Genomic DNA, 57,087 nt, shown 5'->3' with positions numbered 1-57,087 from the left:
CGTGGTCGACATCATCGTCAATTCGCCAACCACCGTTCGTAGCGGCATGAAGGACGTGCCGGCCGACCCGGTGTTCATCAAGTCGGCCAAGCGCATCGACTGAGACTAAGCTGGACAAGGATGTCCGAGCCGTTGCCGGTGTTTGCCGGCAACGCTCAATACGTTAAAAGGAGAGCCCGCTCGCGGGCGAACGACCCATGCTTTATCGCCGCTTTGAAAAACTGATCGACGTTTTCCGTGAAGCACCGACGGCGTCCCCGCCGGATCGTGTATTCCCTTTTTATACCTACTACCTCAAGCAGGTCTGGCCGAGCTTCGCCGCCCTGTTGATCGTCGGCCTGATTGGTGCATTGATCGAGGTCGCGCTGTTCAGCTACCTGAGCCGCATCATCGACCTGGCCCAAGGCACGCCGAACGCCAATCTGTTTCGCGAGCATGCCCTCGAACTGACCTGGATGGTGGTGGTGGCGCTGGTGCTGCGCCCCATATTCGTGGGCCTGCATGACCTGCTGGTACACCAGACCCTGAGCCCCAGCATGACCAGCATGATCCGCTGGCAGAACCACAGCTACGTGCTCAAGCAGAGCCTGAATTTCTTCCAGAACGACTTCGCCGGGCGCATCGCCCAGCGCATCATGCAAACCGGCAACTCGCTACGTGATTCCGCCGTGCAAGCGGTGGATGCGTTGTGGCATGTGCTGATCTACGCCATCAGTTCGCTGGTGTTGTTCGCCGAAGCCGACTGGCGCCTGATGATCCCGCTGCTGACGTGGATCTTCGCTTTCATCGGCGCCCTCTGGTACTTCGTGCCACGGGTCAAGGATCGCTCGGTGGTGGCGTCCGATGCGCGCTCCAAACTCATGGGGCGCATTGTCGACGGCTACACCAACATCACCACCCTAAAGCTGTTCGCCCACACCAACTTCGAGCAGCAATACGCCCGCGAAGCGATCAAGGAACAGACCGAGAAGGCCCAACTGGCCGGCCGCGTGGTCACCAGCATGGACGTGGTCATCACCAGCATGAACGGCCTGTTGATCGTCTGCACCACAGGCCTGGCCCTGTGGCTGTGGACGCAGTCGCTGATCAGCGTGGGGGCAATCGCCCTGGCCACCGGCCTGGTGATCCGCATCGTCAACATGTCCGGCTGGATCATGTGGGTGGTGACCGGCATCTTCGAAAACATCGGCATGGTGCAGGACGGCCTGCAGACCATCTCGCAACCGGTCAGCGTCACCGACCGCGACCAAGCCAAACCCTTGGCGGTGGCCCGTGGCGAAGTGCGTTTCGAGCAGGTGGACTTCCACTACGGCAAACAGAGCGGGATCATCGGCGGCCTCAACCTGACGATCAAGGCTGGCGAGAAAATCGGCCTGATCGGCCCGTCCGGTGCGGGCAAATCGACCTTGGTGAACCTGCTGCTGCGCCTGTACGACGTCGAAGGCGGACGTATCCTGATCGACGGCCAGAACATCGCCGACGTCAGCCAGGAAAGCCTGCGCGAGCGCATCGGCATGATTACCCAGGATACCTCGCTGCTGCACCGCTCGATCCGTGACAACCTGCTGTACGGCAAACCCGACGCCACCGACGCCCAACTTTGGGAAGCGGTGCACAAGGCCCGGGCTGACGGTTTCATTCCTGCACTGTCGGACGCCGAAGGCCGTAGCGGTTTCGATGCCCATGTCGGTGAGCGCGGGGTGAAACTTTCCGGCGGCCAGCGCCAGCGCATCGCCATTGCCCGTGTGCTGCTCAAGGACGCGCCGATCCTGATCATGGACGAGGCCACCTCGGCGCTGGATTCGGAAGTCGAAGCGGCGATCCAGGAAAGTCTCGAAACCCTGATGCAGGGCAAAACCGTGATCGCCATCGCTCACCGCCTCTCGACCATCGCCCGGATGGACCGGCTGGTGGTGCTGGAAAACGGCAAGATCGCCGAAACCGGAACCCACGCCGAGTTGCTCGCCCATGGCGGCTTGTATGCGCGGTTGTGGCAACACCAGACTGGCGGGTTTGTCGGGATCGATTGAGTCCCGGAACAACACACCCCCTGTGGGAGCGAGCTTGCTCGCGATGACGGAGTGTCAGTCGACAGAAATGGCGTCTGATCCACCGCTATCGCGAGCAAGCTCGCTCCCACAGGGATAAGCGTCATACCGAAGATTGAAAAAACCGCCAGACCCCGTCAACAACGGGGCCTGGCGGTTTTTTGTGCCTGCTGGAATTCTGAAAAAACCGTGCTGTACTCACTGCAACGTTCTGGAGGTGGTTCTGCAGTCCATCGGCTGGAGGCTCAAGGCAGCATAATCTCGAAAGGGCACTCTCTTATGTCTCTGTTAAAACGTTCGGCGACTGAGTTGGTAGGTACGTTCTGGCTGGTATTGGGTGGTTGCGGCAGTGCGGTGTTGGCGGCGGCTTTTCCAGAGGTGGGGATCGGCTTGCTCGGGGTGTCTTTCGCGTTTGGCCTGACCGTGCTGACGATGGCCTTCGCCATCGGCCATATTTCCGGCTGTCATCTCAATCCTGCGGTATCCCTCGGCCTGGTGGTGGGTGGGCGATTTCCGGCCAAGGAATTGCCGGCCTACATCATTGCCCAGGTCATCGGCGGCGTGATTGCAGCCGCCCTGCTGTACTTCATTGCCAGCGGCAAACCCGGTTTCGAACTGGCGGGAGGCCTGGCGTCCAACGGCTACGGCGAACACTCCCCTGGCGGCTATTCGATGGCGGCAGGGTTTGTCTGTGAACTGGTGATGACCGCGATGTTCATTCTGATCATCCTCGGCGCCACCGATAAGCGTGCACCGGCAGGACTGGCACCGATTGCCATCGGCCTGGGGCTGACGCTGATCCACCTGATCTCGATCCCGGTCACCAACACCTCGGTCAACCCGGCGCGCAGCACCGGCCCGGCGCTGATCGTCGGCGGCTGGGCAATTCAACAACTGTGGATGTTCTGGGTCGCGCCCCTGCTCGGCGCAGTGGTCGGCGGCGTGCTGTATCGCTGGCTGGGCAAGGAAGACAACTGACACGTCATGCGGTGAAGATCAGCCTTGTCGATAAGGCAAGGCTGACTTCGCATCCTCAGCATAAGCCAGCACCCCCAGCCGCTCCTGCTCCAGAAAGTCTTTCACCGCCGCCTTCAACCCCGGATGCCGCAGGTAGTGCCAGGAATGAGTGATGACAGGCTCGAATCCACGAATCAGTTTGTGCTCGCCTTGCGCACCGGCATCGAAACGCTGGAAACCGTTGGCGATGGCGTAGTCCATCCCCTGGTAGAAACAGGTCTCGAAATGCAGGCGATCGAACTCCGCCAGGCATCCCCAGTAACGGCCATAAAAGCTGTCGCCCCCCACCAGACTGAACGCCATCGCCACTGGCCGTGAACCCTGCCTGGCCAGCACCACGCGAATCGACTCCGGCATGCGTTCGGCCAACAGGCTGAAAAACTCCCGCGTCAGATACGGCCTTTGCCGACGCACCGCGTACGTATTGGCGTAGCAGGCATAGACGAAATCCCATTGCGCCTGACTCAGCTCCCGCCCCTCCAGCCATTCGAACTCGAAACCCTGGCCGGCCACCTGCTCGCGCTCCTTGCGCATCTGTTTACGCTTGCGCGAACTGAGCACGTCGAGGAAGTCCTGGAAATCCCGGTAACCGCGATTCTGCCAGTGATACTGACAGCCAACGCGCTGCAACCAGCCGGGCTGCTCGCTCAATGCCGCATCGGTGAATGGATCGGTGAAGTTGATGTGGGCGCTGGAAAGCCCTTCGAGTTCAAGATAGCCCGGCAGGCTGTTCAACAATTCGAAACCGTCTTCGACCGTGGCCGCCAACAGTCGCGGCCCGGTCACAGGACTGAACGGCACCGCGCTCAACAATTTGGGGTAGTAATCGATGCCGGCACGTTCGCAGGCATCGGCCCAGGCGTGATCGAACACGTACTCGCCGTAGGAATGCCACTTGCGATAAGCGGGTAGCGCGGCGATCAAGCGATCACCTTCAACGTGCAGCAGATGCTCGGGCTGCCAGCCGGAATGGGGGCCGACACTGCCGCTGTCTTCCAGTGCGCTCAAAAAAGCGTGACGCAGAAAAGGCTGACTCTCCGGCACCATTGCATCCCAGGTCTGCGGGGCGATTTCTGACAGTTTTTGCAGGCGTTGCAACGGCATCACCATCCTCACTCTTCATGGCGTGAAAGCCCCGCGAGTATCGCCTATCGCTCCACATTGCACACGGGCAAAGCGACGACAGTGCTCTAACTCAATGGTTCACGGCGGCTTTCTATCGTCACGGACATGACATCACATTGCCACTGCTCTGTAATAAACCATCGCGATACTGGCGCCTGTTTTTAGAGCGCCGGGTTATACCCGGCCACAGTTTTCCGCCCCTTACGGTCGGTTGTGCCCCGGATGGCTCTGTCATCCCCTCTCATCTTCGGAGATTGATATGCGTCTTGCTTCCACGAAAACTGCGGCGGCCTTGTGCGGTGGCCTGTTGCTGGCCATGAGTGTTCCGGCCAGTGCCGCAGTCGACGCCAAACTGCTCGACATGCTCAAGGCTAACGGCTCGATCACTAACGCGCAGTACAGCGAACTGCAAGCCGAGCTGGCCAGGGATCAGAAAGAACAGCAGATTGCCCGTCAGGCTCAGCAAGAGACCAACGAGCAAATCGCGGCCACCGCGAAGAAAACCGACACACTGAGCGCCTTCGACCAAAAGCTTGCATGGGCGGCAAAGACCCAGTTCAAGGGCGACGTGCGCTTCCGTCAGGAAAACGTCCACAACGATGGCGTGCCAAACAACAAGGATCAGGATCGTCAGCGCATTCGTGCCCGCCTGGGTGCCTACAGTGAAATCAACCCGCAGGTCGACACCGGCATCCGTATCGCCACCGGCAGCAACGACGACGCACGCTCGACCAACCAGGACCTGAACAACTACTTCGACAAGAAGCAGATCTGGCTGGACCAGGGTTACATCGACTACCACCCGGACGCGATCAAGAACCTGCACCTGGTCGGCGGCAAGATGCCGCAACAATGGGTGAGCATGGGCGACATCATCTGGGACAGCGACATCAACCCGGAAGGCCTGGCCGTCACCTACAAATACCCGTTGAGCGGCAGCACCGAACTGTTCGGTAGCGCCGGTCACTACACCCTCAAGGACAACGTCGACGGCGAAGGCGTGCAGTTCAAGCACGACCTGCGTCTGTACGCCGGCCAGTTGGGTGCGCGCTTCGGCATCACCGACAGCATGAAAATGACCTTGGGCGGCAGTCTCTACGCCTACGACAACGACGACAGCAGCGCCTGCCCTACATCGGGCACCGTTACTGCACCATGTGCACTGGCCGTCAACGGCAACAGCCCGGGCGAACGGTTCAAACTGTACGAAGGCTTTGGTCAGCTGGACTTCAGCAACCTGCCGGTTCCGCTGTCGATCTACGGTCAGTACGTCAACAACACCGATGCCAGCAACGACCAGGACACTGGCTGGCTGGCCGGTGTGAAGTCCAAGCTCTACGGCTTCAACGTGGACTACAACTACCGCGACGTGCAGCGTAATGCTGTGGTGGGTGCCTTCACCGACTCCGACTTCGCCAACGGCTTTACCGGTTCGCGCGGCAGCAAGCTGAAAGTGAGCTACGACCTGGACAAGAACTTTGCCCTGGGCGCGACCTACTACATGGCGACCTCGGACCAGACCAACGCCAACATCAACAAGAAGGATTCGGACATCAACACTCTGCAACTGGATGCCGAAGCCAAGTTCTGATTCACCCCGCTACACGACTCGGGCAAGGAAGCCCGGGCCCCTTTTACAGCCTGGCGTTGATGTGTCGGTCCCCATCATCCTCCGATGCATCAACGCGAGACTGTTTTCAATTCCCCGCCTGCACGTATTCATTTGTGGCGAGGGGGCTTGTCGGACCGCCGCACCGCCCCGTTGGATCGCGAAGCGATCCCAAACCCGCTCACTGCGATTTGACAGACATACCGTATCAGCCGGCTCTACGTCGACTGCGTCGCCGAACGGGGGCAAGCCCCCTCGCCACAAAAGCCCACGCAAAAAAAATCGCAGAATCAGCGCTTGCGCAGCAACACGCTACCAATCGAGTAACCGGCGCCGAACGAGCTGAGCACGGCCAGCGAACCGGCAGGCAGATCGTCCTGGTTCTTGTGGAACGCAATCACGGAACCGGCGGAACTGGTGTTGGCGTAGGTGTCGAGAATCACCGGGGCTTCCTGTTCGGTCGCATCGCGGCCCAGCAGTTTCTTGACGATCAGGTGGTTCATGCTGAGGTTGGCCTGGTGCAGCCAGAAGCGCTTCACGTCGCTGATGTTGAGCTGGTTCTCTTGCAGATGCTCAGCGATCAGCTCGGCCACCATCGGGCAGACTTCCTTGAACACCTTGCGGCCTTCCTGCACGAACAGTTTGTCCTTGGTGCCGATGCCCTCTTCCGCCGCGCGGTTGAGGAAGCCGAAGTTGTTGCGGATGTTGTTGGAGAACTTGGTCAGCAGCTTGGTGCTGACGATGTCGAACTGATACTTGGACGTCGCCAGGTCGGCACGCTCGATGATCACCGCGGTGGCGGCATCGCCGAAGATGAAGTGGCTGTCGCGGTCACGGAAGTTCAGGTGGCCGGTGCAGACTTCCGGGTTGACCATCAGGACCGCGCGGGCCTGGCCCAGTTGCACGCTGTTGGCGGCGGTCTGGATACCGAAGGTCGCCGAGGAGCACGCCACGTTCATGTCGAAACCGAAACCCTGGATGCCCAGCGCTTCCTGGACTTCGATGGCAATGGCCGGGTAGGCACGTTGCAGGTTGGAGCAGGCGACGATCACGCCGTCGATGTCCGCTGCGGTCTTGCCGGCACGCTGCAGGGCTTGTTCGGCCGCGCCGATGGCCATCTGGCACAGCACCGACCACTCGTCGTTGGAACGCTCCGGCAGGCGCGGGGCCATGCGTTGCGGGTCGAGGATGCCGTCCTTGTCCATGACAAAGCGGCTCTTGATGCCGGAGGCTTTTTCGATGAATGCGGCGCTGGATTCGGTCAATGCCTGCACTTCACCACGTGCGATGGCATCGGCGTTGTCGGCGTTGAATTGCGCGACGTAAGTATTGAAAGACTGGACCAGCTCTTCATTTGAAATGCTGTTGGCCGGGGTGTACAGGCCGGTGCCACTGATGACGACGTTATGCATGGTCGTGTCTCTAATCTGTTCAGGCAGAAAGTATTGGCACCGTCGTACCAACACACAAAGGGTCTATTCCCGTCGGGGGACGCAAACTTGGCATCGCTTTATTCCGACCTGCCCGCGACCGTGAGGGCTCAAAACCGCGGGGCCGGCATTTATAGGCGCGAAGTTTGCCATAAACAGTGGGTTTTGGCGCCTTTTTGCTGGATGAACCCTACCTGCGGGCCATGCAAAACTGTGGGAGCGAGCTTGCTCGCGATTGCGGCCTGACAGGCAACATAGATGTTGAATGTGATGCCCCCATCGCGAGCAAGCTCGCTCCCACAGGTATTGCACTGGCCTCGGGTCTACGGCTCGACTTGCGACCACTGCTTGTTCAGGCGCTTGTCGGAGATCGGCACCTTGGTTCCCAGTTGTTGAGCAAACAGCGAAACCCGGTACTCCTCCAGCCACCAGCGATACAACTCCAGCTGCGGATCGCGCTTGCCTTCCTGGGCGTGTTTATTGGCGCGGGTCTGGTATTGCGTCCACAGGCCGCTCAATTCGCCGCTCCAGACCCGGTCGCGCTGCACCTGGGCACCGATTTTTTCGAAGCGCTGCTCAATGGCCTTGAGGTAACGCGGCAATTCCTTGAGCCACTGCATCGGTGTTTCCCGGACAAACCCCGGATAGACCAGGTGGCTGAGCTGCTGCTTGATGTCGTTCAGGGCCACGGCCTGCGCCAGGTCGATCTTGCCCTTGAAGCGTTTTTGCAGACCATGCCAGAGCTTGAGGATTTCCAGGGTCAGCTTCGCCACACGCTCGGCGTGCTCGGTCCAGGCGCCACGCTTGCGTTCGGCCAGGGACGCCAATCCGGCGCCATCGCGTGGCAGCGGGTCTTCACCTTCGAGAATGCAGCTGTCGAGGCTGGCCAGCAGAATGTCTTCCACCAGCGCATCGACACGCCCCATGTCGCGATACAGCAGGCCCAGTTCGGTCAGGCCCGGCAACTTGCCGCGCAGGAATTTTGCCGACTCGGCCAGTTGCTGCATCAGCAAGCGTTGCAGGGCACGGCGATGCTGGAACTCGGCCTCGGCCGGTGTCGAGAAACGCCCTTCCTTGACCGTGCCGGCTTCTTCCACCAGTGCCGGATAGACCGTCATCGACAGTCCGGCGATCTTCTGCTGGGTTTTCTCGGCCACGGCGGCGAAGACTTTCGGCTCCACCGGCTGCTGGCTCTTCGCGGTTTGCGGCACCGCCAATGCGGCCTGGCTGGCCTCGGCGAAACGCGCCGTCAACTCGGCCAGATCACGCCCCTCACCGAGGAACTTGCCCTGGCCGTCGACGATCTCCAGGTTCATCCGCAGATGGCTTTCGACCTGCTGTGCCGCCTCGGCCCAGGCTTCATCGCTGACCCGCGCACCGGTCATGCGTAGCAGCTCGCGACCCAAGGCCTGGGGCAGCGAGCCTTCGGCAAAGGTCATGCGCTGCAAGGCAGCCTTGACGAAGTCCGGCACCGGCACGAAATTCTTGCGCAGGGCCTTGGGCAGGTTGCGCACCAGGGCAATGCACTTGGCTTCGATGACACCCGGCACCAGCCAGTCCAGGCGTTCCGGCGGCAGCATCGGCAACAGCGGTGCCGGCACGCGCAGGGTCACGCCGTCCCGTGGATGGTTCGGTTCGAAGTGGTAGCTGAGGGCCAACTCCAGATCGCCGATGTGCAACGTATCCGGGTAATGCTGCGCGGTGACCTCACTGGCTTCACGGGCCAGCACGTCCTCTTCGCGCATGATCAACAGTTGCGGATCTTTCTGACTGTTGATCCGGTACCAGCTGTCGAAGGTCGCGGTCTGATGAATCTCCGCCGGCAGGCGCGCGTCGTAGAAGGCGTACAGGGTTTCTTCATCAGCCAGGATGTCGCGACGGCGGGCCTTGGCTTCCAGTTCGTCGAGTTGCTCCAGCAGCTGTTTGTTGGCCGTCAGGCACTTGGCTTTGGACTGAATCTCGCCGCGCACCAGCGCTTCGCGGATGAACAATTCGCGCGAAACCACCGGGTCCACCGGGCCGTAATGCACCGGCCGCCGGCCGACCACGATCAACCCGAACAGGGTGATCTGTTCGAACGCAACCACCTGGCCGCGCTTCTTCTCCCAGTGCGGTTCGAAGTGGTTTTTCTTGATCAGGTGCCCGGCGAGCGGTTCGATCCAGTCGGCGTCGATCTTTGCCACCATGCGCGCGTAGAGCTTGGTGGTTTCCACCAGTTCGGCGGTCATCAGCCACTGCGGACGCTTCTTGCCGATGCCCGACGACGGGTGAATCCAGAACCGCCGCTGACGCGCGCCGAGGTAATCGCCCTCTTCGGTTTTCTGGCCGATCTGGCTGAGCAACCCCACCAGCACCGCTTTGTGCAGTTTCGGGTAATCCGCCGGCTCTTTATTGAGGCTCAGCTGCATGTCGCGGCAGATCAGGCTCAACTGGCGATGGGAGTCGCGCCATTCGCGCAGGCGCAGGTAATTCAGGAAATTCTTGCGGCACCAGTTGCGCAGCGGGTTGGCGGTCAGCGCCTGGCGTTGCTCTTCGAATCCGCGCCACAGGTTGACCAGGCCGGCGAAGTCCGAGTCGGCGTCTTTCCACTGAGCGTGGGCCTGATCCGCCGCTTGCTGACGCTCCGGCGGACGTTCGCGCGGGTCCTGGATCGACATGGCGCTGGCGACGATCAGCACTTCCTGCAAGCTGCCGAGCTTCGCCGCTTCCAGCAACATGCGCCCCATGCGCGGGTCCACCGGCAGCCGCGCCAATTGGCGACCGAGCGGCGTCAACTGGCTGTTGCGATCCACCGCCGAGAGTTCCTGCAGCAGGTTGTAACCGTCGCTGATGGCCTTGCCATCCGGCGGCTCGATGAACGGGAACGCGCTGACCTCGCCAAGGCGCAGGTGCAACATCTGCAAAATGACCGCCGCGAGGTTGGTCCGCAGGATTTCCGGATCGGTAAATTCCGGGCGACCGAGGAAATCCTCTTCGCTGTACAGGCGCACGCAAATGCCCGGTTCGACCCGTCCGCAACGGCCCTTGCGCTGGTTGGCGCTGGCCTGGGAAACGGCTTCGATCGGCAGGCGCTGGACCTTGGCGCGATAGCTGTAGCGACTGATGCGTGCGGTGCCGCTGTCGATCACGTAACGGATGCCCGGCACGGTCAGCGAGGTTTCCGCGACGTTGGTCGCCAGCACCACGCGACGCCCCGGGTGCGACTGGAAAATCCGCTGCTGCTCGGCCGGCGACAGGCGCGCATACAGCGGCAGGATTTCGGTGTGCTTGAGCTGGGCCTTGCGCAGCATGTCGGCGGCGTCACGAATCTCGCGCTCACCGGGCAGGAACACCAGCACGTCACCGGGACTGCGGCGCTCACTGCGCTCATAAGCGGCGATTTCGTCGAGGGTGGCGAGAATCGCCTGATCCACCGTCAGGTCGTCCTCGACGCGGTTACCCTCTTCGTCCTGCTCCAGGGTCAGCGGGCGATACCAGGTGTCCACCGGGAACGTACGGCCGGACACCTCGACAATCGGCGCGTCGTCGAAATGCTTGGAGAAACGCTCCAGGTCGATGGTCGCCGAGGTGATGATGACCTTCAGGTCGGGACGGCGCGGCAGCAGGGTTTTCAGGTAGCCGAGCAGGAAGTCGATGTTGAGGCTGCGTTCGTGGGCTTCGTCGACGATGATCGTGTCGTAGCGTTCCAGATAGCGGTCGTTCTGGGTTTCCGCCAGCAGGATGCCGTCGGTCATCAGTTTGATCAGGGTATTGGAGTCGCTCTGGTCCTCGAAGCGCACCTGATAGCCGACCAGTGCGCCCAAAGGCGTGCCCAGCTCTTCGGCAACCCGGCTGGCCACGCTGCGCGCCGCGATCCGGCGTGGCTGGGTGTGGCCGATCAAGCCATGCTGGCCGCGCCCGATTTCCAGGCAGATCTTCGGCAACTGGGTGGTTTTACCCGAGCCGGTCTCACCGGCGATGATCAGCACCTGGTGCTTTTCCAGCGCCTTCTTGATTTCGTCGCGCTTGGCGGCAATCGGCAAACTGTCGTCGTAACGAATCACCGGCAGGCTGGCACGGCGCGCCAGCACCTGCTCACAGGACGCCTGCATGCGCGCCACCCACTGGCCCAGCTTGGCCTCGTCGGGTTTCTTGCGTAGCTCAAGCAACTGCCGCCGCAGCCGGTGGCGGTCGGCGAGCATGGCGTGATCGAGGTTTTTCAGCAGTTTGTCGATGGAGGGCGATTCGTCGGTCATCGGGTACGCAATTCAGTCGTCTAGTGGCGCAGGGTGGCGATTGTCGCAGATTTTACGACCGCTGCGCGGCCGATCGCGAGCAAGCTCGCTCCCACATGGGATCTATAGCGACCACAAAATCGGGGCACGCCACGGTCAAATGTGGGAGCGAGCTTGCTCGCGATCGATTGCGAAGCAATCGCAGAGAACTACTCGTTATCGAGGCCTTTGCGGCGATACGGAAACACGTCGATCACTTTGCCGGCCCGAATCGCCTCCTGCAGGCTCTTCCAGTAATCGGCGTTGTACAGCTCGCCATGCAGTTGATCGAACAACCGGCGCTGCCCCGAATCGGCAAACAGGAACGGCGGAAACTCTTCCGGGAACACATCCAGCGGCCCGATCGAGTACCAGGGTTCGGACGCCATCTCGTCTTCCGGCGTGCGCGGTTGTGGAATGTGGCGGAAGTTGGCCTCGGTGAGAAAGCAGATTTCGTCGTAGTCGTAGAACACCACCCGGCCGTGACGGGTGACGCCGAAGTTCTTCAGCAGCATGTCACCGGGAAAGATGTTGGCCGCCGCCAGTTGCTTGATCGCCAGGCCGTAATCTTCCAGGGCTTCGCGCACCTGCGCTTCGTTGGCGTTTTCCAGGTACAGGTTCAGCGGGGTCATGCGCCGTTCGGTCCAGCAGTGACGGATCAGCACCGTATCGCCTTCCACCGACACCGTGGAGGGTGCGACGTCCAGCAATTCCTCCAGGCACGCCGGGTCGAACTTGCTCAGCGGGAAACGGAAGTCGGCGAATTCCTGGGTATCGGCCATACGCCCGACCCGGTCGACGCTTTTCACCAGGCGGTACTTTTCGATCACCGTGGCGCGATCGACGTTTTTCGATGGCGAGAAACGGTCCTTGATGATTTTGAACACGGTGTTGAACCCCGGCAGGGTGAACACGCTCATGACCATGCCGCGCACACCGGGGGCCATGATGAACTGGTCGTCGGTATTGGCCAGGTGATTGATCAGCGCCCGGTAGAACTCCGACTTGCCGTGCTTGTAGAAGCCGATCGAGGTGTACAGCTCGGCGATGTGCTTGCCCGGCAGGATGCGCCGCAGGAAGCCGATGAACTCCGCCGGCACCGGCACATCCACCATGAAGTAGGAGCGGGTGAAGGAGAAAATGATCGACACGTCCGCTTCGTCGGTGATCAGCGCATCGATCTGGATGCCGCGACCTTCCAGGTGCAGCAAGGGAATTGCCAGAGGCCATTGCTCGTCGGCGGTGTAGATGCGCCCCACCAGGTACGCACCTTTATTGCGGTACAGCACCGAGGAAAACAGCTCGACGCTCAGCTCCGGGTCCTTGCACACCCAGTCCGGCAGGTTCTCGCGCAGTTGCGCTTCGAGGCGTTTCAGGTCACCGGAGAGGTCGGCGTAATCCTCGCTGAAGCGGTAGTCGGCGAAGATGCTGGCAAGCATCGCCGACAATTGACCCTGTGGCTTGTAGGTGCGGGTTTGCGCGGCCCGGGCACGGCGCAGGCTCGGCCGGGTGGTGTGGATGAACATGCAGCCGTCGCTGATCAGGTCATGGCTGAACAATCCGCAGAAGATCGAGTTGTACCAGGTCTCGGACAACTCATCGTCGAAGCGCAGGTCGATCAGGCTGATGTAGGCACTTTTCACCAGTGGCCAGCAGCTGACGTCCAGGGTGTCGGCGTCAAACGCGGTGCGCAGTCGCTCCACCGTTTCACTGACTTTATCTTCGTACAGATTGATCCGCGCTGCCGACGCCGATTGCGTCTCTTGCCACCGGGCCTGTTCGAAGCGGGCCCGGGCACCGTCGGTGATCTGCCGGAAATGCTCGCGGTAATCGTCAAAGCCATCGAGGATCAAACGGGCGATGTCGGCGGCTGGCCATTGCTGCGGCATGGTGAGACCTCTGCGGGAATTCGGGAGGCTTGAGCTTAGCCAGTGAACCGGGTGCAGGAGAAGCGTAATTTTCCAGGCGCCGCGTCATCGACGCCCTGAAGAGTTCAATGCCCTGTTTTCGGTTGCCATCGATCACGCACTCAGCAACACTTTCGCCCCTTCATCATGGAAGGAACGCGCTGTGAACCCCGTCGATATTTTCCGTTTACTGTCCCTGGCGGCCATTTGGGGTGCGAGTTTTCTGTTCATGCGCATCATCGCCCCGGTGATCGGCTCCCTGCCCACCGCGTTTTTCCGCGTATCGATTGCCGCCGTCGGGTTGCTGGTGATTCTTGGCCTGATGCGCATCAGCTGGGACTTCAAGGGCAAACTCAAGACCGTGATGCTGCTCGGGGTGATCAACTCAGGCATCCCGGCGACCCTGTACTCCGTTGCCGCGCAGGTGCTGCCTGCCGGTTATTCATCGATTTTCAATGCCACGACCCCCTTGATGGGCGTGCTGATCGGCGGCCTGTTTTTCCATGAAAGGCTGACTGGCGCCAAGCTCGGCGGCGTGTTCCTGGGGTTGTTCGGCGTGGGTGTGCTGACCCGTGCCGGTCCGGTGGCGTTCGATATGGCACTGCTGATGGGGGCCGTCGCCTGCCTGCTCGCCACCACGTGCTACGGATTTGCCGGATTCCTGGCCCGCCGCTGGCTCGATCAGGCCGGCGGTCTCGATAGCCGCTTGTCGGCAGTGGGCAGCATGCTCGGCGCGACCTTGTTCCTGCTGCCGCTGTTCGGCTACAGCGTGATCAGCCAGCCACCGGCGAGCTGGGGTGGCTGGAGCGTGTGGCTGTCGTTGCTGGGGTTGGGGCTGGGCTGCACGGCGTTTGCCTACATCATTTACTTCCGGCTGCTGAGCTCGATCGGTCCGGTGAAGTCGATGACCACGACCTTCCTGATCCCGCTGTTTGGCGTGCTGTGGGGGGCGCTGTTTCTCGATGAGCCGCTGTCGATGGCGCATATCTATGGCGGGGTGTTGATTGCGTTGGCGTTGTGGCTGGTGTTGAAGCCGGCTGCGGTGAAGCCGGGTTTGGTGGCTGAGCGGTAGAATTTTTGCGTCGCGGATGACGCTTTCGCGGGCAAGCCCGCTCCCACAGGGTTCGATGTCGCATACAAATTTTGTGTACGACATCAAATACTGTGGGAGCGGGCTTGCCCGCGAAGGCGTCCGCTCAGGCACTACAAGGCTAAATCACTCACCTCCCCATCCACCAACCGCCGAATCCCCAGCGGATTGCCGTTCTGCAACGCCTCGGGCAGCAGCGCGTCCGGATAATTCTGGAAGCACACCGGCCGCAGGAAGCGATCGATCGCCAAGGTGCCGACCGAAGTGCCCCGCGAGTCGGATGTCGCCGGATACGGCCCGCCATGCACCATGGACTCGCAGACTTCGACCCCGGTCGGATAGCCGTTGAGCAGGATCCGCCCGACCTTCTCTTGCAACAGTTCCGCCAGCCAGCGGTACTCCAGCAGCTCGTCGGCCTCGCCAATCAAGGTCGCGGTCAATTGCCCGCGCAAGCCCTGCAATGCTGCCGCCAACTGCGCCCGATCCTCAATCTCGATGACGATGGTGGTGGGCCCGAACACTTCCTCCTGCAGCAATTCATCGCCCTTGAGCAGCAGGCTCGCATCGGCCTTGAACACCTGTGGCTGCGCCTGATTGCCCTGTTGCGGCCGGCCCGCCAGATGGCTCAGGCCCGGATGTTCATGCAGTTCGCCAAGGCCCCGGTTGTAGCTGGCCAATGTGCCGGCATTGAGCATGGTTTGCGCCGGCTGCTGGTTCATGTGGGCGCAGAAAGCCTCAAGAAAAGCACTGAACTGCGGCGAGCGCACACCAATGACCAACCCCGGATTGGTGCAGAACTGGCCACAGCCCTGGGTCACCGAACCTGCCAATTGCGCCGCGATCTGCTCACCGCGCACCTCGAGGGCTTGCGGCAGCAGGAACACCGGATTGATGCTCGACATCTCGGCGAACACCGGGATCGGCTGCGGCCGGTTTGCAGCCATGTGGCTCAGGGCATTGCCGCCCTTGAGTGAACCGGTGAAGCCCACTGCCTGAATCGCCGGATGCTTGACCAGCCATTCACCGACACCGCCGCCGTAGATCATGTTGAACACACCGGCCGGCATACCGGTTTTTTCCGCGGCACGGATGATCGCGTCAGCCACCCACTGTGCGGTTGCCATGTGCCCGCTGTGGGCCTTGAACACCACCGGGCAACCGGCGGCCAGTGCCGAGGCGGTGTCGCCACCGGCGGTGGAAAAGGCCAGCGGGAAGTTGCTCGCACCGAACACCCCCACCGGCCCCAGGGCGATGCGGTACTGACGCAGATCCGGACGCGGCAGCGGTTGGCGATCCGGCAAGGCACGGTCGATGCGCGCACCATAGAAGTCGCCGCGACGCAGCACCTTGGCGAACAGGCGCAACTGGCCGCTGGTGCGGCCACGCTCACCTTGGATACGCCCGGCCGGCAACGCTGTCTCGCGACACACGGTGGCGACAAACGCATCGCCCAGCCCGTCGATTTCATCGGCGATGGCGTCGAGAAACCGCGCACGTTTTTCCGCACTCAGGTTGCGGTAGGTCGGGTATGCCGCAGCCGCCGCTTTGGCAGCGGCATCCACTTCGGCTTCGCTGGCCTGGAAGAAAGTTCCGGGCAAGGGTTCGCCGGTGGTGGCGTCGAGGCTTTGCAACTGCAACGTGCCGTTGGCGCTGCGGCGACCGCCGATGTAGTTGTGTCCAGGAAATAGGCTCATGTGGATTCCTTGATCGATTGCAAACCTGTAGGAGCCGGCTTGCCGGCGATGGCGATAGAACAATCACTTCAACATCAATGTCGCGCGCCAAATCGCTATCGCCGGCAAGCCGGCTCCTACAAGGGGTCAGAGTGTGCGTACCTGACCGATAGCCAGCGGCTGGGCGCTCTCGCCGATACCGTTTACCAAAGGCGCACCGAACTCATCGAGACTGATCTGGAAACTGTCCCCCGGCTGGGTCTTCACACCGTCGGCAAACGACAGCGTGGCGGTACCGAAGTAGTGCACGTGAACATCGCCGGGACGCAAAAACTGCGCGTACTTGAAGTGATGAAATTCGAGATTGGCCAGGCTGTGGCACATGTTGTCTTCGCCGCTGAGAAACTCTTTTTCCCAGATCGTCTGACCGTTGCGCGTGATGCGGCTGGTGCCGACCAGATGTCTGGGCAACTCACCAACGCGCAGCTCCGGGCCAAAGGAGCAGCAACGCAGTTTCGAATGAGCGAGATACAGGTAGTTGCGCCGCTCCATGACGTGGTCGGAGAACTCGTTACCCAGTGCGTAACCGATACGGTACGGCTGGCCGTCGTCGCCGATCACATACAGGCCGGTCAATTCCGGCTCCTCACCGGCGTCCTCGGCGAACGGCGGCACCGGGAAATCCGCACCGGGACGCACGACGATGCTGCCGTCGCCCTTGTAGAACCACTCCGGTTGCGCGCCGACCTGCTCCGCCGCCGGTTTGCCGCCCTCCAACCCCCACTTGAACATGCGCATGGTGTCGGTCATGCCGGCTTCGACTTCACCGTCGTGCTGGTGCATTTTGTCCCGTGTCGCGGCACTGCCCAGATGGGTCAGGCCGGTGCCGCTGATCAGGCAATGGGCCGGATCTTCGTGGTCCAGCGGCGGCAGGACCTTGTGTTGCTGTAACAGCTGTGCGTAATCCGGACCGGGTTCGGTGCCGCGCCGGGCGATTTCTTCTTGCAGGCTGCACTGGGCACGGATGGCGGCCAGGGCCAGTTCACGGGTACTGCGGGTATCGCGCAGCACCTGGACCCGAGCGCCCTCAACCAGGCCAACCTGGCGTTGCCCGTCGCTGTTTTCAAACTGAATCAGGCGCATGTCGGCCCTCCGAAAAGTCGTGGTGGGCGCCGCGAGAGAGCGGCGCCGGACGGTCACTCGATGATGTTGAAATCGCTCAGGTACTCATCGGAGATTTCCAGGCCCAGGCCCGGCTTGTTGTCATCCAGTTGGATGTAGCCGTTGACCGGTTGCGGCTCGCCCTTGAACACGTAGTAGAAGAGCTCGTTGCCGACTTCGACGTCGAACACCGGGAAGAACTCGGCCATAGGCGAAGCCGTGGTGGACATGGTCAGGTGGTAGTTGTGCATCTGCCCGGCATGCGGGATGACCGGCACCGACCAGGCCTCGGCCATGGCGTTGATCTTGCGCGCGGCGGTGATGCCGCCGACGCGGTTGGTGTCGTACTGGATCACGTCGACGGCGCGGCGTTCCAGCAGGTCTTTGAAGCCATAGGAAGTGAATTCGTGCTCGCCGCCGGAGATCGGCATGATCCCCATCTTCTTCAGCTCGATGTAGCCTTCGATGTCGTCGGCGATCACCGGTTCTTCGAGCCAGCGCGGCTCGAACTCGGCCAGTTTCGGCAACATGCGCCGGGCGTACTCGAGGGTCCAGCCCATGTAGCATTCGAGCATGATGTCGACGTCGGGGCCGGCCAGCTCACGCAGGGCGCGCACTTGTTCGATGTTGCGGCGCATACCCGCCGGACCGTCCTTCGGGCCGTAGCCGAAACGCATCTTCAGCGCGGTGAAACCCTGGTTCAGATAGCCCTGGGCCTCTTCGAGGAACAGGTCGAGGTTGTCGTTGGCGTAGAGCTTGGACGCGTAGGTCCAGATCTTTTCCTTGGTGCGCCCGCCCAGCAGCTTGAACACCGGCTTGTTCACCGCTTTGCCCATGATGTCCCAGATCGCGATGTCGATGGCCGAGATCGCCGCCATGCCGATGCCCTTGCGCCCCCAGGCGTGGCTCTGGCGGTACATTTTCTGCCAGATGTATTCGTTGTCGAACGGGTCTTCGCCAATGGCGATCGGCGCCAGGTAGGTGTCGATGATTTCCTTGGCCACGCGCGGCGCCAGGGCACAGTTACCGATGCCGACGAGGCCGGTGTCGGTCTCGACTTCCACCACCAGCCAGCCGTGGAAACGGAACGAGCCCATGGCGTCGCCGCGCTCGAACAGGATGTCGCTGGCGTTGGTGCAGAAGTGCGCCTGAGGTGGCACGACCTTGCCTTTCCACTCGAAAACGCGGGTACGGATCGCTTTGATTTTCATGAATACGGTTTCCTTGCGCTGCCGGCTTCTTGTCATTGTGAGTCGCTGCGCAATGCCACTCGGGTGGCGGTCTTGCGCATTCGATGGAGCGACTTTAGCCAGCGGCCAAGGGCTGCGGATAATCACTTATGCGTATCCGGCGATAACCTGGAGTGATAGCAAAAACTGATTAGTGGGTATGTCGGGTTATCAGGGTGAAACAAAAAAGATCGCAGCCTTCGGCAGCTCCTACAGGGAATACGGTCACCTGTAGGAGCTGCCGAAGGCTGCGATCTTTTGATCTTTCAACAATCAGTAACTGTTGCCACCCATCCGGCACGCAATCTCGAACGCCTGGCGGATCGCGCCAACGTTCGCCTTGCCCTGCCCCGCGATGTCGAACGCGGTGCCATGGGCCGGGGTGGTGATCGGGATCGGCAGTCCGCCCTGCACCGTGACACCACGGGAGAAGCCCATCAGCTTGATCGCGATCTGCCCCTGGTCGTGGTACATGGTCACCACCGCGTCGAAGGCACTGGCATCGCCCTGGACCTTGAGGAAGATCGTGTCGGCCGGATAAGGGCCGTCCGCCGCGATCCCCAGTGCCTGTGCCGAACGCACCGCCGGGCCGATGATGTCCAGTTCCTCGCGACCGAACGAACCGTTATCTCCGTTATGCGGATTCAGCCCGCAGACGCCGATGCGCGGCTTTTCCAGCCCGTTGCGCTTGAGCGCGGTGTCGATCAATTGAATCGCTTCCACCACCCGTTGCTGGCTGAGCAGGCCCGGCACATCGGCCAGGGCCACATGGGAGGTCACCCGCGAAGTCCAGAGATTGTCGAGCACGTTGAATTCGCAGAACGGTCCATGGAAATCCAGCAGCTCGGCGAACCAGTGCAGCTCATCGCTGTGGGCCATGCCGGCCATGTGCAGTGAAGTCTTGTTCAATGGCCCGAACAACACGGCGTCGGTGATGCCCGCTTCGGTCAGGCGCAGGGCTTTTTCCAGGGTGTCGAGGCTGTAGCGGCCACCGATGACGCTGGCCTCGCTCCGCGCAAACTCACCGAGAGTGTCGCCGCGAAAGTCATAAAACAGCGGCGTGTCATCGACAAATGCCAGTTGCTCCAGGGACTCGACGCGACGATAGGGAAATTCCATCCCGGCAATGCGCATGCCGCGACGCATTTCCGCTTCGTCGGCGATCAGGATCACATTGGCCTGGGCACGCACTTCAGGCTCGCCCAGCAGGCGCGCAATCAGCTCAGGGCCGATGCCCGCCGGGTCGCCGAGGACCATTGCGATGGTGGATTTGCTCATGCTTCACTCCTCAAGGGTTCAGGCTGCGCCCGGTCGTTGGCGCAAGGCTCACAGCGATAGACCCGCTGCGCGTTGCTGTAGAAAAGTCGTTCCTGATCGGCTGTCGGCAGATCGGCGACGATGGATTTGAAACCGCTGTAGATGTCGTCGAACGAGCCGCACAGGCTGTCCACGGGGAAGTTGCTGGCGAACATCGCCCGGTGGCTGCCGAACATGGCGATCACCTCGCGCACGATCCAGGCGTTGTCCTTGGCGCGCCAGCGCTGGCCGCCCTGCCCCAGGCCGGAAATCTTCACCTGCACGTTAGGCCACTGCGCCAACCGAGCCAGCGCCAGACGCCAGCCCGCCAGGCCTTCGGCACTGCGGTCATTGGGCAAACCGGCGTGGTTGAGAATCAGCGTGATGCCGGGAAAATCCCGGGCCAGGCGTTCAGCCTCGTGCAGGTTCCACCAAGGCGTCTGCAAGTCGAAATGCAGGCCCAGCCCTTCGAGCGCGGCGTAACTGCGGCGCCAGTGTTCGTCACTCATCAGGCTGCGCATGTGCCCCACCTGCGCTGGCGCGATCGGCCCACCGGGTTTGTGGCGAACGCTGCGCACATGCTTGAAACGCGCCTGCTCGGTGAGCACATCGATAGCGTCCGGATGATCGAGCCAGGCTTGCGCCACGACCGCATTGGGCACGCCGTAGCGGGCGGCCAGTTGCTCGATGAAACGGGTTTCGCCAATCGGGTCCTGGGGGTTCCACTCGGTCTCGACGTACACCGTTTGCACGACGTTATGGGAACCTGCGTCGGCGAAGTAATCCTCGGGAAAATAGCGGCGCTTGATCGCGCTGTAGTCTCCGTAGCGAAAGGGTATGTTGGCCTCGGGGGCAAGCCATGGGTGGTCGTTGACGGTCGGATCCCAGAAGTGATGATGGGCGTCGATGATCGGGCCGTTCCACAACGCGTTAGTCATTTCGCACCTCATCCAGGCTGATGAACAATGTCGCCAGCACGAAGACTGCCGAGCACGCCGCGAAGAACCCGAGCACCGGGGCGAAACCACCAGCCGCTTGCAGAATCACGCCCACCAGGATCGGCACGGCGATGCCGCCGGTGCTGCCGGCCATGTTCATCACGCCGCCGATCAAACCGACCCGCGCCGGCGCCGCCAGCAGCGCCGGGAAGCTCCAGTAGAGGCTGCCCCACATCAGGAAGAACGCGGTCATGGCCAACAGCGCCACCGCCGCAAAAGGATTGCTCAAGGTCGGCAGCAACAGGAATGCGCCGAGGGCCACCAGCCCGGAAAACGCCAGCAGGCTCTTGACCGCCACCCCGCGACTCACGCCTTTGCGAATCAAGCCATCACAGAGGAAACCACCGGTCAACGAACCCAGGGCACCGCAGACAAAAATCACGAAGGTCGCCGCACCAATCCCCTTGATATCGAAACCCCGGGCTTGGGCCAGGTAACTCGGGCCCCAGGTCAGCAGGCCGAAATACACCATCGCCCAACTCGCCCGGCCGATCAGCAAACCGCTGAGCGAGCGTGGCGCAATACCCAGCCCCTTGACCGGCGCTCGGGCCGCTTCGGCGGCGGGCGTTGCACGGCCGGCGTTGATTTTCTCAAGCTCCGCCGCATTGACTTGCGGGTGACCGGCCGGGTCATCGCGCAGATAACGCCGTGCCAGCCAGGCCAGCACCAGGGTGGCGATACCGGCGATCACGAAGGCCAGGCGCCAGGAGTCCAGCGAGGCAATCAGCCAGGCAATGATCAACCCGCCAAGGGCCACGCCCAACGGGCTGCCGCTGTCCATCAATACCGCGCCGCGACTGCGTTCGCTCGGGGCCAGCCACAGGGAAATCAACTTGCCGCCCGACGGGAACAGCGGTGCTTCGGCGGCGCCCAGTGCAACCCGGGCAAACAACAACGACAAGCCGCCCGTGGCGAACGCCGCCAGCACCTGTAACGTGCCCCACAACCCGGTGGACCAACTGATGACCCGATGCGGGCCGAAGCGGTCGATCAGCCAGCCGCCGGGAATCTGCAACAGTGCGTAGGCCCAGAAAAAGCTGCTGAGGATCAGCCCTTGCAGGCTCGGCGACAAGGAAAACTCATGGGCGATGGTCGGCATCGCAATGGACAGCGACACCCGGTCGATCAGGTTGACCATGGTCAGCGCGAAGATGATCGCGAAGATCCGCCAGCGCACGCTGCTGGCTTTGGCGGTACCGGCCAGCGGCCTGGTCGCTTCGTTGGGCTGGGCAACTGCGCCGGGCAGATGCAGGGAAGCACTGGGACGAACCATGGTGCATGCCTCGTTTATTATTTTTGTGGAGATGCAGACGTTGATAAGCACTATCGAAGGCTCGCTGATAACCGTCTAATCAAAACTTGAAATCAGGCGATAGCCTCGGGTTATGTCATGCCCTGCTTTCAACGACCTTTCAACGTTGCCACGCATTCTTTTCTGTAGGAGCGAGCCTGCTCGCGATGGTCTTGAACGAAAACGCGTTTTACCTGAATTAAAGCGGTGCCCTTGAGTCCATCGCGAGGAAGCTCGCTCCTACAGCAGTCAGCAGTTTGCCGAGCTATAACCCCAGGCTATCGGTGTATGTATTGTTTTGACTAGACGCCGTGCCCGCACCTTCACACACTCGGGCCAGGCTTGCGGCTTTACCGCGCAAACAAGCCGCTCATAACAATTACAAGAACATAAATACGAGGCTCTTCCATCATGCGAAATGCATTCGTCCGTCGTACTTCCCGTCTGTTTCTTGGCTGCGCACTGATCGCCGCCGGTACCCTTCCCGCTCTCGCCAACGCCGCCTGGCAACCGGACAAGAACGTCGAAATCGTCGTCGCCGGTGGTCCCGGTGGCGGTACCGACCAACTCGGTCGCCTGATCCAGTCGATCATTACCACGCACAAGCTGCTCGACGTGAACACCATCGTCCTCAACAAGGGCGGTGGCAACGGCGCCGAAGCCTTCCTCGACCTGAAAATGAGCAAGGGCGATGCCGACAAACTGGTGATCGGCACCAACAACATCTACCTGTTGCCGCTGGTGTCCAAGCTCGGTTACGAATGGCAGGAACTGACCCCGATTGCCGCCGTGGCCGAGGATGACTTCATTCTCTGGAGCTACAAGGGTGCGCCGTGGAAAGACGCTAAAAGCTTCTACGAAGCGGTCAAGGCCGACCCGTCGAACCTGCGCATGGGCGGCAGCCAGTCCAAGGACGTCGACCAGACACTGACCCTGCTGCTGAACCAGACCAACAACAGCAAACTGGTGTACATCCCGTTCAAGAGCGGCAGCGAAGCCGCGACGCAACTGGCCGGAAAGCACATCGCTGCCAACGTCAACAATCCAAGCGAGAGCATCAGCCAATGGCGTGGCGATCAGGTCGAGCCGCTCTGCGTGTTCAGTAAGGAGCGCATGGGCTATACCGATAAAGTCGCAGGCGATAAATCCTGGGCCGACGTCCCGACCTGTCACGAACAAGGCCTGGGCATCGATCAGTACCGCTTCCCGCGCACCGTGTTCATGCCCGGCGAAGTCACCGCCGAGCAGCGCGCGTTCTATGTCGAGTTAATGCGCAAAGTCACCCAGACCGATGAGTTCAAGGCTTACGTGAAGCAGAACGCTCTGGTGCCAACTTTCCTCGAGGGTGAGCCGCTGACCGCCTACATCGAAAAAGACACCGCCCGCGTCACGCCGGTGTTCAAAGAGGCCGGCTGGCTGAAAAACTGAGTTGTTCACGGCCGCCCGCCCTGCGTACGGCCGTCACCTCTGGAGGTGCTTTCATGTCCCATTCTTCGGATTCACCACCGCTGGTCGGTACGCGCTGGGTCGAACTCGGCCTGGCACTCTTCACCACGCTGATCGGCGTGGTGGTGATGTACGGCAGTGTCGAACAGGGTATCGGCTGGGGTGATGCCGGCCCCGAGCCGGGTTACTTTCCCTTCTACATCGGCCTGATGTTGAGCGCCGCCAGTGTGGCCAACGGCGTGTTGACCCTGGTGCGCTGGCAAGCCCTGGGCATCTCATTCGTCAGCCGCTGTGCGTTCAGGCAAGTGCTGTCGGTGTTCGTGCCCATCGCGCTCTTCGTCGGTGCGATGCCGTTCACCGGCATCTACATCGCTTCGGCCTGCTTCATTGCCTGGTTCATGTGGCGTGACAAGGTCCGCGCCAAGCCTTACGGCAAATGGATGATCGGCAGCGTGTCCCTGGGCGCGGTGCTGGCCAGTTACCTGATTTTCGCGCTGTGGTTCAAAGTGCCGCTGGATGCCGGCCCAATGGGCGACTGGATTGCCCTGGCCGGGAGACATTTCAAATGAGCGAGTTCGATTCCCTGCTGCAAGGCATGAACCTGATCCTCACGCCGGGCCATATCGGCCTGATGGTGATCGGCGTGCTGCTGGGCATTCTGGTCGGCGTACTGCCCGGTCTCGGTGCCCCCAACGGCGTGGCGTTGCTGTTGCCGCTGACGTTCACCATGTCGCCGGTGTCGGCGATCATCCTGCTGTCGTGCATGTACTGGGGCGCACTGTTCGGCGGTTCGATCACCTCGATCCTGTTCAACATCCCCGGTGAGCCCTCATCGGTGGCAACCACCTTCGACGGTTACCCGATGGCCCGCGAAGGCCGCGCCGCCGAAGCCCTGACCGCCGCGTTCAGTTCGGCGTTGCTGGGTGCGTTGGCCGGCGTGTTGTTGCTGACGTTCCTCTCGACAAAAATTGCCGCGTTCGCCATGTCGTTCAGTTCGCCGGAGTTCTTTGCGGTGTACCTGTTGGCGTTCTGCACCTTCATCGGCATGAGCAAGAACCCGCCGCTGAAAACCGTGGTGGCGATGATGATCGGTTTCGCCATGGCCGCCGTCGGCATGGACACCGTGTCCGGCAACCTGCGCCTGACCTTCGACCAGCCGATCCTGATGACCGGCATCAGCTTTGAAGTGGCGGTGATCGGCCTGTTCGGCATCGGCGAAATCCTCTGCACCGTGGAAGAGGGATTGGTGTTCCGCGGCGAGCATGCGCGGATCACGCCCATGGTGATCCTGCGCACCTGGGCCAAATTGCCGCGTTACTGGTGGACGATTGTGCGCAGCACCCTGGTTGGCTGCTGGATGGGCATCACCCCTGGCGGACCGACTGCCGCGTCGTTCATGAGCTACAGCCTGGCGCGGCGTTTCTCGAAAAATCGCGACAACTTCGGCAAAGGCGAACTCGAAGGGGTGATCGCCCCGGAAACCGCTGACCACGCGGCCGGCACCAGTGCCCTGCTGCCGATGCTGACCCTGGGCATTCCCGGTTCGGCGACTGCGGCGGTGATGCTCGGTGGCCTGATGATCTGGGGTTTGCACCCGGGGCCGACGCTGTTCGTCGAGCAACACGATTTTGTCTGGGGCCTGATCGCCAGCATGTACCTGGGCAACGTGGTGAGTCTGATCGTGGTGCTGGCCACCGTGCCGCTGTTCGCTTCGATCCTGCGCATCCCGTTCTCGATCATCGCGCCGATCATCATCATGGTCTGCGCCATCGGTGCCTACTCGGTGCACAACTCGTTCTTCGACGTGGTGCTGATGCTGGGCTTCGGTGCACTGGGTTATCTGTTCAAGAAACTCGGCTACCCGATTGCGCCGCTGGTGTTGGCGGCAGTGCTGGGCGACAAGGCAGAAGATGCGTTCCGCCAGTCGATGCTGTTCTCCGACGGGCACCTGGGGATTTTCTGGTCCAACCCGTTGGTGGGCAGCCTGACCACGGCGGCGCTGCTGATGCTGTTCTGGCCGTTGATTTCCAAAGCGCTGCAAACCCTGATCGGCCTGCGCAAACCCCAGGTCGCCAAACCAAAATCGGTGCTGTGACACGCCAAAGCTGGCAACGCCTGGCATTTGTTGTCAGGCTTGCCGCAGGACTTTTTTGCGAGCACGGCCCATGACCCGAATTCCTGCTGCCAACGTAATCCACAGCCGACTGCGTCTGCGCCAACTGCGGCTGATGCTGGCGTTGCAGGAATTCGGCTCGTTGCGCCGCGCCGCCGACCACATCGGCATGACCCAGCCGGCCGCGACCAAGATGCTGCATGAGGCCGAGGACCTGTTGGGCGTCGAACTGTTCGAACGCCTGCCCCGGGGCATGCGCTCTACCCCGTTCGGGGAAACGGTCATTTATTACGCACGCATGGTGTTCGCCGAACTCAGCGGCATGCGTGAAGAGCTGGTCGCCCTCGAATCCGGCAACCTTGGCCGGGTCGCGGTCGGGGCCATTCCGGCACTGGCTTCGGGGCTGCTGACGCGCACCATCGCCACCTTGAAACAAAGCCATCCACGCTTGTCGATGAGCATTCAGGTCGACACCAGTGACGTGCTGGTGCAGGCGTTGTTGCAAGATCAGCTGGATATCGTATTGGGGCGGATTCCCGCCGGTGCCCGGGCAGAGGAGTTGCTGTTCGACAGCCTTGGCGAGGAAGCGCTGTGCGTGATTTCCGGCGCACAGAATCCACTGGCCAAAGCCACGCAGTTGAGCTGGGCCGAACTGCAGAACATGACCTGGGTGCTGCAACAGCAGCCCAGCCCGATGCGCGCGATCATCAATCAGGTGTTCCACAACGCGCGGGTCGACATCCCGAGCAGCATCGTCGAAACCACGTCGATCATGACCCTGCTGTCGTTGATTCAGCAGACCGACATGCTCGGCGTCACGCCGGTGTCGGTGGTCGAGGATTACCCCGGTCGGGATCTGCTGGCGGTGTTGCCGATCAAGTTCGAGGCGCGGCTGCCACCGTACGGGTTGATCACCCGGCGTCATCGCATTCAATCGTCGGCGATGCAGGCGTTCATGAATTCGGTACGGGCCGAGCATGCGCTGGCCAAATGAAAAAGGCCCGGAGCATTGCTCCGGACCTTTGCGGTTTTAAGCCGATTTACGGAACACAAACACCAGCCCGACGATGATCAACAGCATGCCGAACAGGCTCAACAGCGCCAGGCGGTTGCCGAAGACCAGATAGTCCATCACCGCCGTCACCGCCGGCACCAGGTAAAACAGACTGGTGACGTTCACCAGGTTGCCCCGGGCGATCAAGCGATACAGCAACAGCGTCGCCAGCACCGACACCACCAGCCCCATCCATAGCACCGGCAGGATGAAACCGCTGCTGTGCTCGAAGTGAAACGGCTGGAAAGGTACGAAAATCCCGCACAACAGCAGCCCGGCGAGGTACTGCACCGGTAGCGTGCCGAGAGGATTTTCAGTGATGCGTTTTTGCATCATCGAACCGAACGTCATGCTCACCAGCGCCAGCAGACCGAAGAGCATCCCGGCCAGCGACATCCCGGCCAGACCGATGCCCTGGTAAACCACCATGATCAGACCGGCCAGCCCAAGCGCCAGACCGAACATCCGGCTGGCTGATCGTTGACGCTCCATGATCACCACCGTAAGGATCGGCTGCACGCCCATGATGGTCGCCATCACCCCGGGGGTGACTTTAAGGTCGAGGGCCAGCAGATAGAAAATCTGATAGCCCCCCAACAACACCACGCCGGTGGCCATCGCATACAGCATCGGCTTGCCGCCCTTGGGCAACTTCAGCTTGAACAACGGCACCAGCAACACCAGCCCGCATAGCGCGATGAGGAAACGAAACATCAGGAAGGCGAAGGGTGACGCGTGGGCCAGCCCCCATTTGGAGAAGATCGCCCCGCTGCTCCACAGCAGCACGAACAGGCTCGTGGACGCCGCCGCGAGCGCGGATTTTTTCGAAAGGACAAACATGAATGCCACCTGTAGTCAGGCAAAAAGCCAACTCAGCAAAAGCTGAAATCCAGTAGTTTTTTCAGGCGGGCGGGGGAACAGCAGAAGACAGCTGATCAGCCCGAAATGCCAACGCCTGGCGGTGATACGACTGCGCACACCGGCGTGCTACTGACAGGTGGGGGGTAATGACTGATCTGCCCGGGCTGCTGATTCCCGCACGGCACGACGCCAGCGTTGACCGCTGAATCGACTACCGCGTTGAGGAGGGATGCAGGCATTGGGCTGATCTTTGCTCGAGGGATAAAAAGTGAGTCCGAAACTCACCGTGCGCCGACTATAACCAGCGTTCGACATGGATTGCAACGTGTTGGTCAAAAGGCCGTATCCGGCCTCAACCAAACAACCAATACCCCAACAACGTCAGCACCGCCACTGCCAGCACCGGGCGCAGTACACGGTAAGCCTTGGGATTGCGCCGCTTCCATTGCTTGACCACACCACTGAATCTATCGCTGGAGTTCTTGCTCCAGGCGTAGGCCCTGTTGATCCCGCCCACACGCTCGTCATCCAGGTTCTGAGGGGCGGTGGCGCGCCCCAGCCAGGCGCTGATACTGCGATTGATGCGGGTCATGAAGCGATTGCTCAACGGACGTTCGATATCGCAGAACAGGATGACCCGGGTCTTTTGCGTTTCATTCTTGACCCAGTGCACGTAGGTCTCGTCGAACATCACGTCTTCACCATCGCGCCAGGCGTAAACCTGACCGTCGACAAAGATGCGGCAATCATCGGAATTGGGGGTGGACAGCCCCAGGTGATAACGCAGGGAGCCACCAAACGGATCGCGGTGCGGGTTGAGGTGGCTGCCGCCCGGCAGCAGCGCAAACATCGCGCCCTTGACGTTGGGAATGCTGCTGACCAATGCCACGGTTCTCGGGCACAGGACTTCGGCAGAAGGCAGCGGTTTGTCATACCACTTGAGATAGAAACGCTTCCAGCCCTTCTTGAAGAACGAGCCAAAACCGGCGTCGTTGTTCTTTGCCGCCGCACGAATGTACCCCTCGTCGAACAAGTGCATCGCTTCGTCGCGGATCACTTCCCAGTTGTCCTTGAGCACATCCAGTTCGGGAAACTTGCTGCGATCCAGATACGGTTTGGAAGGCACACCGGAAAACAGGTACATCAAGGCGTTATAGGGTGCGAACAGTGCCGAATGGTTAACGAACTGACGTAAAACCGGCAGACGTGCCTTGCCGCGTAAGTGCACATACAGGGTGCTACCGAGAAACAGCAGCAACAACGAGGCTTTCGCGGCAAACGAAAAGGTCATCAACAACTCCTTTGAAGATAAGCGACTTTGCACCATGCCCATTGCCCGACGTGGTTTGCGGCATGATAAACACTGCCGTACCGGTGAAAAACCTGCACTTTTCAACATTCAATGTTAACGAATATGCAACAAAGCATTTCTTAACATGCGGCACCTGAACGGCGGCTGATGCGAATCCATCATCAACCGCCAACAGCCACGATCCGCCAATGTTCAGCGTTTACTGCTGATTCTCCTGCTCGGTAAACAGATCACTGAACAACATGCTCGACAGATAACGCTCACCGGAATCCGGCAGGATCACGACGATGGTCTTGCCCTGCATTTCCGGGGTCTCCGCCAATCTCACGGCCACTGCCATGGCCGCGCCGCAGGAGATCCCGCACAAGATTCCTTCTTCCTGCATCAAGCGCAAGGCCATGGCCTTGGACTCTTCGTCACTGACCAGTTCTACCCGGTCGACGATCGACAAATCGAGGTTCTTCGGCACAAAACCGGCACCAATGCCCTGGATCTTGTGCGGGCTCGGTTTGATTTCTTCACCGGCCAGGGCCTGGGTTATCACCGGCGACACCGCCGGCTCCACCGCCACCGAGAGAATAGGTTTGCCCTGGGTATTCTTGATATACCGTGAAACCCCGGTGATGGTTCCACCGGTTCCGACGCCCGCCACCAGCACGTCGACGGCGCCGTCGGTATCGTTCCAGATTTCCGGGCCGGTGGTTTTTTCGTGGATGGCCGGGTTGGCCGGGTTGTCGAATTGCGCCGGCATGAAGTACTTCGACGGGTCGCCGGCAACAATTTCACCGGCTTTTTCGATAGCGCCCTTCATGCCTTTGGCCGGTTCGGTCAACACCAGCTCGGCACCCAGTGCCTTGAGCACCTTGCGACGTTCGATGCTCATGGACGCCGGCATGGTCAGCATCAGTTTGTAGCCACGGGCGGCGGCCACGAACGCCAGGCCGATGCCGGTATTGCCGGAGGTGGGTTCGACGATGGTCATGCCCGGCTTGAGTTTGCCGCTGCTTTCGGCATCCCAGATCATGTTCGCACCGATCCGGCACTTGACCGAGTAACCGGGGTTGCGCCCTTCGATCTTGGCCAGAATGGTCACACCACGCGGCGCAATGCGATTGATCTGCACCAGCGGCGTGTTGCCGATGGAGTGGGCGTTGTCAGCAAAAATGCGGCTCATGGCTGGGTCCTTAACGACAGCATTGAAATAGGGCATCAAGGTAAGCCCTCTTGCCCGCAGGCGTCCAGTCGGGTCGAACGTCCGCCTGTCAGTGCAGTCAATGGCTATAGATCGCCAGAGATTTGCCACCATGAAACGTCGATATAGCTGGCCCCTGTGGACCCTCATCGGCCTCCTTGTACTGCTGATAACGCTGCACATCGCCTTGCCCTATCTGGTGCGCGATTACCTGAATGAGAGGCTGGCGGACATGGGCGACTATCGGGGCCAGATCACCGACGTGGACCTGGCCCTGTGGCGCGGGGCCTACAAGATCAACGGACTGAAAATCGTCAAGGTCGATGGCAAGGTTCCGGTGCCTTTCGTCAACGCGCCATTGATCGACCTCTCGGTGAGTTGGCACTCACTGTGGCACGACCACGCAGTGGTGGCCGAAGTGCAGTTCATCACGCCCGAGGTCAACTTCGTCGACGGGCCCAACAAGCGAAACTCCCAGACCGGCCAGGGCACCGACTGGCGTGCCCAATTAGGCAAGCTGCTGCCCATTACCCTGAACGAAGTGCGGATCAACGACGGCAAGATCAGTTTTCGCAACTTCAACTCCAAACCACCGGTGAACATGAATGCCACAAAGGTGGATGCCCGTATTTTCAACCTGACCAACGTGGTCGACACCAAAGGCAAACGCGACGCACGTTTTGAAGGTAAAGCCTTGCTGCTGGGGCATGCACCACTGGAAACCTCGGCCACTTTCGATCCCTTGAGCGATTTCGAAGACTTCGAGTTTCGCTTGCGCACCACGGATATCGAACTCAAGCGCCTGAACGACTTCGCCGCGGCCTACGGCAAGTTCGATTTCAATGCCGGCCATGGCGACGTGGTGATCGAAGCCCAGGCCAACAAGGGCCGACTGACCGGCTACATCAAGCCGCTGATGCGCGATGTTGACGTGTTCAACTGGCAGCAGGACGTGGAAAACAAGGACAAAGGGCTGTTCCGCTCGATATGGGAAGCCCTCGTCGGTGGAACCGAGACGGTCCTGAAAAACCAGGGCAAAAACCAGTTTGCGACACGGGTCGAACTCAAGGGCAATGTGCATCAGCAGGATGTCAGCGCATTCCAGGCTTTTTTACAGATTTTACGCAACGGTTTCATCCAGGCATTCAATGCGCGGTATGAACGGCCCAAGCCGGATGCAGGTTAATTTTTGCGCGTGACGCTGTACCGGCCAGTGTCTTCTGCCGCGCGGGGCGAATTCGATTGCCGTTGAAGGAAATCCCAACCCAGGCAAGCCAGGGCCAAAGATCGGGGCACCGCTTCGCGACCACTGCTGTATCGGCTGATACTGCGGCTACTGACCCCCAACGCTTGAGCCGCCTGATTGAGCGATAACCCGGTGCGAGCACGCCAATCGATAAAGATTCGGGTGTTTTCGTCGGCTGCATTCTGCGCCAGGGCATCCAGGTAGAGCGTGTCTGCACCGATCTGGATATCCAGCTCAGGCCATTCGACACTCCAGCCATCGTCACCCAACGCTGCATGATCAAAAGCGTCTCCCTGCAAAGGTTGCAGGCCTGGATAGGCGTGCAGGTCGCGGCTCAAATCGAGCAGCAGTTGCTGGCCATCGATAAACGTCAGCGCCAATCGGTAATCCGGCAATGCTTGCACTGCCGATAGCCGTGGTCGTTTCATGGGTAGCATCGTTTCCAGTCCTCCAGCAATTGCACCTGATGGGCCCTGACCCACTCCAGCGCTTCCTTGATGATCAGCGGCGGCGCTTTGCCCACCATCACTTCGACAGTTTCCAGGCTCAGCATGACGTCCAGCCCGCCCCCCGTCAGATGAACGTGGGGTGGTGGATGATCCTTTTCGCGCAACTGAATGCGATACGTATCTCGAAATCGGTATTTAGTAGACATGCCCGGCAAGCTATCGCCAAAATGGCGATATCTCAATACTGGCCAGCCGCCGAGACTGAGTCAAGATGTGACGCTCCATTCAGAGACTGAATAAGCCGTCTGCGTTCACAGTCGACCGGGCAGCGCGTTATAGTCGGGGCTGACCCTTTTATTGCGCCCCCCCCGCCCTGCCGCGTTCAGGTCGGCGTTACCGTTCGAGGATTAGCAGATGAAGTTCGAAGGCACCCAGGCCTACGTCGCCACCGATGACCTGAAGCTGGCGGTCAACGCCGCCATCACCCTGGAGCGGCCGTTGCTGGTCAAGGGCGAACCGGGCACCGGCAAGACCATGCTCGCCGAGCAACTGGCCGAATCCTTTGGCGCCAAGCTGATCACCTGGCACATCAAGTCCACCACCAAGGCTCACCAGGGCCTGTACGAGTACGACGCGGTCAGCCGCCTGCGCGACTCGCAACTGGGCAACGAAAAAGTCCACGACGTTCGTAACTACCTGAAAAAGGGCAAGCTCTGGGAAGCCTTCGAATCCGACGAGCGGGTCATCCTGCTGATCGACGAAATCGACAAGGCCGACATCGAATTCCCCAACGACCTGCTGCAAGAACTCGACAAGATGGAGTTCTACGTTTACGAGATCGACGAGACCATCAAGGCGAAAAAGCGTCCGATCATCATCATTACCTCCAACAACGAAAAGGAATTGCCGGACGCCTTCCTGCGCCGCTGCTTCTTCCACTACATCGCTTTCCCCGACCGCACCACCCTGCAAAAGATCGTTGACGTGCACTACCCGGACATCAAGAAAGACCTGGTCAGCGAAGCGCTGGACGTGTTCTTCGACGTGCGCAAGGTGCCGGGCCTGAAGAAGAAGCCTTCGACCTCCGAGCTGGTGGACTGGCTGAAGCTGCTGATGGCCGACAACATCGGCGAAGCGGTGCTGCGCGAGCGCGATCCGACCAAGGCCATCCCGCCACTGGCCGGCGCCCTGGTGAAGAACGAACAGGACGTGCAATTGCTTGAGCGTCTGGCGTTCATGAGCCGTCGCGGCACCCGCTAAGAGGCTGATGCCATGCTGCTCAACCTGTTCAATGAAATGCGCGCAGCCAAGGTGCCGGTCTCGGTACGCGAGCTGCTGGACCTGATCAACGCGTTGAAACAGCGCGTGACCTTCGCCGACATGGACGAGTTCTACTACCTGTCCCGGGCGATCCTGGTGAAGGACGAAAAGCATTTCGACAAGTTCGACCGGGCGTTCGGTGCCTACTTCAATGGCCTGGAAAAGCTCGACGACCATCTTCAGGCGCTGATCCCCGAAGACTGGCTGCGCAAGGAATTCGAACGCTCGCTGACCGACGAAGAACGGGCGGCGATCCAGTCCCTCGGCGGCCTGGACAAGCTGATCGAAGAGTTCAAGAAACGCCTAGAGGAACAGAAGGAACGTCACGCCGGCGGTAATAAATGGATCGGTACCGGCGGCACCAGCCCGTTCGGTTCCGGCGGTTTCAACCCGGAAGGCATCCGGGTCGGCGATGCCGGCAAGCGCCAGGGCAAGGCGGCCAAGGTCTGGGACCAGCGCGAATACAAGAACCTCGACGATTCGGTGGAGTTGGGCACGCGCAACATCAAGGTCGCCCTGCGCCGCCTGCGCAAGTTCGCTCGCCAGGGCGCGGCGGAAGAGCTGGACATCGATGGCACCATCGACCATACCGCCAAGGATGCCGGCCTGCTGAACATCCAGATGCGGCCGGAGCGGCGCAACACCGTCAAGCTGTTGCTGCTGTTCGACATCGGCGGCTCGATGGACGCCCATGTGAAGATTTGCGAGGAATTGTTCTCGGCCTGCAAGACCGAGTTCAAGCACCTGGAGTACTTCTACTTCCACAACTTCATTTATGAATCGGTGTGGAAGAACAACATGCGCCGCACCTCCGAGCGCACTTCTACCATGGACCTGCTGCACAAGTACGGCGCCGACTACAAAGTGATCTTCATCGGCGACGCCGCCATGGCGCCCTATGAAATCACCCAGCCGGGCGGCAGTGTCGAGCACTGGAACGAAGAAGCCGGTTACGTGTGGATGCAGCGGTTCAAGGAAAAGTACAAGAAGCTCATCTGGATCAACCCGTATCCGAAGGACACCTGGAGCTATACCTCGTCGACCAATATTGTGCGGGACTTGATCGATGACCAGATGTATCCGTTGACCCTTCGTGGGCTGGAGGAAGGGATGCGGTTTCTTTCCAAGTAATTCGGTTGCCTGACCTGACGTCATCGCGGGCAAGCCCGCGATGCTTTTAGCGGGAAATGAAACGCTGTAAATACTCGATTTGTTCGCGATGAGCGACATCCTGCACCACCGGCCTCAACCGCACCTGCGCCCCCGGCAGGCACTGCGCCAGCCGCGCCAGCGCCAACGGCGTCAACGCCCCCAGACGCGGATATCCACCAATGGTCTGCCGATCATTGAGCAACACAATCGGCTGCCCGTCGGGCGGCACCTGCACGGCACCCAACGGAATGCCTTCGGAAATCATCGGCTTGCCCTGGTATTGCAGCGCCGTACCCAGCAGGCGAATACCCATCCGGTCGGCACGGCTGTCGAGGTGCCATACGCTGTTGAACGCGTCGAACAGGCTCTGCCCGCTGAACTCGCCGATCTGTGCACCGAGGACCAGGTCCAACGGCGCATCAAGGTTCAGGTCCGGTCGTTGCTCTGCGGTCAACTCGCGTAGCAACATCACCGGGTTGCCTGAATAGCTCAAGCTCGCCCCTTTCCCCAGCGCTCGGCCCATGCCGTCGAGCCCGCCGAGTTCCTCCCGGACCACCGTCGCGCTACTGCCCAGCACCTTCGGCGCATCAAACCCACCCGGCGCCGCCAGATAAGCCCGGGCTCCAAGCAACGGCTGAGTGAATTGCAAACGCTGGCCTTTGTGCAGCCTGAAACTGCGCCACGGGGTCAAAGCCTCGCCGTCCACCCGCGCGCCAAGATCCGCTCCGGCCAAGGCCAGCACGCAGTCTTGCTCAGCAACGACGGTGAACCCGCCGAGGGTGATTTCGATCACCGGTGCATCCAGTCCGTTATCCAATAGCCAGTTGGCCCAGGACATCGAACGCCAATCGGCTGCTCCGCCCTGGGTCACACCCAGATGCCGCACGCCGAATCGACCGGCATCCTGTAACAGGCACAGCGGCGTACTCGCTTCAATCATCAGACGGCTCATGCCTGGGCCTCCAGAGGCGTATCGTCACCCCCCAGGTTAATGAACTCGGCATGGCCGACTGCTTCGAAGCGTACGGTGTCACCGGGTTGCATCAAGCTGTAGCCGTCACGGTTGCGGTCGAACAATCTGGCCGGCGTGCGGCCGATCAGGTTCCAGCCGCCCGGCGACACCACCGGGTAAGCCGCCGTTTGCCGCTCGGCGATGCCGACACTGCCGGCCGCGACTTTTTTGCGTGGCGTGTTCAGACGCGGCGCAGCGAGCGCTTCTTCCACCAGCCCCATGAAGGCGAAGCCCGGTGCAAAACCCAGAGCGAACACCTGGTATTCACGCTCACTGTGGCGACGGATCACCTCCTCCACCGCCAATCCGCTGCGCTGCGACAACAGTGTCAATTCCGGTCCGACACTCAAGTCGTACCACACCGGCAACACATGACAGGTACCGCGAGTGCGCGCATTGGGCGACAGATCGATCAGTGCCTGGGCAATCAGTTCCCGTGCCTGGCTCGGGCTCAATGCCGTCAGGTCGTAATGCACCATCAATGTGGTGTAGGACGGCACCAGATCGATCAGGTGCCCGGCAAATGCCATGCGCAGATTTTCACTGGCCGCGAGCATCCACGGCATGTTGCTTTCGGCAATTTCATCGAACAGGCGCACCATCAGGCAATCCAGCGCCACCACTTCCACCCGCAGCTTCATGACGCACTCTGCCGGTTCAAGGCTTCACGGATGCGTTGCACGGCAGCGACCGAACTGGCGTTGTCGCCGTGCACGCAGAGGGTGTTGGCCTGCAAATGCAGGGCGCTGCCGTCGCTGGCGGTGAGCTGATCGCCACGGGCAATGGTCAGCGCCTGCTCGATGATTTTTTCCGGGTCGTGATGCACCGCGCCCGGCAGTTGTCGCGAGACCAGCCTGCCGGCACTGTCGTAGGCACGATCGGCAAAAGCCTCGAACCACAGCGTCACGCCGTATTCATCGCCCATTTGTTGGGCAGCGCTGTTGTCGCGGGTCGCCATCAGCATCAATGGCAGCGTGCGGTCGTAGGACGCCACCGCTTGCAAAACGGCACGCAACTGCGCCGGGTTAGCCATCATGTCGTTGTACATCGCGCCATGGGGTTTGACGTAACTGACCCGGCCGCCCTGGGCCCGGCAGATGCCGTCGAGGGCGCCGATCTGGTAATGCAGGATGTCTTGCAGCTCCTGGGTGGCATAGGCCATGGAGCGGCGGCCGAAGCCCACCAGATCCTGATAGGCCGGATGCGCGCCGATTTGCACACCGTGGCTGAGGGCCAGGCTGACGGTCTTGCGCATGATGCTCGGGTCGCCGGCGTGAAAACCGCAGGCGACGTTGGCGCAATCGATGAAGGGCATGATTTCGGTGTCCAGACCCATGGTCCAGCTGCCGAAACTCTCGCCGATGTCGCAGTTCAATAGCAGGCGGCTCACACTGAACACTCCTGTAGGCTTTATTCTTTTCAGCTGCGGGACATATCTATAAGACAGTCCCGCAGGTTATCAGTTACTGGGCGTCGAGTTGCTTGCCACGGGTTTCCGGCAGGCTCAGGGCCGCGAGAATCACCACACCGTAGGAAACCGCCGCGAAGGCACCGATGCCCACGCTCAGTGGTACGGTCTGGCTGAGCAGGCCGATCAGCAGCGGGAACAACGCCGCCAGCGCACGGCCGATGTTGTAGCAAAAACCCTGGCCCGAACCGCGAATGCGCGTGGGGAACAATTCGGTCAGGAATGCGCCCATGCCACTGAAAATCCCCGAGGCGAAGAAGCCCAGCGGAAAGCCCAGCCACAGCATCACGCCGTTGCTGACCGGCATTTGCGTGTACAGCAGGACAATGGTGAACGAACCGACGGCGAACAGGATGAAGTTCTTCTTGCGTCCGAGGATGTCGGTCAAATAAGCGCTGATGACATATCCCGCGTAGGAACCGACAATCACCATCGCCAGATAACCGCTGGTATTGAGTACGCTCAAACCGCGTTCGTTTTTCAGGAACGTCGGTAGCCAGGACGTGATGGCGTAGTAGCCGCCCAATGCGCCGGTGGTCAGCAACGAAGCGCGAATCGTGGTGAACAGCATGCCGGGGGCGAAGATCTCATAGAACTTCGACGGGTTGCTCGGCTCCTGCCGGGCTTTGGCTTGACGATAGATTTCCGGGTCCTTGACCAGACGGCGGACAAAAATCACAAAAATCGCCGGCACGATGCCAAGGATGAACAGCGCGCGCCAGGCGTCTTCCGGTGGCAATACCGAGAACAGCAGCGCATACAGGATCGCCGTCAGTCCCCACCCCAGCGCCCAGCCGGATTGCACCATGCCCACAGCCTTGCCGCGGTCCTTGGCGCGAATCACTTCGCCGATCAGCACGGCGCCGGCCGTCCACTCGCCGCCGAAACCGAAGCCCATCAGGGTCCGTGCAATCAGCAGTTGCTCGTAACTCTGGGCAAAGCCGCAGAGGAAGGTGAAGAAGGCAAACCACAACACGGTCAGTTGCAGGGTGCGCACACGCCCGATGCGGTCGGAGAGAATCCCTGCGACCCAGCCACCGATGGCCGAAGCGATCAGGGTGCTGGTGTGAATCAGCCCGGCCTGGCCGGTGGTGATGCCCCACATGGCAATCAGGGTCGGCACCACGAAGCTGAGCATCTGGGTGTCCATGCCGTCCAGGCCATAGCCGATCTTGCAGCTCCAGAAGGTGCGGCGTTCCTGCTGATTGATGTTGCGGTACCAGTCGAAAGGTCCCGGGCGAGCCGTGGCTTTCGCAATGACGGGGGTGTCGGGCGCACTCATGGCAAATCTCCGCGCTGATTTTATTGGTATTGTTCTGAGCCCCGACGACGCCTATCGTGGGAACCGGATGCGCCGATTTTTGGACGCGCGCCCCTGCTGCGTCCAACTAATAAAAACCCGCCTTAGACATAAGAAATCTTTATCCCATGAACCTGAAGTTTCTCGAGACCTTTGTCTGGGTCGCCCGACTCAAGAGTTTTCGCCTGACCGCCGACAAGCTCTTCACCACTCAGGCTTCGATTTCCAGCCGAATTGCGGTGCTTGAAGGTGAGCTTGGGGTGAAGCTGTTTCTGCGTGATTCGCGCGGCGTGAGCCTGACGCCGGAGGGCCTCAAAGTGCTCGATTACGCCGAGCAGATGCTGGACACCATGCAGGCACTCAAGCAGTCGATCGAGACCCGTTCGAGCAAGGCCGGACGGGTGCGCATCGGCGTGATGGACACGGTGATCCATACCTGGCTCAGCCCGTTGGTGGCGCAGATGACCGATCACTACCCGCTGGTGGAAATCGAGCTGGTGGCCGATACCTCGCTCAACCTCTGCGATCAGCTGCAAAAAGGCTTTCTCGATGTGATCCTGCAAACCGACCTGCTGCGTCAGGAAAGCGTGCGTAGCCTGGAACTGGCCAGCCACCCCATGGGCTGGATCGTCGCCAGCAATTCGATTTACAACCGCGATTACTCGGGCATCGCTGACCTGGCGGGCGAACGGATCATCACCTATTCGAAAAACTCCCATCCGCACCAGGAAGTGCTGGCCCTGATGCAGGCCAATGGTGTGATGGCGCCGCGACTGAACTGCGTGAACTCGGTGTCGGCGATTACCCGGCTGCTGCGCGACGGATTTGGCATTGGCGCGTTACCGCCGGTGCTGGTGGCCGAAGAGCTGGCACGGGGGGAGTTGACCCTGCTGGACATCGATCAGCGACCACCCGACTTGCAGGTGGTGGTGTCGTGGCGGGTGGGTGTGGAGTGGGTCGAGGAAATTGTGGCGTTGTGTCAGCAGGTGCTGGAGGGGTATGCGCAGAAGGTGGGAGAGCGCTACATCGTCCTCTCCAGTTGATGGCATCCTGTGGCGAGGGGGCTTGCCCCCGTTGGTTTGCGAAGCAGCCCCAATACCCATCAACCAAATCATTCAGGTAAACCGCGGCTACCCATTCTACGACTGCTGCGCAGCCGAGCGGGGGCAAGCCCCCTCGCCACAGGAACCGCACGCTGTTACAACCCGCGCAAATCCCGCTCTTCGATCGGCCGGCTCTGGCGCAGACGCTTGCCGCCCAGCACCACCCAGTCGATCAGACGGAACAGGCACTCGATCCCGAACGACAGCAGCAAGGCGCCACTCATGCCCCAGACCATCGCTTCGGGCGTCAACAGGATCTGGTAGCTGTAGCCGTTCCAGGTTTCCTTGCGAATGTCCGGATCGGCGGCCAGTACCACTTGCAGGAAGCGGATGTACCACGGTCCCTGCATCGCCTGGAACTGTTTATCCAACGCCAGTTGACGGGTCAGCAGGTTGTTCAGGCTGTCGGCGTCGCTGCGAAAGATCGGGTCTTCGCTGGCGCGGTAGTGCGCGACCAGGGCCTGCATATCGCCCTTGAAGAACTGGTTGGCGGTGTTCTGGAAGCCGCTCAACCCGGCTTGCGCCTCGATCAGATGGGCTTCGACCCGCTTGGCGTAATCGTTGATGAACCCCGGCACCTGGACACCGATCAACAGGCCCGCCGCAAACAACACCAGCCGTAGATAACTGAGCAACATGCAAGGAGTCCTTATTCGGTCGTGCCCTGGCTGACGCATTCGCCGCGTCGCCACAGGCTCCATTGACCCGGTTCGTAGCGGGTCCAGGTTTCGTTTTCGGTCAAAGGTTCGGTGGCGATGACGGTGACCACATCGTTGGGGGTGGTTTCGGCCTGAAAGTCGACGATCACGTCGACATCTTTCAGGCGCGCCGGGCCAAAGGGTGCACGACGGGTGATCTGCGCCAGTTTGGTCGAGCAATAGCAGAACAGCCAGTCACCGTCGCTGAGCAGGCAGTTGAACACGCCTTTGCTGCGGTACTCGGCGCAAGCGGCCACCAGGTCCGGCAACAACGCTTCGACCTCGACCGGCTCGGGGAACGCCGCACGCACACGGTTGAGCAAATCGCAGAATGCCGCTTCGCTGTCGGTATCGCCCACGGGGCGGTAGAAACTGGCCGTTGGCTGAAAATCCGCCAACTGGCCGTTATGGGCGAAACACCAGTTGCGCCCCCACAGCTCGCGGACGAACGGATGGGTGTTGGACAGGCAGACCTTGCCGACGTTGGCCTGGCGGATGTGCCCGATCACCACTTCGCTCTTGATCGGATAGCGCTGCACCAGGTTGGCGACTTCCGACTCGCAGCTGGCCGCCGGGTCCTGGAACAGCCGCAGCCCACGGCCTTCATAGAAGGCAATGCCCCAGCCATCGCGGTGCGGGCCGGTACGGCCGCCGCGCTGCATCAGCCCGGTAAAGCTGAACACGATATCGGTCGGGACATTGGCGCTCATGCCCAATAACTCACACATGTTCGGACTCTCGCTCAATCGCAGGCAAGGTTACAGACGGGGTTCGACTCGCATCCGCTGAGGATTGCTCGGCACGGGCGGACGACCGTAACGATCATCGCCGGCACCGCCAAACGGCTGATCATCCTCAAGCTCTTCGGCGCGGACGGCAGCTTTGGTGGCAGCCTCACGCTCCTTGCGGGCGTTGGCGGCGCGCTCGATGGGGAAACGGATCGCCACCAGCACCAGATAGAGGCCGAATGCGATCATGCCGTACATGAACAGGTCGGAAATCGCCCGCCAGGCGTTGTTGCCGACCTTGAACAGCAGGTCGAGCGCGGTAATGGCGACGGCCGGTGCGACTTTATCCTTGACCGGGTCGATGATGGTCGGGCTGAACAGCAGCACGACCATCAGCAGCCGCAGCGGCTCACGCAGCCAACGCCACATCCAGCGGGTCAAGCGCATCCACACCAACAGGCAGCCCAAAGCGGCAAAGGCGTAGAGGCCCCAAGCGATCAGATAGTCGTTCTCGGTCATGGTGTCCATGGCAAGGCAGGCAAAGAGGCGCTTATGATAACGGCTTTTCGCCCGTCAGGCTGCATCAACACATAGAACCCTGTAGGAGCGAGCTTGCTCGCGATGGCGGACTGACAGTCAACACTGCTGTTGAATGAACCGGCCGCATCGCGAGCAAGCTCGCTCCCACAGGTTATTCACCCCCAATTCCGTACACTGCTCGAGAGTCCTTCATGCCCCTATCCGCCAACATTCACGACGCTCCGATTGCCCACAAGGCTGATGGCTCCGATCCGTATGCCTGGCTGCAGGAGCGCGACACCGATGCAGTGCTCGATTACCTGAAAGCCGAAAACAGCTATCAGGAGGCGCAAACCGCCGACCAGGCCGGGCTGCGCGAGACCCTGTTCGAGGAGATCAAGGGGCGGATTCTCGAGACCGACCTGTCCCTGCCCTCGCCCTGGGGACCGTATCTGTACTACACCCGCACCACCGCAGGCGATGAGTATGCCCGGCACTACCGCTGCCCGCGTCCGGCCGATGACAGCCTGACCCTCGACGAAAGCCGCGAACAACTGCTGCTGGACCCCAACGAACTGGCCAACGGCGGCTTCTTTTCCCTGGGTGCGTTCAGCATCAGCCCGGACCATCAGCGCCTGGCCTACAGCATCGACTCCAGTGGCGACGAGATTTACACGCTGTTCGTGAAGGAATTGTCCGACGGCCGCGTCAGCGAGCTGGAATTCCAGGACTGCGACGGCAGCATGACCTGGGCCAACGACAGCCTGACGCTGTTCTTTGGCGAGCTGGACGACACCCATCGCCCGCACAAGCTGTATCGCTATCGACTGGACGGTACGGCGGCCGAAGAAGTGTTCCATGAGCCGGACGGTCGCTTCTTCATGCATTGCTACCGTTCAAGCTCCGAGCAGCAACTGCTGCTGTCCGTGGGCAGCAAGACCACCAGCGAAGTCTGGGTCCTCGATGCCTCCAGACCCCAGCAGGCGTTTACCTGCCTGGCGCCACGGGTCGAGGATCATGAGTATGACGTGGATCACGGCGCACTCGACGGGCAATGGACCTGGTTCATCCGCACCAACCGCGACGGCATCAATTTCGCCTTGTACACGGCCGTCGATACCGGCGCCCCGCCCACCGAAGCCGACTGGCAGAACCTGATTCCCCATAGCGACACGGTGATGATCGACGGCATCAGCCTGAACACCGGGGCCATGACCCTCAGCCTGCGGCTCGGCGTTTTGCCGGTCATTGAAGTTCACCCGCAAGGCTTGGCGCCTTATCGCGTGCAACTGCCGGATGCGGCCTACAGCCTGCACGTGCAAAACAGTCTGGAGTTCGAAAGCGAGCGGATTCGCCTGCGCTACGAAGCGTTGAACCGTCCGGCGCAAATCCGCCAGCTCGAGCTGGCGACCGGCGAACAGAAAGTCCTCAAGCAAACCCCGGTGCTCGGCCCGTTCGACGCCGACGCCTACATCAGCCAGCGCCTGTGGGCCACGGCGCCGGACGGCACGCAAGTGCCCATCAGCCTGGTGATCAAACGCACAGACCTCGGTAAACCGGTGCCGCTGTACCTCTACGGTTATGGCGCCTATGGCGAAAGCCTCGACCCATGGTTTTCCCATGCGCGCCTGAGCCTGCTGGATCGCGGCATGGCGTTTGCCATTGCCCACGTGCGTGGCGGCGGCGAACTGGGGGAAGCCTGGTATCGCGCCGGCAAGCAGGAGCACAAGCACAACACCTTCAGCGACTTTATCGCCTGCGCCGAACACCTGATCGCCCAAGGCTTCACCACTGCACCGCAGTTGGCGATCAGTGGCGGCAGCGCCGGTGGCTTGCTGATCGGCGCGGTGCTCAATCAACGGCCGCAGCTGTTTGGCGCCGCCATCGCCGAAGTGCCGTTCGTCGACGTCCTCAACACCATGCTCGACCCCGATCTGCCATTGACCGTGACGGAATACGACGAGTGGGGCAACCCTGAAGAGCCGGACGTTTATGATCGGATCAAGGCCTACGCCCCGTACGAAAACGTCACCGCGCAAGCTTATCCCGCGACCCTGGTGATCGCCGGCTACAACGACAGCCGCGTGCAGTACTGGGAAGCGGCCAAGTGGGTGGCGAAATTGCGCGCGACCAAGACCGACAGCAATCCGCTACTGCTCAAGACTGAACTCGGTGCCGGGCATGGCGGGATGAGCGGTCGGTATCAGGGATTGCGTGACGTAGCTCTCGAATATGCATTTTTGTTCAAGGTGTTGGCCATTGCCTGAGGAACTTGGGCCGAGGCACCGGTCTTAATTCCGCATGCCGGATGCCGATACAACCCGTATCCCTGTGGGAGCGAGCTTGCTCGCGATGACGTCTGCACAATCAACCTCACCGTTGACTGTGAAACCGCAATCGCGAGCAAGCTCGCTCCTACAAAGGCCATTCAATACCCGAAAAAACAGACACAACAATAAAGACCGTGACGACATGTCTGAATCAACCTTTCTGAACAACGAAATTCGCGACTGGCTGATGGATTGCGGCCTGTTCAATCAACTGTTGCCGGCGGACTTCGCCGCGGCCTCGGGCTACTTCAGTATCAGCACCATTGCCCAGGGCGAGGAGATCTTCCAGGAGGGCGATGCCGGCAGCTTCATGTGCATCATCCATACCGGTCAGGTGGCGGTGCAGAAAACCACCGCTGACGGGCAACGAGTCACCATCGCCACGTTGCGCAGCGGCCGCTCGTTCGGGGAAATGGCCGTGCTCGACGGCGAACGGCGCTCGGCCAGTTGCGTGGCCGCCAGCAACTGCCAGTTGCTCAACCTGGGCAAGGACTCACTGGAAAAGATGCTCAACGATGCACCGAAAATCGCCGCCAAGATCATCCGTGCCCTCGCCGTCTCCCTGTCCAAACGCCTGCGCATGGCCGACGGTCAATTGCTGTCGCAGCAGGTCTAGCCACCCGGTGATTTGACTTTCGGCGGGTTCGGTTCGATTCCCGGCACAGGCTGATCCTTGGTTGGCGGGCTGGGCATTTCAATCGGCACCAACGGCGGCCCGCTACTGCCGGGGCCGACTTTCGGCAAGGGCGCCGGGCTGATTTGCGGGTAAGGCGTGGGCGTGGCGGTGCCGGGCGAACCGGGTATCGGCGCGGGGCTGACGGGAATCGTTTGCAACTGTTGGGCCTGCGCTGCAGTTATCGAGAGCGCGGCCAGGGCAATGACCGTTAGAATGGTGCGCTTCATCAATGGCTCCGTTGGCCTTGTCGTCATGAACAGGCTACTCCCAACTGCGTCTGTTTGCCCTCCCGAGTTCTGCCAATTTTCTTCAAGTGAGCCCCATGAAACGTTTCGTTCTGCTGGACACCACCCCCATTCCTGAAAACGGCGGTGCCCTGTGCCTGTTCGAATATGGCGAGGATTTCGTCATCAAGATCCAGGGTGGCGACGGCGGACAATTGATGAACACGCGCATGCACGGCTCCGAAGATGCCCTGGCCGAGATCCCCTGCCGCAAAGTCGCAGGCCGACCGAATTCACGGGTGCTGATCGGCGGCCTGGGCATGGGGTTCACCCTTGCCTCGGCGCTCAAGCACCTGGGCAAGACCGCCGAAGTGGTGGTCGCCGAGCTGGTCCCCGGAGTCGTTGAGTGGAACCGTGGACCGCTGGGCGAAAAGGCCGGCAACCCGCTGCTCGACCCGCGCACGGTGATTCGCATGGAAGACGTGGCCAAGGTCCTGCAAGCCGAACCCCAGGGCTTCGATGCCATCATGCTCGATGTCGACAACGGCCCCGAAGGCCTGACCCAGAAGGCCAACAGCTGGCTGTACTCCGCCGCCGGCCTGAGCGCCTGCGCCAGGGCCATGCGCCCCAAAGGTGTGCTGGCGGTCTGGTCGGCCAGCGCCGATCGGCAATTTTCCGACAAACTGAAGAAAGCCGGCTTCAAGGCCGAGGAAGTGCAGGTCTTCGCCCACGGCAACAAGGGCACCCGCCACACCATCTGGATTGCCGAGAAGCTCAAGGGCTAGGCTAAACTTCACCCTATAACCGTCATCAGTCTTTCTACAAAGGTGAACCCATGAGTTCGTCCACCCCGACCAACACTTCGAAGCTGGATCGCATCCTCGCCGACAACCAGCGCGACAAGGAAATGGGCTACCGCGACAAGGCCCTGAAGATGTACCCGCACGTCTGTGGCCGCTGCGCCCGTGAGTTCTCCGGCAAGCGCCTGAGCGAACTGACCGTGCACCACCGCGACCACAACCACGACAACAACCCGCAGGACGGCTCGAACTGGGAGCTGTTGTGCCTGTACTGCCACGATAACGAACACTCGCGCTATACCGACCAGCAGTATTTCGACGAAGGCTCGCTGAGCACGCCGAAAATCGCCAAGGCCACGCATAACCCGTTTGCGGCGCTGGCTGGGTTGATGAAAAAAGAAGAGTAAAAATCTTTAGTGCCTGAACTGGCCTCTTCGCGGGCAAGCCCGCTCCCACAGTGATTGGCGGTGCTCACAAAAACTGTGTACGCCACACAAACCTGTGGGAGCGGGCTTGCCCGCGAAAGCAATGGCTCAGACACCACAAGTCTTGAATCTGCCCGCCCTCCCCCAATCCCCGTATAATCGCGCTTTTTTCCCGAAAGGCACCCCGCTCGTGGCAGACAAACGGTACAGCTGCATTGGTTTGTATAACCCCAAGTCACCGGAGAACGTCGGTTCGGTGATGCGCGCCGCTGGCTGTTATGGCGTGGCGTCGGTGTTCTACACCGGCAAGCGCTATGAGCGCGCCGCCGACTTCGTCACCGATACCAAGCGTGTGCACTACGACATCCCGCTGATCGGCATCGATGACCTGAAGAGAATCCTGCCGCTCAACTGTGTGCCCGTCGCCGTGGAACTGGTTGAAGGTGCCCGCCCTCTGCCGGAATACACCCACCCGGATCGCGCGCTCTACATCTTCGGCCCGGAAGACGGCTCGCTGGATAAGGAGATTCGCGACTGGTGCGAAGACGTGGTCTACATTCCGACCACCGGTTGCATGAACCTGGCCGCCACGGTCAACGTCGTGCTCTACGACCGCATGTCCAAGGGGCTCAATACCCGCTCCGGTCCAAAATTCCGCTGAATCGCCGCACATCCGATTGAACGAGCTGCCCGCGCCGGCGGTCAGCTTGTCTATCGATCACTGAAGCCTGGAGACAGACCATGAGCGAACTCAAACGCGTCGAGCGTATCGAATCCACCCCTTTCCAGAGCCCTTCCGAACAGAACGTGCAGGGCTGGGAACGCATCGGCTCCCTGGCCGGCGGCGTGGTGATGGTGGGCAAGGGCCTGCGTCGTGGCGGGATCTTCGGCCTGATCCAGGTGGCCATCGGCGGCGTAGCCCTGGCGCGCGGCATTACCGGCCACAGCTCGGCGAAAAGCCTGCTGGAGAAAAGCCGCCGGGACATGGACAACGTGCGGGCGAAAATCCAGCGGGCCGGTGAGGAACTGAGGCAGTTGAAGGCCAATGCCGAGGCGGCGACCAAAACTGCCACCGTGACCGGCAATGATTCGTTGAAGTCGCCGAAAGCCGGGGTTTGATCCGGATCGTTCGGCGGGGCTGATGGCCCTATCGCGAGCAAGCTCGCTCCCACAGGATTATGTGGCATGCACAACATTTGTGTTCACCCCCAATCATTGTGGGAGCGAGCTTGCTCGCGATGACGGACTCACTGAATCAACTCGGTACTGAGCACTTTTGAAGACCCACCGATCACGCTCTCGCTGAGCTGAACAAACGCCTGGGTATCGATATCTCCCAGCCGCATTGCCCCGCGCAACACGTCATCCAGCGAACGCTTGTTATGGGTTTTCAGGCGAATCTCGCGGTCCAGCTCCTGCAGCAACACCACCGCCCTGGCCACCTGCGCCGGGTTGGCCTGATCACTGCGCAGCGTGCTGACCTTCTGGCTGGTCCTGACCAGTTTGCCGTGCAGGCTCTCGTAGCGTTCATCGCTCATGCCGCCGGCCCGCCGCACCAGTTCGATGGCGTAATACTCGGCAAAACCTTCATTGATCCAGTCACTGCGTTTTGTGCCGTTGATCCGTCCGAACACCTGGGCCAACTCGCGGACCAGGGCACTGGTGCCGCTTTCGCTGACCAATGGCAGGTGACTGTTGAGGTAGATCGACTCGTGCGCCGACCGGCTGCCACGCCACATCGGATCATTGGCTCCGACGATCAGCAATTTGCCCGGGTGTCGCGGGTACAGCGCCTGCACTTGCGGCCAGACGAAGGTCAGCAGCGTCAGCACATCCATACGCCGCATGCCCTGCCCCAGCGGCGAGGCGACGGTAACTTCAGTCTCGCCCAGACGAGTCCGGCGGCTGCCAAGCTGGCCGGCGAGCATCCAGCCCGTGGGCCGGTCGAACAGTCTGGAAGGGTTATCGATACGGAACCTGTTCTGGCCAATCCGTGGCCACGCGGTTTCGACGCTTTTCCAGCCACCGGGCAGCTCGAATTCAAGGCGTGAAACCAGTTCGATGCCGTCCTGTTGATCGAGTCTGGCAGCCGGCACCAAATCGTCGCCGCGCATCAATGCCCAGTCTGGCGTCATGCGCGTCTCAAAGCTGCCGTTCTTGCGCCCGTGGTTGATATTCACCCGATACGTCAGGCTGGCCTTGTCAGCCGCCGGACGCCAGACACCCCGTGCCGCTTTGCCAGGGGTCAGTTGCCATTGGCCATCGGCCTTGAAATCGCTGTAGTGGCTGCCGTCGCCCAGGTCGAAATCCAGGCTGCGTACCGCCGAGCCCTGGGCGAGCGTCAGGCGCACTTCGGCCTGATCGTTCTGCGGCAACAGGCGCACGTGATAATCCAGATCGACCTTGTTCGCGGCCCATACGGGCGCACTCACGGCCAACAATCCGACGCCCCACGCCCGCCGCCATCCCACAGCCATACACACTCCTTCGTGAAAGGTTGAACCTCAGGCAGTCAGCCCGCGCGGAAAATCAGATGATCTTCCCAGTCGTCTTCCGGCACGCTGCCTTCGGCGAGCATGCGTCCGGACTGGGAAATCCGCTCGTGATGCACGGCATCGCGATCACCGCACACCAGGTGATGCCACAACGGCAGGTCCTTGCCTTCGCTGACCAGGCGATAGCCGCACGTCGGCGGCAGCCATTTGAATTCGTCGGCCTTGCCCGGCGTGAGCTGGATACAGTCCGGCACAGTGTCGCGACGGTTAGGATAATCCGTGCACTGGCAGGTTTTCAGGTCCAGCAGTTTGCAGGCGATGCGCGTGTAATAGACGCTGTTGTCGTCTTCGTCTTCAAGCTTTTGCAGACAGCACAATCCACAGCCGTCGCACAGCGACTCCCATTCCTCCTGATCGAGTTGATCGAGGGTCTTGCGTATCCAGAACGGTTCTACTTTGGCGGCCATGGTTCGAGCATCGACATCAGGTGGTGAAAAGGCCGCCAGTCTAGTGCCCGAAGCCCCGTGGGCCAAGCATTGGCGACTGTCGGTAGAACGGGCTTGTCAGTTTCTGCGCTGCCAAGTAGGGTTTTTCGTCGCTCCCACTTTCAAAACCAGCCAGGAATCTCTTGATGAGTGCCAACCCACGCGTTGCCGATTACACCATTGACCCTCAGTTCACCGATCGCTGGTCGCCCCGCGCCTTCACGGGCGAAGCCATTGCCGAAGAAACCCTGCTGAGCTTCTTCGAAGCCGCGCGCTGGGCACCCTCGGCCTACAACTCGCAACCCTGGCGCTTCCTTTACGCACGTCGCGACACGCCGAACTGGGAGCGCTACCTGGGACTGCTGAACGAATTCAACCGCAGCTGGGCGCAACATGCTTCGGCCCTGGTGATCGTGATTTCGAAAACCACCTTCACCGCGCCAGGCGCCACCGAAGAAACCCCGGCCCTGTGGCACACCTTCGACACCGGTTCCGCCTGGGGCCACCTGGCCCTGCAAGCGAGCCTGAGCGGCTGGCACACCCACGGCATGGCCGGCTTCGACCAGGAACTGACCCGCAAGGAGCTGAACATTCCTGAAGGCTATGCCCTGCACGCCGCCGTCGCGGTGGGCAAGCTGGGGGACAAGGCCAGCCTGGCGGAATACCTGCAGGCCCGTGAAGTACCAAGCCCGCGCCGTCCGTTGAGCGAGCTGGCAGCTGAAGGCGACTTCAGTCTCTAAGCCATACTGAAAATCCCTGTGGGAGCGAGCTTGCTCGCGATGGCGGCCAGTCAGTCAACATTGATGTTGAAGCTAATGGCCTCATCGCGAGCAAGCTCGCTCCCACAGTTTTTGAGAGTGATTTCAGTACCCGCGATCGAAATCCACTTCCCCGCGCAACGCCTCTCCCGCCTCAAACGCCCGCAGGTTTTCGACAAACAGCTTCACCATCATCGACGGCGAAGTCGGTGCCGAGCTGTGGCCGGTGAGCAGCAGGCCCCAGGCTGTCCAGAATGGATGCCGCTGGGGCAATGGCTCCTGACGGCACACGTCGATCACCGCGCCCGCCAGATGCCCTTCCTTCAAGGCTTCCACCAGATCCGCATCGACCACCGCCACGCCGCGCCCGGCATTGATGAACAAGCCGGTCGGTTTGAATTGCTTGAACAGCGCCGCGTCGTAGATATCGTGGGTTTGCGACGTGTTCGGTAGCAGATTGACCACGTAATCGACTTCACCGACCAGCCGCGGCAGATCCGCCAGTGAACCGACCTCGATGAACGGCGCCTGTTCCCGCGCGCTGCTGGCAACGCCATACAGCTCGACACCAAACGGCACGAGGAACTGCGCGACACTCTGACCGATATCACCGGTACCGACGATCAACACCTTGCGCCCCGCCAGGCTCTGGCCATGGCGGCTGTCCCATTTGCGCTCGACCTGGCTGACCAGCCGCGCCAGCACTTCACGTTCGTGACCGAGCATATAGGTGAGCACGTATTCGGCCATGACTTGCCCGAAGATGCCGACTGCACGGGTCAATCGATAGTGCCGTGGCAAGCCATCGGCCAGCAGCGGCGTAATGCCGGCCCAGGTCGATTGCAGCCATTGCGGTTGATGGCCCTGGCGTAACAGGGTCGCCAGCAGATCAGGCTGGCCGAGCCACACCGGACAATCCGCGGCCTGGCCGGCCAGTTCGGCGGAATCACCGCTGGTCAGCACCTCCAGGTCCGGTGCCGCCTCGCGCAACAGTTGGGCGTACACGGGGTGGTCGTGTTCAGCAATCAGGACGCGCATGCTTCAAACCTTTCAAAAACGGTGCAGACGGCAGCCGACAGAGCGCTGCTCCGTCGATACTGCCATCGCTAAAATCAATCAGTGTTTCATAACCACTCTGAACAGAGCCTGTCTGCCATTCACACCGGATCGTTGCGGCGCAACAATTCTTCCGGCAAGTGCTCGATGTACTCGTCTTCGGCAGGCGGCATTTGCAGGTGATACCCCTGTTTCTCGAGGTTTTCCAGCACGACCGCGATGTCCTCGCGCGACAGCTTGCGCTCAGGGCTCAGCACCAGGTCGAACGCATGGATGGCCTTGCCGAAGGCTGCCATCAGGGGATCCGGTACGCGCTCCAGAGCATCGCTCTTGAGCACATACAGGTACATTTCGTTTCTCTTCGAGCTGCGATAGATGGAGCAAATACGTTTCAAGGCTGTTCTCCGGCGGTGACCAGGCTGTCCAGCAGCGCCTGGCCCATCAATTCGCGGCGCCAGCCACGCAGCGAATCAGGCAATTGGTAGGGACCATTGGGGAAGCCGCTCTTGAGCAGCGCTTCCAGGGTTTTCTTGCGCAACATCAGTTCCGGCGCAATGTTCAGGCGCTCGGCCTCGGCCTGGCCGATGGCTTTGAGCTGCTTGAGCAACACGGCAGCGTCCACCGGCAGCGGCTCCGGCACGGCTGGCGGCCATTGATCTGGCGACACACTGCCAGAGCGCTTGATCAGATCAAGCAGAAACTCACCATCCTGACGCACGGTACGCGGGTGCATGTCTTCGATTTTCGCCAGCGCACCTAGATTATCCGGCTGCGTACGCGCCAGCGGCCACAACGAATGCTCGCGGATGATCCGGTTGCGCGGCAGATCGCGGGCACGGGCTTCCTTTTCACGCCAGGCGCAGAGTTCACGCAACACCGCGAGTTGGGCGCGCGATAGCTTCCAGGCCAGCTTGGCATCGCGATAGACCTCGTTCGGATCGGTCTCGCGGCGCAGGTTGGCCACCAGTTCGGCACCGTCTTCCAGAACCCAGGCGTATTTCTCGTCAGACAGCTTTGGACGCAGCTTTACGAACACCTCAGCCAGATGCACGGCATCTTCGGCGGCATAGCTGATCTGGGTGTCGGAGAGCGGACGCTGCAGCCAGTCGGAACGGGTTTCACCCTTGGGCAGGTCGATGCCGAGCACTTCCTGCACCAGGCGCGAATAGCCCATGGAGAAACCGAGGTTCAGGTAAGCGGCTGCCAATTGCGTATCGAACAGTGGCGCCGGCAGGCTACCGGTCAGGCGTAGCAGGACTTCGAGGTCTTCGCTGCACGCGTGGACAACCTTGAGCACGGCCGGGTTTTCCAGCAATGCAGCCAGAGGCTGCCAGTTGTCGATGGTCAGCGGATCAATCAGGTAGGCACGTTTGCCATCGCCGACCTGCAGCAGGCCTGCGATCGGGTAGAAGGTGTCGACCCGCATGAATTCGGTATCGAGGGCAACGAATGGCAGTTGCTGCCACTCGGCACAAAACCGACCGAGGCTATCGTTGTCGCGAATCCAGTGAATATCGATGGCCACACGGCTCTCCCTTGAAGAATGGCGCGCAGTATATATCGCCCCCGGCGATTTCCGCGCATCCACTGAAGAGCGTTAGCGAAAATGACTGCGTGACATGAAGAATAGTCCGACAAGCTCGGCCTAGCTGGTCTTACCCAGCACGTAGACTCGCATCTGTGCACAACCGGGGAAAAAATCCTGATGGCTGAGCAAACGGAATCCCGCCTGCCTGAACTCGCTTTCGACCCCGGCCTTGCTCGGTAATGGCCCCTCCACGCTTGCATGCGCGCCCTTGAAACGTCCGTCGAGGCGCACCGCGACGATCACCGTATCGCGACTGACCCGGTAAAACTCGCCCAGCATCGCCAGACGATGTTCCGGGCTGTAAAGGTGCTGAAACAGTTGCATGCAAAAAATGCAGTCAACCGCGTTTTCCGACAAACCAATCGAGAAGGCGGAGCTTTGAAAGGTCTTGATCCGCTTCAGCAGGCTTTGCGGGTGATGTGTGCGGGCATGATCGAGGATGTCCTGGGACGGGTCCGTCGCGAGGATCACCCGATTGGCATGTTCGGCCAGCACCGACCAGAAACGCCCCACCCCGCAGGCCACGTCGAGGATCAGCCCCGGTTCGCCAGCGACCTTGAGTGAATTGCGCACCAGACGCGCCTCACGCCAGAGCGTCAGCCGCCCGGCCAGGCCCGGCGCTTGCGGCTGAAGGCAGACGCGCGCGTGCTCCTGATCGTAGCGCCGGGCAATCTCAAGCTCGATGGCGGATGGAGGTTGAGCGGACATGTGCAATGGCTCTTGATAAACGTTCAACAGGCCGCAGGTCGGCAGCCACCGTGTGAAACAAAATCGGAGCACTCAATCCTTGGCCAGCACGCCGTCAGTCACCGGGCCACGACATCCGGCAAACATGTCCAGGTCCTGGTTGTAGACCTTGCTGTTGACCTCCAGCAGTCCGAGCATCGAATGGAACAGGTTGTCCTGGCTCAGGGGCTTTTCACGACTCTGTTGCAGGCAGCGGGTATCTACCGCAAACGACTGTTTATAGCTGTCGGAGAACCAGGCAAACATGGCCACATGTTTTTGCTGCTCCGGTGCCAGCATGTAAGGCGTGCCGTGGAGGAACAAGTTGTACTCGCCCAGGGATTCACCGTGGTCCGAAAGATACAGCATCGCGGTGTCCACTTTGGACTGGTTACTGCGCAGCAGATCGATCAAGGTAGACAGCACATGGTCGGTATAGACCAAGGTGTTGTCGTAGCCATTGACGATACTTTCGCGACTGCAATTGTTCAGGGCATTACTCTCGCAAACCGGGGTGAAGCGCTCGAACTCTTTCGGATAACGCTTGAAGTACTCCGGACCGTGACTCCCCATCTGGTGCAATACCAGCACGGTGTCTTTGTCCAGGGTATCGATGAAATGTTGCAGCCCCTGCAGCAGGATTTCGTCGCGGCATTCACTGTTGGCGCACAGCGCCGGGTCTTTCAGATTGCTGACGTCCTGAAGGGTGACGCGATCGCACGTACCCTTGCAGCCCGACTGGTTGTCACGCCAGATCACGTCGATACCCGCATGCTTGAGCACATCCAGCAGGCCTTCTTCGTTCTTGGCCTTGCTGGCGTTGTAGTCCTTGCGCCCCATGTTGGAGAACATGCAAGGCACCGAAACGGCGGTTTCAGTTCCGCAGGAATGCACATCGGTGAAAGCGATCAGACCATCTTCCTTACTCAGTTTCGGCGTGGTGTCGCGGTTATAGCCAAGGATGCCGAAGTTCTCCGCACGGGCACTTTCCCCGACGACAAGAACAGTCAGGGATTTGCGTCCATGAGTTTGCCAGGCCGTATTGCGCTGGGCATCTTCACCGAGCTTGACAAAGGGTTGCCGCGCAGTCGCTACTTTCTCGCGCAAGAAACCAGCCGAGGCACCAATGTAGTTGCTTGGCACCACCATCAGGCGCAACTCGTGGTGATTGCGAAACAGCGAAGACAGGCCTTGATAGTTAACCAGTGCAACACCACCAATGACGGCCGCCGAAGCAAACGTCACCAGGACTTTACTGAGCAGTTCACGGTGCCAGCGACGATAATTAATCGGTGCTTTCCACAATAACCATGACGGCAATACACCGAGCAGCACAATATAAACAAACAACTTGAGCGACAGTAAGTCGCGCACTTCCGTAGCATTGGTTTCAGCGAAGTTACGCAACATGCCGGTGTCGATCAGGACACCATACTGGCTCATGAAATACGCCACGCCCGCGCTGACCATGAACAGCAGGGTCAGGAGCGGCTTGAGCACCGGACGGAAGGCCAGCAGGGTCAGCACGATGTTGAAGGCCGCGAATATCATCACCCCGAAGGCCACGCGCATGACGATGCCTTTGCCATCGGACGTGGTGATTTCGAACAGGTGTTGCCAGAGTACAAAGTTGAAGCCAACCAACAAAAATGCACTGGCAATCAGTGTGACCCATTCGGGGCGCACGGCTTTAATCTTAAACATGAGGTTCGGCGAGTCCTGAAAAGAAGTGCCTTCGGTAAATGTGAAAATTTCATTGACCGAGACAGTTCTAATTTTAGGTAGCCAACCATCAATTTTTTGTGAAAAAGAAGCCAACAATTAGTTGGCTTATAACACCTGCCAGAAACTTCAGACTATTTGAGAATAGTTCAGCTTTGGTTCGATTTCGGCTCAAGCCTGATGCAGGTACCAGCGCCAGTCCTGCTCACCGACCTCCCCCATGAATTGGCGATACTCGGCGCGTTTCACCGCCAGGTAGACACCGAGGAACTCGCCGCCGAAGGCTTCCCTGGCCCAACTGGAACCTTCCAGCGAACGCAATGTGGTCAGCCAGTCCGTCGGCAACAGTTTCGCGGCCTGGGCGTAGCCATTGCCCTCCACCGGCGCACCCGGATCGAGTTGTTCGCGGATACCGCGATGAATACCGGCCAGAATCGCTGCAGCCGCCAGATAGGGGTTGGCATCCGCACCACAAATTCGATGCTCGATGTGCCGGGAATACGCCGGCCCGCCGGGTACGCGCAAACTCACGGTGCGATTGTCCACCCCCCAGGTGGCTGCCAGCGGCGCATAGCTGTTGGCCTGGAATCGACGGTAGGAATTGGCGTTGGGGCAGAACAGCAACAGCGAGTCGAGCAAGGTACTGAGCATGCCGGCGACAGCCTGCTTGAGCAGGGGCGTTCCATCCGGGGCTTCACTGGCGAAGAGGTTGTTGCCGTCCTTGTCCGCCAGACTCACGTGCATGTGCATCCCGGTGCCAGCCAGGTCATCGAAAGGCTTGGCCATGAAGCAGGCTGTCATGCCGTGCTTGTGCGCCACCCCTTTGACCAGGCGCTTGTAACGCACCGCTTCATCCATCGCCTGCAACGCGTCGCTGCGGTGTTCGAGGGTGATCTCCACTTGCCCCGGCGCGTATTCGGAAATGGCCGTTCGCGCCGGAATCCCCTGGAGCTTGCAGGCGTTGTAGAGATCGGCCAGGAACGGTTCGATCTGTTCAAGCTCGCGCAATCCATAGACCTGGGTGCCGCGCGGACGCCCGCCATCGATATCCCGCGCCGGTTGCGGCCGGCCATTGCTGTCGCGTTGCTGATCCAGCAGATAGAACTCCAGTTCCGCCGCCATGACCGGGTAATAGCCGTCAGCCTGCAACCCTTCGATGACTTTCGCCAGCAAGTGACGGGGATCGGCAATGGTAGCGGGCATCCCCTCAGTCGGGTGCATGCTGACCTGTACGGCCGCGGTCGGTATCAGACGCCATGGCATACGCGTGAGGCTGCCGCTGATCGGGTAGGCCCGGCAGTCGATATCGCCGACATCCCAGACCAGCCCGGAGTTTTCCACGTCATCGCCGTTGATGGTCAGACCGAGGATGGTACTCGGCAATGGCCGCCCGCTTTCATACACCGCCAGCAACTCGTCACGGTGCAGCAGCTTGCCCCGCGGCACACCGTTATTATCGAGGATGAACAGCTCGAACATTTCAATATCCGGGTTCTGCTCCAGAAAGGTCAGGGCTTCAAGCCGGGTGGCGAACGAGGTCGTGGCACAACTCATGGGAATTCTCTTTTTCCGTGTTTGACGGGTGCACAAAGGCACACGCACTTTAATTCCGGTACCTACCGGAATATGTAGGAACGATCAGCGGAAAAAGCAGGAATCCGGCGGGCGCGCATGTCGGCAATGCCACAGCGCCCAGAAGGCCAGTTCAGAAGGAAGTGCAGAGAGGCTTGGCGCGGTGGCGGGCGTGAATCGACGACCAAGGCTCGACGCACGAGCGCCGATGGTTGCCTTGAGGTGGATTGCGACTGGCCAACCGTCCATAGAGAGAACCGCAGAAAACAGATGACCCGCAGCGTCACACGATGGGTTCAGTCGTTAAATCAGGATTTGAAGAACCTTGGATGTCGAATGGCTAAACATTCAACGACGTCCGTATGACCGCACTCTTATTTAATTTCCAAATACATCACCAGACTTTCTGATTTGCGGCCTTGCGGCCTCGCGCGCCTAATCGCAACCCTACCGTTCAAGGTCCGATCATGGAAAACACCCGCGCGACTACCCGCCCTGCCCTCTGGCTGATGTTCAGCATTGTTCTCGTCGCCCTGAACCTGCGTCCCTCCATGGCCGCCGTCGGGCCGTTGCTCTCGGCAATTCGCGAGGACATCCCGCTGAGTTTCAGTCTGGCTTCACTGCTGACCCTGTTGCCGGTCATGGCCATGGGACTGGCGATGTTTTTCGGACTGCGTGTCAGCCAGCGTCTCGGTGAACAGCGCACGGTCGTACTTTCGTTGCTGATCATTGGCGTGGCCACGGTGTCGCGCCTGTTTGTCGATTCGGTAGCCGAATTGATCCTCAGCGCCGTAATGGCAGGTATCGGCATCGCCCTGATCCAGGCCCTGATGCCTGTGCTGATCAAATCCCGCTTCAGCGACCACGTTGCCCTGTGCATGGGACTTTACGTCACATCGATCATGGGCGGTGCCGCCATGGGTGCGTCCTTTGCGCCACTGGTGATGGAGTCTAGCGGCAGCTGGCGTATGGGTCTGGCGATCTGGGCCGTTCTCGCCGTGCTGGCATTGCTCTTCTGGCGCAGCCAAAGCGCGGGGATGCCAACACTGGACTCGAGGGCATCCCGCAAAGGATCGTTCTTCGCCAATTCCCGCGCGTGGTTACTCGCGATCTTCTTTGGCCTGGGCACT

Annotated in this window: 52 protein-coding genes (2 of these 52 only partly in view); 21 read left to right on the top strand and 31 right to left on the bottom strand. The window is 60.7% G+C overall.

Annotation, left to right across the window (positions count from 1 at the left end; translation table 11 throughout):
* The 3 genes from KW841_RS14390 to aqpZ form a co-directional block, all read left to right on the top strand.
* A protein-coding gene (locus tag KW841_RS14390; protein WP_218477175.1) for a peptidylprolyl isomerase crosses the window boundary here: on the top strand, positions 1-103 show its 3' portion. The gene continues 455 nt to the left of window position 1, outside the view; only the last 103 of its 558 coding nucleotides appear in the window; its start codon lies beyond the left edge, outside the window; it ends in the stop codon at positions 101-103.
* Between the two features lie 94 nt (positions 104-197).
* Positions 198-2,030 carry an ABC transporter ATP-binding protein gene (locus KW841_RS14385; RefSeq protein ID WP_218477165.1) on the top strand — a complete coding sequence of 611 codons (1,833 nt, stop codon included), beginning with the start codon at positions 198-200 and terminating at the stop codon, positions 2,028-2,030.
* Positions 2,031-2,327: 297 nt separating this feature from the next.
* A complete protein-coding gene (aqpZ, locus tag KW841_RS14380; RefSeq protein ID WP_218477163.1) occupies positions 2,328-3,026 on the top strand; it encodes an aquaporin Z in 699 nt (232 codons plus the stop codon).
* A gap of 18 nt (positions 3,027-3,044) precedes the next feature.
* Here the strand turns inward: aqpZ and KW841_RS14375 are convergent, their stop codons facing one another.
* Positions 3,045-4,169 carry a GNAT family N-acetyltransferase gene (locus tag KW841_RS14375; protein WP_218477162.1) on the bottom strand — a complete coding sequence of 375 codons (1,125 nt, stop codon included), beginning with the start codon at positions 4,167-4,169 and terminating at the stop codon, positions 3,045-3,047.
* A gap of 280 nt (positions 4,170-4,449) precedes the next feature.
* Between KW841_RS14375 and KW841_RS14370 the strand changes: the two genes are divergently transcribed.
* Positions 4,450-5,781, top strand: coding sequence for a putative porin (locus KW841_RS14370; RefSeq protein WP_007972467.1), 1,332 nt, complete (start codon positions 4,450-4,452; stop codon positions 5,779-5,781).
* Positions 5,782-6,089: 308 nt separating this feature from the next.
* Here the strand turns inward: KW841_RS14370 and KW841_RS14365 are convergent, their stop codons facing one another.
* The 3 genes from KW841_RS14365 to aceK all read right to left on the bottom strand — a co-directional run bounded on the left by KW841_RS14365 (position 6,090) and on the right by aceK (position 13,371).
* The gene (locus KW841_RS14365) at positions 6,090-7,211 is read right to left on the bottom strand and encodes a beta-ketoacyl-ACP synthase III (RefSeq protein WP_218477160.1); all 1,122 of its coding nucleotides are present in this window, start codon (positions 7,209-7,211) and stop codon (positions 6,090-6,092) included.
* Positions 7,212-7,552: 341 nt separating this feature from the next.
* The gene (gene hrpA / locus KW841_RS14360; RefSeq protein ID WP_218477158.1) at positions 7,553-11,464 is read right to left on the bottom strand and encodes an ATP-dependent RNA helicase HrpA; all 3,912 of its coding nucleotides are present in this window, start codon (positions 11,462-11,464) and stop codon (positions 7,553-7,555) included.
* A gap of 188 nt (positions 11,465-11,652) precedes the next feature.
* Positions 11,653-13,371, bottom strand: a complete 1,719-nt coding sequence (aceK, locus tag KW841_RS14355) for a bifunctional isocitrate dehydrogenase kinase/phosphatase (RefSeq protein ID WP_102698952.1) — start codon at positions 13,369-13,371, stop codon at positions 11,653-11,655.
* Between the two features lie 181 nt (positions 13,372-13,552).
* Between aceK and KW841_RS14350 the strand changes: the two genes are divergently transcribed.
* Positions 13,553-14,461 carry a DMT family transporter gene (locus KW841_RS14350; RefSeq protein WP_104450483.1) on the top strand — a complete coding sequence of 303 codons (909 nt, stop codon included), beginning with the start codon at positions 13,553-13,555 and terminating at the stop codon, positions 14,459-14,461.
* Positions 14,462-14,592: 131 nt separating this feature from the next.
* On the opposite strand, the gene KW841_RS14345 is transcribed toward KW841_RS14350, so the two are convergent.
* From KW841_RS14345 to KW841_RS14320, 6 genes are all read right to left on the bottom strand, one after another.
* The gene (locus KW841_RS14345; protein ID WP_218477150.1) at positions 14,593-16,173 is read right to left on the bottom strand and encodes an aldehyde dehydrogenase (NADP(+)); all 1,581 of its coding nucleotides are present in this window, start codon (positions 16,171-16,173) and stop codon (positions 14,593-14,595) included.
* Between the two features lie 126 nt (positions 16,174-16,299).
* Positions 16,300-17,295 carry an AraD1 family protein gene (araD1, locus tag KW841_RS14340; protein WP_218477148.1) on the bottom strand — a complete coding sequence of 332 codons (996 nt, stop codon included), beginning with the start codon at positions 17,293-17,295 and terminating at the stop codon, positions 16,300-16,302.
* A gap of 53 nt (positions 17,296-17,348) precedes the next feature.
* Positions 17,349-18,524, bottom strand: coding sequence for an L-rhamnonate dehydratase (locus KW841_RS14335; protein WP_007972458.1), 1,176 nt, complete (start codon positions 18,522-18,524; stop codon positions 17,349-17,351).
* Positions 18,525-18,815: 291 nt separating this feature from the next.
* A complete protein-coding gene (locus KW841_RS14330; protein ID WP_218477146.1) occupies positions 18,816-19,820 on the bottom strand; it encodes a 4-hydroxythreonine-4-phosphate dehydrogenase PdxA in 1,005 nt (334 codons plus the stop codon).
* Positions 19,817-20,776, bottom strand: coding sequence for an amidohydrolase (locus tag KW841_RS14325; protein ID WP_218477144.1), 960 nt, complete (start codon positions 20,774-20,776; stop codon positions 19,817-19,819). The genes KW841_RS14330 and KW841_RS14325 overlap by 4 nt, the downstream gene beginning before the upstream one ends.
* Entirely contained in the window at positions 20,769-22,109 is a 1,341-nt protein-coding gene (locus KW841_RS14320) for an MFS transporter (protein WP_256357817.1), read from the bottom strand. Before KW841_RS14320 ends, KW841_RS14325 begins: the two co-directional genes overlap by 8 nt.
* A 429-nt stretch (positions 22,110-22,538) precedes the next feature.
* On the opposite strand from KW841_RS14320, the gene KW841_RS14315 reads away from it, so the two are divergent.
* The 4 genes from KW841_RS14315 to KW841_RS14300 all read left to right on the top strand — a co-directional run bounded on the left by KW841_RS14315 (position 22,539) and on the right by KW841_RS14300 (position 26,680).
* Positions 22,539-23,555 (top strand): tripartite tricarboxylate transporter substrate binding protein, encoded by a 1,017-nt coding sequence (locus tag KW841_RS14315; protein WP_218477143.1) that lies wholly within the window; start codon positions 22,539-22,541, stop codon positions 23,553-23,555.
* Between the two features lie 53 nt (positions 23,556-23,608).
* Positions 23,609-24,142 carry a tripartite tricarboxylate transporter TctB family protein gene (locus tag KW841_RS14310; protein WP_218477141.1) on the top strand — a complete coding sequence of 178 codons (534 nt, stop codon included), beginning with the start codon at positions 23,609-23,611 and terminating at the stop codon, positions 24,140-24,142.
* The gene (locus tag KW841_RS14305) at positions 24,139-25,668 is read left to right on the top strand and encodes a tripartite tricarboxylate transporter permease (RefSeq protein WP_104450490.1); all 1,530 of its coding nucleotides are present in this window, start codon (positions 24,139-24,141) and stop codon (positions 25,666-25,668) included. Before KW841_RS14310 ends, KW841_RS14305 begins: the two co-directional genes overlap by 4 nt.
* Before the next feature lie 70 nt (positions 25,669-25,738).
* Positions 25,739-26,680, top strand: a complete 942-nt coding sequence (locus tag KW841_RS14300) for a LysR family transcriptional regulator (RefSeq protein ID WP_102698961.1) — start codon at positions 25,739-25,741, stop codon at positions 26,678-26,680.
* Positions 26,681-26,716: 36 nt separating this feature from the next.
* Here KW841_RS14300 and KW841_RS14295 read toward each other — a convergent pair whose 3' ends face one another.
* From KW841_RS14295 to cysK, 3 genes are all read right to left on the bottom strand, one after another.
* Complete coding sequence (locus KW841_RS14295) at positions 26,717-27,580, bottom strand: DMT family transporter (protein ID WP_218477132.1); 864 nt, start codon at positions 27,578-27,580, stop codon at positions 26,717-26,719.
* 373 nt (positions 27,581-27,953) lie between these two features.
* Positions 27,954-28,892 carry an aspartyl/asparaginyl beta-hydroxylase domain-containing protein gene (locus tag KW841_RS14290; RefSeq protein WP_218477130.1) on the bottom strand — a complete coding sequence of 313 codons (939 nt, stop codon included), beginning with the start codon at positions 28,890-28,892 and terminating at the stop codon, positions 27,954-27,956.
* A 220-nt stretch (positions 28,893-29,112) separates the two neighbouring features.
* The gene (gene cysK, locus KW841_RS14285) at positions 29,113-30,087 is read right to left on the bottom strand and encodes a cysteine synthase A (protein WP_218477128.1); all 975 of its coding nucleotides are present in this window, start codon (positions 30,085-30,087) and stop codon (positions 29,113-29,115) included.
* A 130-nt stretch (positions 30,088-30,217) separates the two neighbouring features.
* On the opposite strand from cysK, the gene KW841_RS14280 reads away from it, so the two are divergent.
* Positions 30,218-31,291, top strand: a complete 1,074-nt coding sequence (locus tag KW841_RS14280) for a DUF748 domain-containing protein (RefSeq protein ID WP_218477126.1) — start codon at positions 30,218-30,220, stop codon at positions 31,289-31,291.
* On the opposite strand, the gene KW841_RS14275 is transcribed toward KW841_RS14280, so the two are convergent.
* Together KW841_RS14275 and KW841_RS14270 are read right to left on the bottom strand one after the other, a co-directional pair.
* Positions 31,288-31,788, bottom strand: a complete 501-nt coding sequence (locus KW841_RS14275) for a DUF2442 domain-containing protein (protein ID WP_218477124.1) — start codon at positions 31,786-31,788, stop codon at positions 31,288-31,290. The genes KW841_RS14280 and KW841_RS14275 overlap by 4 nt on opposite strands.
* Positions 31,776-32,006, bottom strand: a complete 231-nt coding sequence (locus tag KW841_RS14270; RefSeq protein WP_033047627.1) for a DUF4160 domain-containing protein — start codon at positions 32,004-32,006, stop codon at positions 31,776-31,778. The genes KW841_RS14275 and KW841_RS14270 overlap by 13 nt, the downstream gene beginning before the upstream one ends.
* Positions 32,007-32,214: 208 nt before the next feature.
* Here KW841_RS14270 and KW841_RS14265 point away from each other — a divergent pair, with 208 nt between their 5' ends.
* Together KW841_RS14265 and KW841_RS14260 are read left to right on the top strand one after the other, a co-directional pair.
* On the top strand, positions 32,215-33,060 hold the full coding sequence (locus KW841_RS14265; protein WP_007972431.1) for a MoxR family ATPase: 846 nt from the start codon (positions 32,215-32,217) through the stop codon (positions 33,058-33,060).
* Positions 33,061-33,072: 12 nt separating this feature from the next.
* Positions 33,073-34,251 carry a VWA domain-containing protein gene (locus KW841_RS14260; RefSeq protein ID WP_007972429.1) on the top strand — a complete coding sequence of 393 codons (1,179 nt, stop codon included), beginning with the start codon at positions 33,073-33,075 and terminating at the stop codon, positions 34,249-34,251.
* Positions 34,252-34,297: 46 nt separating this feature from the next.
* Here KW841_RS14260 and KW841_RS14255 read toward each other — a convergent pair whose 3' ends face one another.
* The 4 genes from KW841_RS14255 to KW841_RS14240 form a co-directional block, all read right to left on the bottom strand.
* A complete protein-coding gene (locus KW841_RS14255) occupies positions 34,298-35,224 on the bottom strand; it encodes a biotin-dependent carboxyltransferase family protein (RefSeq protein WP_218477121.1) in 927 nt (308 codons plus the stop codon).
* Positions 35,221-35,925 (bottom strand): allophanate hydrolase subunit 1, encoded by a 705-nt coding sequence (locus KW841_RS14250; RefSeq protein ID WP_218477119.1) that lies wholly within the window; start codon positions 35,923-35,925, stop codon positions 35,221-35,223. The genes KW841_RS14255 and KW841_RS14250 overlap by 4 nt, the downstream gene beginning before the upstream one ends.
* A complete protein-coding gene (locus KW841_RS14245) occupies positions 35,922-36,674 on the bottom strand; it encodes a 5-oxoprolinase subunit PxpA (RefSeq protein ID WP_218477117.1) in 753 nt (250 codons plus the stop codon). Before KW841_RS14245 ends, KW841_RS14250 begins: the two co-directional genes overlap by 4 nt.
* Before the next feature lie 73 nt (positions 36,675-36,747).
* Entirely contained in the window at positions 36,748-38,034 is a 1,287-nt protein-coding gene (locus tag KW841_RS14240) for an MFS transporter (protein ID WP_218477107.1), read from the bottom strand.
* 146 nt (positions 38,035-38,180) lie between these two features.
* Here KW841_RS14240 and KW841_RS14235 point away from each other — a divergent pair, with 146 nt between their 5' ends.
* Positions 38,181-39,095 carry a LysR family transcriptional regulator gene (locus KW841_RS14235; RefSeq protein WP_007972422.1) on the top strand — a complete coding sequence of 305 codons (915 nt, stop codon included), beginning with the start codon at positions 38,181-38,183 and terminating at the stop codon, positions 39,093-39,095.
* Between the two features lie 155 nt (positions 39,096-39,250).
* Here the strand turns inward: KW841_RS14235 and KW841_RS14230 are convergent, their stop codons facing one another.
* The 3 genes from KW841_RS14230 to KW841_RS14220 are packed head-to-tail and all read right to left on the bottom strand — an operon-like array spanning position 39,251 to position 41,109.
* Positions 39,251-39,793, bottom strand: a complete 543-nt coding sequence (locus tag KW841_RS14230) for a DUF2937 family protein (protein ID WP_218477104.1) — start codon at positions 39,791-39,793, stop codon at positions 39,251-39,253.
* 11 nt (positions 39,794-39,804) lie between these two features.
* Positions 39,805-40,581, bottom strand: a complete 777-nt coding sequence (locus tag KW841_RS14225) for a class II glutamine amidotransferase (RefSeq protein WP_007972420.1) — start codon at positions 40,579-40,581, stop codon at positions 39,805-39,807.
* 30 nt (positions 40,582-40,611) lie between these two features.
* Positions 40,612-41,109 (bottom strand): MFS transporter, encoded by a 498-nt coding sequence (locus tag KW841_RS14220; protein WP_218477101.1) that lies wholly within the window; start codon positions 41,107-41,109, stop codon positions 40,612-40,614.
* Positions 41,110-41,312: 203 nt separating this feature from the next.
* Here KW841_RS14220 and KW841_RS14215 point away from each other — a divergent pair, with 203 nt between their 5' ends.
* A complete protein-coding gene (locus KW841_RS14215) occupies positions 41,313-43,367 on the top strand; it encodes a S9 family peptidase (RefSeq protein ID WP_218477098.1) in 2,055 nt (684 codons plus the stop codon).
* Between the two features lie 205 nt (positions 43,368-43,572).
* Positions 43,573-44,046, top strand: a complete 474-nt coding sequence (locus tag KW841_RS14210; RefSeq protein WP_008015977.1) for a cyclic nucleotide-binding domain-containing protein — start codon at positions 43,573-43,575, stop codon at positions 44,044-44,046.
* On the opposite strand, the gene KW841_RS14205 is transcribed toward KW841_RS14210, so the two are convergent.
* Complete coding sequence (locus tag KW841_RS14205; protein ID WP_104450506.1) at positions 44,043-44,333, bottom strand: hypothetical protein; 291 nt, start codon at positions 44,331-44,333, stop codon at positions 44,043-44,045. The genes KW841_RS14210 and KW841_RS14205 overlap by 4 nt on opposite strands.
* 95 nt (positions 44,334-44,428) lie before the next feature.
* Between KW841_RS14205 and KW841_RS14200 the strand changes: the two genes are divergently transcribed.
* From KW841_RS14200 to KW841_RS14185, 4 genes are all read left to right on the top strand, one after another.
* A complete protein-coding gene (locus KW841_RS14200) occupies positions 44,429-45,115 on the top strand; it encodes a spermidine synthase (protein WP_218477096.1) in 687 nt (228 codons plus the stop codon).
* Between the two features lie 50 nt (positions 45,116-45,165).
* Positions 45,166-45,537 carry a YajD family HNH nuclease gene (locus KW841_RS14195; RefSeq protein WP_137804604.1) on the top strand — a complete coding sequence of 124 codons (372 nt, stop codon included), beginning with the start codon at positions 45,166-45,168 and terminating at the stop codon, positions 45,535-45,537.
* Positions 45,538-45,745: 208 nt separating this feature from the next.
* On the top strand, positions 45,746-46,216 hold the full coding sequence (locus tag KW841_RS14190) for an RNA methyltransferase (protein ID WP_218477094.1): 471 nt from the start codon (positions 45,746-45,748) through the stop codon (positions 46,214-46,216).
* An 80-nt stretch (positions 46,217-46,296) separates the two neighbouring features.
* Complete coding sequence (locus KW841_RS14185) at positions 46,297-46,674, top strand: DUF2892 domain-containing protein (protein WP_218477091.1); 378 nt, start codon at positions 46,297-46,299, stop codon at positions 46,672-46,674.
* A gap of 128 nt (positions 46,675-46,802) precedes the next feature.
* Here the strand turns inward: KW841_RS14185 and KW841_RS14180 are convergent, their stop codons facing one another.
* Together KW841_RS14180 and KW841_RS14175 are read right to left on the bottom strand one after the other, a co-directional pair.
* Positions 46,803-48,032, bottom strand: coding sequence for a hypothetical protein (locus KW841_RS14180; RefSeq protein ID WP_218477089.1), 1,230 nt, complete (start codon positions 48,030-48,032; stop codon positions 46,803-46,805).
* 35 nt (positions 48,033-48,067) lie between these two features.
* A complete protein-coding gene (locus KW841_RS14175; RefSeq protein ID WP_007984794.1) occupies positions 48,068-48,517 on the bottom strand; it encodes a YcgN family cysteine cluster protein in 450 nt (149 codons plus the stop codon).
* A 164-nt stretch (positions 48,518-48,681) separates the two neighbouring features.
* On the opposite strand from KW841_RS14175, the gene KW841_RS14170 reads away from it, so the two are divergent.
* Positions 48,682-49,275, top strand: coding sequence for a nitroreductase family protein (locus KW841_RS14170; RefSeq protein ID WP_218477087.1), 594 nt, complete (start codon positions 48,682-48,684; stop codon positions 49,273-49,275).
* Positions 49,276-49,398: 123 nt separating this feature from the next.
* Here the strand turns inward: KW841_RS14170 and KW841_RS14165 are convergent, their stop codons facing one another.
* The 6 genes from KW841_RS14165 to KW841_RS14140 form a co-directional block, all read right to left on the bottom strand.
* Positions 49,399-50,331, bottom strand: a complete 933-nt coding sequence (locus KW841_RS14165) for a D-2-hydroxyacid dehydrogenase (protein ID WP_218477085.1) — start codon at positions 50,329-50,331, stop codon at positions 49,399-49,401.
* 119 nt (positions 50,332-50,450) lie between these two features.
* A complete protein-coding gene (locus KW841_RS14160; RefSeq protein ID WP_033048390.1) occupies positions 50,451-50,744 on the bottom strand; it encodes a YcgL domain-containing protein in 294 nt (97 codons plus the stop codon).
* The gene (gene rnd, locus KW841_RS14155) at positions 50,741-51,874 is read right to left on the bottom strand and encodes a ribonuclease D (RefSeq protein WP_218477082.1); all 1,134 of its coding nucleotides are present in this window, start codon (positions 51,872-51,874) and stop codon (positions 50,741-50,743) included. Before rnd ends, KW841_RS14160 begins: the two co-directional genes overlap by 4 nt.
* A gap of 120 nt (positions 51,875-51,994) precedes the next feature.
* Entirely contained in the window at positions 51,995-52,645 is a 651-nt protein-coding gene (locus tag KW841_RS14150; RefSeq protein WP_218477081.1) for a class I SAM-dependent methyltransferase, read from the bottom strand.
* Positions 52,646-52,717: 72 nt separating this feature from the next.
* On the bottom strand, positions 52,718-54,367 hold the full coding sequence (locus tag KW841_RS14145; RefSeq protein WP_218477079.1) for a phosphoethanolamine transferase: 1,650 nt from the start codon (positions 54,365-54,367) through the stop codon (positions 52,718-52,720).
* A gap of 189 nt (positions 54,368-54,556) precedes the next feature.
* On the bottom strand, positions 54,557-55,939 hold the full coding sequence (locus KW841_RS14140) for a glutamine synthetase family protein (protein WP_218477077.1): 1,383 nt from the start codon (positions 55,937-55,939) through the stop codon (positions 54,557-54,559).
* 485 nt (positions 55,940-56,424) lie between these two features.
* Between KW841_RS14140 and KW841_RS14135 the strand changes: the two genes are divergently transcribed.
* On the top strand, positions 56,425-57,087 hold the 5' portion of the coding sequence (locus KW841_RS14135) for a cyanate transporter (RefSeq protein ID WP_218477075.1). The gene runs 522 nt beyond the window's last position; 663 of the gene's 1,185 nt are visible here — the first part of the coding sequence; the start codon lies at positions 56,425-56,427; its stop codon lies off the right edge, out of view.

This window comes from Pseudomonas sp. PDM28 (assembly GCF_019219115.1).
GTDB classification, from domain to species: Bacteria; Pseudomonadota; Gammaproteobacteria; order Pseudomonadales; family Pseudomonadaceae; genus Aquipseudomonas; species Aquipseudomonas laurylsulfatiphila.
The sequence above is the reverse complement of the archived record's forward strand: the minus strand, read 5'-3'. Positions and strand labels throughout refer to the sequence as shown.

Excerpts from the sequence above, each read along its gene's own strand:
- KW841_RS14385 (WP_218477165.1), top strand. The coding sequence starts at position 198 with ATGCTTTATCGCCGCTTTGAAAAACTGATCGACGTTTTCCGTGAAGCA.
- aqpZ (WP_218477163.1), top strand. The coding sequence starts at position 2,328 with ATGTCTCTGTTAAAACGTTCGGCGACTGAGTTGGTAGGTACGTTCTGG.
- KW841_RS14375 (WP_218477162.1), bottom strand. The coding sequence starts at position 4,169 with ATGCCGTTGCAACGCCTGCAAAAACTGTCAGAAATCGCCCCGCAGACC.
- KW841_RS14370 (WP_007972467.1), top strand. The coding sequence starts at position 4,450 with ATGCGTCTTGCTTCCACGAAAACTGCGGCGGCCTTGTGCGGTGGCCTG.
- KW841_RS14365 (WP_218477160.1), bottom strand. The coding sequence starts at position 7,211 with ATGCATAACGTCGTCATCAGTGGCACCGGCCTGTACACCCCGGCCAAC.
- hrpA (WP_218477158.1), bottom strand. The coding sequence starts at position 11,464 with ATGACCGACGAATCGCCCTCCATCGACAAACTGCTGAAAAACCTCGAT.
- aceK (WP_102698952.1), bottom strand. The coding sequence starts at position 13,371 with ATGCCGCAGCAATGGCCAGCCGCCGACATCGCCCGTTTGATCCTCGAT.
- KW841_RS14345 (WP_218477150.1), bottom strand. The coding sequence starts at position 16,173 with ATGAGCCTATTTCCTGGACACAACTACATCGGCGGTCGCCGCAGCGCC.
- araD1 (WP_218477148.1), bottom strand. The coding sequence starts at position 17,295 with ATGCGCCTGATTCAGTTTGAAAACAGCGACGGGCAACGCCAGGTTGGC.
- KW841_RS14335 (WP_007972458.1), bottom strand. The coding sequence starts at position 18,524 with ATGAAAATCAAAGCGATCCGTACCCGCGTTTTCGAGTGGAAAGGCAAG.
- KW841_RS14330 (WP_218477146.1), bottom strand. The coding sequence starts at position 19,820 with ATGAGCAAATCCACCATCGCAATGGTCCTCGGCGACCCGGCGGGCATC.
- KW841_RS14325 (WP_218477144.1), bottom strand. The coding sequence starts at position 20,776 with ATGACTAACGCGTTGTGGAACGGCCCGATCATCGACGCCCATCATCAC.
- KW841_RS14320 (WP_256357817.1), bottom strand. The coding sequence starts at position 22,109 with ATGGTTCGTCCCAGTGCTTCCCTGCATCTGCCCGGCGCAGTTGCCCAG.
- KW841_RS14315 (WP_218477143.1), top strand. The coding sequence starts at position 22,539 with ATGCGAAATGCATTCGTCCGTCGTACTTCCCGTCTGTTTCTTGGCTGC.
- KW841_RS14310 (WP_218477141.1), top strand. The coding sequence starts at position 23,609 with ATGTCCCATTCTTCGGATTCACCACCGCTGGTCGGTACGCGCTGGGTC.
- KW841_RS14305 (WP_104450490.1), top strand. The coding sequence starts at position 24,139 with ATGAGCGAGTTCGATTCCCTGCTGCAAGGCATGAACCTGATCCTCACG.
- KW841_RS14300 (WP_102698961.1), top strand. The coding sequence starts at position 25,739 with ATGACCCGAATTCCTGCTGCCAACGTAATCCACAGCCGACTGCGTCTG.
- KW841_RS14295 (WP_218477132.1), bottom strand. The coding sequence starts at position 27,580 with ATGTTTGTCCTTTCGAAAAAATCCGCGCTCGCGGCGGCGTCCACGAGC.
- KW841_RS14290 (WP_218477130.1), bottom strand. The coding sequence starts at position 28,892 with ATGACCTTTTCGTTTGCCGCGAAAGCCTCGTTGTTGCTGCTGTTTCTC.
- cysK (WP_218477128.1), bottom strand. The coding sequence starts at position 30,087 with ATGAGCCGCATTTTTGCTGACAACGCCCACTCCATCGGCAACACGCCG.
- KW841_RS14280 (WP_218477126.1), top strand. The coding sequence starts at position 30,218 with ATGAAACGTCGATATAGCTGGCCCCTGTGGACCCTCATCGGCCTCCTT.
- KW841_RS14275 (WP_218477124.1), bottom strand. The coding sequence starts at position 31,788 with ATGCTACCCATGAAACGACCACGGCTATCGGCAGTGCAAGCATTGCCG.
- KW841_RS14270 (WP_033047627.1), bottom strand. The coding sequence starts at position 32,006 with ATGTCTACTAAATACCGATTTCGAGATACGTATCGCATTCAGTTGCGC.
- KW841_RS14265 (WP_007972431.1), top strand. The coding sequence starts at position 32,215 with ATGAAGTTCGAAGGCACCCAGGCCTACGTCGCCACCGATGACCTGAAG.
- KW841_RS14260 (WP_007972429.1), top strand. The coding sequence starts at position 33,073 with ATGCTGCTCAACCTGTTCAATGAAATGCGCGCAGCCAAGGTGCCGGTC.
- KW841_RS14255 (WP_218477121.1), bottom strand. The coding sequence starts at position 35,224 with ATGAGCCGTCTGATGATTGAAGCGAGTACGCCGCTGTGCCTGTTACAG.
- KW841_RS14250 (WP_218477119.1), bottom strand. The coding sequence starts at position 35,925 with ATGAAGCTGCGGGTGGAAGTGGTGGCGCTGGATTGCCTGATGGTGCGC.
- KW841_RS14240 (WP_218477107.1), bottom strand. The coding sequence starts at position 38,034 with ATGAGTGCGCCCGACACCCCCGTCATTGCGAAAGCCACGGCTCGCCCG.
- KW841_RS14235 (WP_007972422.1), top strand. The coding sequence starts at position 38,181 with ATGAACCTGAAGTTTCTCGAGACCTTTGTCTGGGTCGCCCGACTCAAG.
- KW841_RS14230 (WP_218477104.1), bottom strand. The coding sequence starts at position 39,793 with ATGTTGCTCAGTTATCTACGGCTGGTGTTGTTTGCGGCGGGCCTGTTG.
- KW841_RS14225 (WP_007972420.1), bottom strand. The coding sequence starts at position 40,581 with ATGTGTGAGTTATTGGGCATGAGCGCCAATGTCCCGACCGATATCGTG.
- KW841_RS14220 (WP_218477101.1), bottom strand. The coding sequence starts at position 41,109 with ATGGACACCATGACCGAGAACGACTATCTGATCGCTTGGGGCCTCTAC.
- KW841_RS14215 (WP_218477098.1), top strand. The coding sequence starts at position 41,313 with ATGCCCCTATCCGCCAACATTCACGACGCTCCGATTGCCCACAAGGCT.
- KW841_RS14210 (WP_008015977.1), top strand. The coding sequence starts at position 43,573 with ATGTCTGAATCAACCTTTCTGAACAACGAAATTCGCGACTGGCTGATG.
- KW841_RS14205 (WP_104450506.1), bottom strand. The coding sequence starts at position 44,333 with ATGAAGCGCACCATTCTAACGGTCATTGCCCTGGCCGCGCTCTCGATA.
- KW841_RS14200 (WP_218477096.1), top strand. The coding sequence starts at position 44,429 with ATGAAACGTTTCGTTCTGCTGGACACCACCCCCATTCCTGAAAACGGC.
- KW841_RS14195 (WP_137804604.1), top strand. The coding sequence starts at position 45,166 with ATGAGTTCGTCCACCCCGACCAACACTTCGAAGCTGGATCGCATCCTC.
- KW841_RS14185 (WP_218477091.1), top strand. The coding sequence starts at position 46,297 with ATGAGCGAACTCAAACGCGTCGAGCGTATCGAATCCACCCCTTTCCAG.
- KW841_RS14180 (WP_218477089.1), bottom strand. The coding sequence starts at position 48,032 with ATGGCTGTGGGATGGCGGCGGGCGTGGGGCGTCGGATTGTTGGCCGTG.
- KW841_RS14175 (WP_007984794.1), bottom strand. The coding sequence starts at position 48,517 with ATGGCCGCCAAAGTAGAACCGTTCTGGATACGCAAGACCCTCGATCAA.
- KW841_RS14170 (WP_218477087.1), top strand. The coding sequence starts at position 48,682 with ATGAGTGCCAACCCACGCGTTGCCGATTACACCATTGACCCTCAGTTC.
- KW841_RS14165 (WP_218477085.1), bottom strand. The coding sequence starts at position 50,331 with ATGCGCGTCCTGATTGCTGAACACGACCACCCCGTGTACGCCCAACTG.
- KW841_RS14150 (WP_218477081.1), bottom strand. The coding sequence starts at position 52,645 with ATGTCCGCTCAACCTCCATCCGCCATCGAGCTTGAGATTGCCCGGCGC.
- KW841_RS14145 (WP_218477079.1), bottom strand. The coding sequence starts at position 54,367 with ATGTTTAAGATTAAAGCCGTGCGCCCCGAATGGGTCACACTGATTGCC.
- KW841_RS14140 (WP_218477077.1), bottom strand. The coding sequence starts at position 55,939 with ATGAGTTGTGCCACGACCTCGTTCGCCACCCGGCTTGAAGCCCTGACC.